The sequence below is a fragment of the Agrobacterium sp. GD03872 genome (genome assembly GCF_029840625.1).
In the GTDB taxonomy this organism is placed as follows: Bacteria; Pseudomonadota; Alphaproteobacteria; order Rhizobiales; family Rhizobiaceae; genus Agrobacterium; species Agrobacterium fabrum_A.
The window spans coordinates 335,181-389,344 of sequence record NZ_JAOCCY010000003.1; the positions used below are offsets into that span (position 1 = coordinate 335,181).

General features: G+C 59.9%; 64 protein-coding genes (2 of these 64 cut by a window edge). 34 read left to right on the forward strand and 30 right to left on the reverse strand.

Going from position 1 to position 54,164, the window contains the following annotated elements:
* The 28 genes from N5D22_RS09255 to N5D22_RS09390 all read left to right on the forward strand — a co-directional run.
* A protein-coding gene (locus tag N5D22_RS09255) for a hypothetical protein (RefSeq protein ID WP_279656416.1) crosses the window boundary here: on the forward strand, positions 1-134 show its final stretch. Its footprint begins 1,393 nt before the window's first position; the window shows 134 of its 1,527 coding nt (coding positions 1,394-1,527); its start codon lies beyond the left edge, outside the window; it ends in the stop codon at positions 132-134.
* Entirely contained in the window at positions 134-1,753 is a 1,620-nt protein-coding gene (locus N5D22_RS09260) for a DUF935 domain-containing protein (protein ID WP_279656146.1), read from the forward strand. Before N5D22_RS09255 ends, N5D22_RS09260 begins: the two co-directional genes overlap by 1 nt.
* Positions 1,740-2,957, forward strand: coding sequence for a phage minor head protein (locus N5D22_RS09265; RefSeq protein WP_279656147.1), 1,218 nt, complete (start codon positions 1,740-1,742; stop codon positions 2,955-2,957). Before N5D22_RS09260 ends, N5D22_RS09265 begins: the two co-directional genes overlap by 14 nt.
* A gap of 335 nt (positions 2,958-3,292) precedes the next feature.
* Positions 3,293-4,390, forward strand: a complete 1,098-nt coding sequence (locus N5D22_RS09270) for a phage protease (RefSeq protein ID WP_279656148.1) — start codon at positions 3,293-3,295, stop codon at positions 4,388-4,390.
* Positions 4,387-4,767 (forward strand): hypothetical protein, encoded by a 381-nt coding sequence (locus tag N5D22_RS09275; RefSeq protein ID WP_271045426.1) that lies wholly within the window; start codon positions 4,387-4,389, stop codon positions 4,765-4,767. Before N5D22_RS09270 ends, N5D22_RS09275 begins: the two co-directional genes overlap by 4 nt.
* A 17-nt stretch (positions 4,768-4,784) precedes the next feature.
* Positions 4,785-5,762 carry a capsid protein gene (locus tag N5D22_RS09280; RefSeq protein WP_271045425.1) on the forward strand — a complete coding sequence of 326 codons (978 nt, stop codon included), beginning with the start codon at positions 4,785-4,787 and terminating at the stop codon, positions 5,760-5,762.
* A 70-nt stretch (positions 5,763-5,832) separates the two neighbouring features.
* Positions 5,833-6,216: a hypothetical protein gene (locus N5D22_RS09285; protein WP_271045424.1), complete on the forward strand. Its 384-nt coding sequence runs from the start codon at positions 5,833-5,835 to the stop codon at positions 6,214-6,216.
* Between the two features lie 72 nt (positions 6,217-6,288).
* Positions 6,289-6,708: a DUF1320 domain-containing protein gene (locus tag N5D22_RS09290; protein ID WP_052817227.1), complete on the forward strand. Its 420-nt coding sequence runs from the start codon at positions 6,289-6,291 to the stop codon at positions 6,706-6,708.
* Positions 6,705-7,193: a phage virion morphogenesis protein gene (locus N5D22_RS09295; protein WP_269699224.1), complete on the forward strand. Its 489-nt coding sequence runs from the start codon at positions 6,705-6,707 to the stop codon at positions 7,191-7,193. The genes N5D22_RS09290 and N5D22_RS09295 overlap by 4 nt, the downstream gene beginning before the upstream one ends.
* Positions 7,190-7,711, forward strand: a complete 522-nt coding sequence (locus N5D22_RS09300) for a hypothetical protein (protein WP_271045423.1) — start codon at positions 7,190-7,192, stop codon at positions 7,709-7,711. Before N5D22_RS09295 ends, N5D22_RS09300 begins: the two co-directional genes overlap by 4 nt.
* Positions 7,704-8,255 carry a phage baseplate protein gene (locus tag N5D22_RS09305; protein WP_271045422.1) on the forward strand — a complete coding sequence of 184 codons (552 nt, stop codon included), beginning with the start codon at positions 7,704-7,706 and terminating at the stop codon, positions 8,253-8,255. Before N5D22_RS09300 ends, N5D22_RS09305 begins: the two co-directional genes overlap by 8 nt.
* 11 nt (positions 8,256-8,266) lie before the next feature.
* Entirely contained in the window at positions 8,267-8,485 is a 219-nt protein-coding gene (locus tag N5D22_RS09310) for a hypothetical protein (RefSeq protein ID WP_271045421.1), read from the forward strand.
* Positions 8,486-8,488: 3 nt separating this feature from the next.
* Positions 8,489-8,866, forward strand: coding sequence for a baseplate assembly protein (locus tag N5D22_RS09315; protein ID WP_099087248.1), 378 nt, complete (start codon positions 8,489-8,491; stop codon positions 8,864-8,866).
* Entirely contained in the window at positions 8,863-9,801 is a 939-nt protein-coding gene (locus N5D22_RS09320) for a baseplate J/gp47 family protein (RefSeq protein WP_271045420.1), read from the forward strand. The genes N5D22_RS09315 and N5D22_RS09320 overlap by 4 nt, the downstream gene beginning before the upstream one ends.
* On the forward strand, positions 9,798-10,460 hold the full coding sequence (locus N5D22_RS09325) for a phage tail protein I (RefSeq protein WP_271045419.1): 663 nt from the start codon (positions 9,798-9,800) through the stop codon (positions 10,458-10,460). Before N5D22_RS09320 ends, N5D22_RS09325 begins: the two co-directional genes overlap by 4 nt.
* A 15-nt stretch (positions 10,461-10,475) precedes the next feature.
* Positions 10,476-12,740, forward strand: a complete 2,265-nt coding sequence (locus tag N5D22_RS09330) for a hypothetical protein (RefSeq protein ID WP_271045418.1) — start codon at positions 10,476-10,478, stop codon at positions 12,738-12,740.
* A gap of 13 nt (positions 12,741-12,753) precedes the next feature.
* Positions 12,754-12,921, forward strand: a complete 168-nt coding sequence (locus N5D22_RS09335; RefSeq protein ID WP_271045417.1) for a hypothetical protein — start codon at positions 12,754-12,756, stop codon at positions 12,919-12,921.
* Positions 12,893-14,086, forward strand: coding sequence for a hypothetical protein (locus N5D22_RS09340; protein ID WP_271045416.1), 1,194 nt, complete (start codon positions 12,893-12,895; stop codon positions 14,084-14,086). Before N5D22_RS09335 ends, N5D22_RS09340 begins: the two co-directional genes overlap by 29 nt.
* A gap of 8 nt (positions 14,087-14,094) precedes the next feature.
* On the forward strand, positions 14,095-14,664 hold the full coding sequence (locus tag N5D22_RS09345; RefSeq protein WP_271045415.1) for a hypothetical protein: 570 nt from the start codon (positions 14,095-14,097) through the stop codon (positions 14,662-14,664).
* Between the two features lie 157 nt (positions 14,665-14,821).
* Positions 14,822-16,096 carry a phage tail sheath subtilisin-like domain-containing protein gene (locus tag N5D22_RS09350; protein ID WP_271045414.1) on the forward strand — a complete coding sequence of 425 codons (1,275 nt, stop codon included), beginning with the start codon at positions 14,822-14,824 and terminating at the stop codon, positions 16,094-16,096.
* A gap of 9 nt (positions 16,097-16,105) precedes the next feature.
* Positions 16,106-16,624: a phage major tail tube protein gene (locus N5D22_RS09355; protein ID WP_269699237.1), complete on the forward strand. Its 519-nt coding sequence runs from the start codon at positions 16,106-16,108 to the stop codon at positions 16,622-16,624.
* Between the two features lie 102 nt (positions 16,625-16,726).
* A complete protein-coding gene (locus N5D22_RS09360; RefSeq protein WP_271045413.1) occupies positions 16,727-17,044 on the forward strand; it encodes a hypothetical protein in 318 nt (105 codons plus the stop codon).
* A gap of 114 nt (positions 17,045-17,158) precedes the next feature.
* The gene (locus tag N5D22_RS09365; RefSeq protein ID WP_271045412.1) at positions 17,159-19,474 is read left to right on the forward strand and encodes a phage tail tape measure protein; all 2,316 of its coding nucleotides are present in this window, start codon (positions 17,159-17,161) and stop codon (positions 19,472-19,474) included.
* On the forward strand, positions 19,474-19,905 hold the full coding sequence (locus tag N5D22_RS09370) for a phage tail protein (RefSeq protein ID WP_271045411.1): 432 nt from the start codon (positions 19,474-19,476) through the stop codon (positions 19,903-19,905). The genes N5D22_RS09365 and N5D22_RS09370 overlap by 1 nt, the downstream gene beginning before the upstream one ends.
* Complete coding sequence (locus tag N5D22_RS09375; protein WP_271045410.1) at positions 19,902-20,165, forward strand: tail protein X; 264 nt, start codon at positions 19,902-19,904, stop codon at positions 20,163-20,165. Before N5D22_RS09370 ends, N5D22_RS09375 begins: the two co-directional genes overlap by 4 nt.
* Positions 20,165-21,139, forward strand: coding sequence for a late control protein (locus tag N5D22_RS09380; RefSeq protein ID WP_333779995.1), 975 nt, complete (start codon positions 20,165-20,167; stop codon positions 21,137-21,139). The genes N5D22_RS09375 and N5D22_RS09380 overlap by 1 nt, the downstream gene beginning before the upstream one ends.
* A 174-nt stretch (positions 21,140-21,313) precedes the next feature.
* On the forward strand, positions 21,314-22,117 hold the full coding sequence (locus tag N5D22_RS09385) for a DNA adenine methylase (protein ID WP_271045408.1): 804 nt from the start codon (positions 21,314-21,316) through the stop codon (positions 22,115-22,117).
* 64 nt (positions 22,118-22,181) lie between these two features.
* Positions 22,182-22,646, forward strand: coding sequence for a hypothetical protein (locus N5D22_RS09390; protein WP_271045407.1), 465 nt, complete (start codon positions 22,182-22,184; stop codon positions 22,644-22,646).
* A gap of 181 nt (positions 22,647-22,827) precedes the next feature.
* Here the strand turns inward: N5D22_RS09390 and N5D22_RS09395 are convergent, their stop codons facing one another.
* From N5D22_RS09395 to N5D22_RS09425, 7 genes are all read right to left on the reverse strand, one after another.
* Positions 22,828-23,589, reverse strand: coding sequence for an ABC transporter permease (locus tag N5D22_RS09395; RefSeq protein WP_279656149.1), 762 nt, complete (start codon positions 23,587-23,589; stop codon positions 22,828-22,830).
* Positions 23,586-24,512: an ABC transporter ATP-binding protein gene (locus N5D22_RS09400; protein WP_279656150.1), complete on the reverse strand. Its 927-nt coding sequence runs from the start codon at positions 24,510-24,512 to the stop codon at positions 23,586-23,588. Before N5D22_RS09400 ends, N5D22_RS09395 begins: the two co-directional genes overlap by 4 nt.
* 104 nt (positions 24,513-24,616) lie before the next feature.
* Complete coding sequence (locus N5D22_RS09405) at positions 24,617-25,438, reverse strand: sulfite exporter TauE/SafE family protein (protein ID WP_279656151.1); 822 nt, start codon at positions 25,436-25,438, stop codon at positions 24,617-24,619.
* A gap of 345 nt (positions 25,439-25,783) precedes the next feature.
* The gene (locus tag N5D22_RS09410) at positions 25,784-26,653 is read right to left on the reverse strand and encodes a carbohydrate ABC transporter permease (protein WP_279656152.1); all 870 of its coding nucleotides are present in this window, start codon (positions 26,651-26,653) and stop codon (positions 25,784-25,786) included.
* Positions 26,643-27,605: a sugar ABC transporter permease gene (locus N5D22_RS09415; RefSeq protein WP_279656153.1), complete on the reverse strand. Its 963-nt coding sequence runs from the start codon at positions 27,603-27,605 to the stop codon at positions 26,643-26,645. The genes N5D22_RS09410 and N5D22_RS09415 overlap by 11 nt, the downstream gene beginning before the upstream one ends.
* Before the next feature lie 66 nt (positions 27,606-27,671).
* A complete protein-coding gene (locus tag N5D22_RS09420; protein ID WP_279656154.1) occupies positions 27,672-28,961 on the reverse strand; it encodes an ABC transporter substrate-binding protein in 1,290 nt (429 codons plus the stop codon).
* 12 nt (positions 28,962-28,973) lie between these two features.
* Entirely contained in the window at positions 28,974-29,840 is an 867-nt protein-coding gene (locus N5D22_RS09425) for a metallophosphoesterase (RefSeq protein ID WP_279656155.1), read from the reverse strand.
* Between the two features lie 151 nt (positions 29,841-29,991).
* On the opposite strand from N5D22_RS09425, the gene N5D22_RS09430 reads away from it, so the two are divergent.
* Positions 29,992-30,549, forward strand: a complete 558-nt coding sequence (locus N5D22_RS09430) for a TetR/AcrR family transcriptional regulator (protein ID WP_279656156.1) — start codon at positions 29,992-29,994, stop codon at positions 30,547-30,549.
* A 40-nt stretch (positions 30,550-30,589) separates the two neighbouring features.
* Here the strand turns inward: N5D22_RS09430 and N5D22_RS09435 are convergent, their stop codons facing one another.
* On the reverse strand, positions 30,590-31,873 hold the full coding sequence (locus tag N5D22_RS09435) for an extensin family protein (RefSeq protein ID WP_279656157.1): 1,284 nt from the start codon (positions 31,871-31,873) through the stop codon (positions 30,590-30,592).
* 396 nt (positions 31,874-32,269) lie between these two features.
* Entirely contained in the window at positions 32,270-34,084 is a 1,815-nt protein-coding gene (locus N5D22_RS09440) for a methyl-accepting chemotaxis protein (RefSeq protein ID WP_279656158.1), read from the reverse strand.
* Between the two features lie 250 nt (positions 34,085-34,334).
* On the opposite strand from N5D22_RS09440, the gene N5D22_RS09445 reads away from it, so the two are divergent.
* Positions 34,335-34,649, forward strand: coding sequence for a DUF1883 domain-containing protein (locus tag N5D22_RS09445; protein WP_279656159.1), 315 nt, complete (start codon positions 34,335-34,337; stop codon positions 34,647-34,649).
* A gap of 112 nt (positions 34,650-34,761) precedes the next feature.
* Here the strand turns inward: N5D22_RS09445 and N5D22_RS09450 are convergent, their stop codons facing one another.
* Both N5D22_RS09450 and N5D22_RS09455 read right to left on the reverse strand, forming a co-directional pair.
* The gene (locus tag N5D22_RS09450) at positions 34,762-36,078 is read right to left on the reverse strand and encodes a replication-associated recombination protein A (RefSeq protein ID WP_279656160.1); all 1,317 of its coding nucleotides are present in this window, start codon (positions 36,076-36,078) and stop codon (positions 34,762-34,764) included.
* On the reverse strand, positions 36,075-37,481 hold the full coding sequence (locus tag N5D22_RS09455; protein WP_279656161.1) for a DegQ family serine endoprotease: 1,407 nt from the start codon (positions 37,479-37,481) through the stop codon (positions 36,075-36,077). Before N5D22_RS09455 ends, N5D22_RS09450 begins: the two co-directional genes overlap by 4 nt.
* A gap of 172 nt (positions 37,482-37,653) precedes the next feature.
* Between N5D22_RS09455 and N5D22_RS09460 the strand changes: the two genes are divergently transcribed.
* A complete protein-coding gene (locus N5D22_RS09460) occupies positions 37,654-38,007 on the forward strand; it encodes a lysozyme inhibitor LprI family protein (protein ID WP_279656162.1) in 354 nt (117 codons plus the stop codon).
* 15 nt (positions 38,008-38,022) lie between these two features.
* Here N5D22_RS09460 and N5D22_RS09465 read toward each other — a convergent pair whose 3' ends face one another.
* Positions 38,023-39,024, reverse strand: a complete 1,002-nt coding sequence (locus tag N5D22_RS09465; RefSeq protein ID WP_279656163.1) for a serine hydrolase — start codon at positions 39,022-39,024, stop codon at positions 38,023-38,025.
* A 431-nt stretch (positions 39,025-39,455) separates the two neighbouring features.
* Positions 39,456-41,291 carry a dihydroxy-acid dehydratase gene (ilvD, locus tag N5D22_RS09470; protein WP_279656164.1) on the reverse strand — a complete coding sequence of 612 codons (1,836 nt, stop codon included), beginning with the start codon at positions 41,289-41,291 and terminating at the stop codon, positions 39,456-39,458.
* Positions 41,292-41,605: 314 nt separating this feature from the next.
* Between ilvD and msrP the strand changes: the two genes are divergently transcribed.
* Together msrP and msrQ are read left to right on the forward strand one after the other, a co-directional pair.
* On the forward strand, positions 41,606-42,547 hold the full coding sequence (gene msrP, locus N5D22_RS09475; RefSeq protein WP_279656165.1) for a protein-methionine-sulfoxide reductase catalytic subunit MsrP: 942 nt from the start codon (positions 41,606-41,608) through the stop codon (positions 42,545-42,547).
* A 2-nt stretch (positions 42,548-42,549) separates the two neighbouring features.
* A complete protein-coding gene (gene msrQ / locus N5D22_RS09480; RefSeq protein ID WP_279656166.1) occupies positions 42,550-43,200 on the forward strand; it encodes a protein-methionine-sulfoxide reductase heme-binding subunit MsrQ in 651 nt (216 codons plus the stop codon).
* Here msrQ and N5D22_RS09485 read toward each other — a convergent pair.
* The gene (locus N5D22_RS09485) at positions 43,154-43,582 is read right to left on the reverse strand and encodes a DUF2809 domain-containing protein (RefSeq protein ID WP_279656167.1); all 429 of its coding nucleotides are present in this window, start codon (positions 43,580-43,582) and stop codon (positions 43,154-43,156) included. The genes msrQ and N5D22_RS09485 overlap by 47 nt on opposite strands.
* 55 nt (positions 43,583-43,637) lie before the next feature.
* Here N5D22_RS09485 and N5D22_RS09490 point away from each other — a divergent pair, with 55 nt between their 5' ends.
* Positions 43,638-44,510, forward strand: a complete 873-nt coding sequence (locus N5D22_RS09490; RefSeq protein ID WP_279656168.1) for a DUF817 domain-containing protein — start codon at positions 43,638-43,640, stop codon at positions 44,508-44,510.
* Between the two features lie 191 nt (positions 44,511-44,701).
* Here N5D22_RS09490 and rplQ read toward each other — a convergent pair whose 3' ends face one another.
* The 16 genes from rplQ to rplN all read right to left on the reverse strand — a co-directional run.
* On the reverse strand, positions 44,702-45,127 hold the full coding sequence (gene rplQ / locus N5D22_RS09495) for a 50S ribosomal protein L17 (RefSeq protein WP_220329524.1): 426 nt from the start codon (positions 45,125-45,127) through the stop codon (positions 44,702-44,704).
* 118 nt (positions 45,128-45,245) lie between these two features.
* Complete coding sequence (locus N5D22_RS09500; RefSeq protein WP_003495228.1) at positions 45,246-46,256, reverse strand: DNA-directed RNA polymerase subunit alpha; 1,011 nt, start codon at positions 46,254-46,256, stop codon at positions 45,246-45,248.
* Between the two features lie 195 nt (positions 46,257-46,451).
* Entirely contained in the window at positions 46,452-46,841 is a 390-nt protein-coding gene (rpsK, locus tag N5D22_RS09505) for a 30S ribosomal protein S11 (RefSeq protein WP_003521013.1), read from the reverse strand.
* 137 nt (positions 46,842-46,978) lie between these two features.
* On the reverse strand, positions 46,979-47,347 hold the full coding sequence (gene rpsM, locus N5D22_RS09510; protein WP_003516122.1) for a 30S ribosomal protein S13: 369 nt from the start codon (positions 47,345-47,347) through the stop codon (positions 46,979-46,981).
* Between the two features lie 302 nt (positions 47,348-47,649).
* A complete protein-coding gene (locus N5D22_RS09515; RefSeq protein WP_003507790.1) occupies positions 47,650-48,240 on the reverse strand; it encodes an adenylate kinase in 591 nt (196 codons plus the stop codon).
* A complete protein-coding gene (gene secY, locus N5D22_RS09520; protein WP_279656169.1) occupies positions 48,237-49,577 on the reverse strand; it encodes a preprotein translocase subunit SecY in 1,341 nt (446 codons plus the stop codon). The genes N5D22_RS09515 and secY overlap by 4 nt, the downstream gene beginning before the upstream one ends.
* A gap of 331 nt (positions 49,578-49,908) precedes the next feature.
* Positions 49,909-50,388 (reverse strand): 50S ribosomal protein L15, encoded by a 480-nt coding sequence (rplO, locus tag N5D22_RS09525; protein WP_003521009.1) that lies wholly within the window; start codon positions 50,386-50,388, stop codon positions 49,909-49,911.
* A gap of 16 nt (positions 50,389-50,404) precedes the next feature.
* Positions 50,405-50,611 carry a 50S ribosomal protein L30 gene (gene rpmD, locus N5D22_RS09530; protein ID WP_020812287.1) on the reverse strand — a complete coding sequence of 69 codons (207 nt, stop codon included), beginning with the start codon at positions 50,609-50,611 and terminating at the stop codon, positions 50,405-50,407.
* 11 nt (positions 50,612-50,622) lie between these two features.
* The gene (rpsE, locus tag N5D22_RS09535) at positions 50,623-51,192 is read right to left on the reverse strand and encodes a 30S ribosomal protein S5 (RefSeq protein ID WP_004442585.1); all 570 of its coding nucleotides are present in this window, start codon (positions 51,190-51,192) and stop codon (positions 50,623-50,625) included.
* Positions 51,193-51,311: 119 nt separating this feature from the next.
* On the reverse strand, positions 51,312-51,674 hold the full coding sequence (gene rplR, locus N5D22_RS09540; RefSeq protein WP_003521008.1) for a 50S ribosomal protein L18: 363 nt from the start codon (positions 51,672-51,674) through the stop codon (positions 51,312-51,314).
* Between the two features lie 12 nt (positions 51,675-51,686).
* On the reverse strand, positions 51,687-52,220 hold the full coding sequence (gene rplF / locus N5D22_RS09545) for a 50S ribosomal protein L6 (RefSeq protein WP_003495204.1): 534 nt from the start codon (positions 52,218-52,220) through the stop codon (positions 51,687-51,689).
* A 42-nt stretch (positions 52,221-52,262) separates the two neighbouring features.
* Positions 52,263-52,661, reverse strand: coding sequence for a 30S ribosomal protein S8 (gene rpsH, locus N5D22_RS09550; protein WP_004442588.1), 399 nt, complete (start codon positions 52,659-52,661; stop codon positions 52,263-52,265).
* Positions 52,662-52,673: 12 nt separating this feature from the next.
* Positions 52,674-52,979, reverse strand: a complete 306-nt coding sequence (rpsN, locus tag N5D22_RS09555) for a 30S ribosomal protein S14 (RefSeq protein WP_003507785.1) — start codon at positions 52,977-52,979, stop codon at positions 52,674-52,676.
* Between the two features lie 33 nt (positions 52,980-53,012).
* Positions 53,013-53,567, reverse strand: coding sequence for a 50S ribosomal protein L5 (gene rplE, locus N5D22_RS09560; RefSeq protein ID WP_003495201.1), 555 nt, complete (start codon positions 53,565-53,567; stop codon positions 53,013-53,015).
* On the reverse strand, positions 53,560-53,868 hold the full coding sequence (gene rplX / locus N5D22_RS09565) for a 50S ribosomal protein L24 (RefSeq protein ID WP_003521006.1): 309 nt from the start codon (positions 53,866-53,868) through the stop codon (positions 53,560-53,562). The genes rplE and rplX overlap by 8 nt, the downstream gene beginning before the upstream one ends.
* A gap of 12 nt (positions 53,869-53,880) precedes the next feature.
* A protein-coding gene (gene rplN, locus N5D22_RS09570; protein WP_003495199.1) for a 50S ribosomal protein L14 crosses the window boundary here: on the reverse strand, positions 53,881-54,164 show its 3' portion. Its footprint extends 85 nt past the window's final position; 284 of the gene's 369 nt are visible here — the last part of the coding sequence; its start codon lies beyond the right edge, outside the window; it ends in the stop codon at positions 53,881-53,883.

Sequence of the window (54,164 nt, forward strand, 5' to 3'; positions counted from 1 at the left end):
CATCGCGATCCGAACTTGAATACTTCGGTTACACCACGATCGATGAACTGGACACCATGGACGGCGTCCAGCTCTTCGAGGCGGTATCGACCGGAGACGCTCTTATCCCGACATTGAATGGAGGTCTTCACTGATGGCCACGCCACCCCGGATCATCGACCAGTGGGGAAACCCGATCTCGACCACAGTCCTTGAAGATGAATTCGCCGCCCCCACCTTGGGCGGCATTCATTCTGTATGGCAGGAAACCATTGTCAGCGGCCTGACCCCGCATGCACTTGCCGAGGTTCTGCGACAGGCAGGTCGCGGTTATCCCGATCGCTTCTTTTCGCTTGCGACCGACATGGAGGAACGCGACCTGCATTATGCGGCTGTGCTTGGCACCCGCAAGCGGGCGCTGACCGGTATCACGCCGCTTGTCGTCGCCGCGTCGAACTCAGCCGAGGACGAGAAGATTGCCGAGGCCGTGCGCGAAATGATCGGCCAGCCCGAGTTCGTGGACGATTATCTGACCGACCTGCTCGACGCCTTGGGCAAGGGCTATTCGGTTGTCGAGACCATTTGGGACCGCAGCGCCAAGGAATGGTGGCCGAAACGATATGAGTGGCGCGACCAGCGGCATTTCTTGATCGACCAGCGCGACGGCCGCACGCTCCGCCTGAAGGACAGCAGCATTGAAGGCGTTGACCTGCCGCCCTTCAAGTTCTCGATTCATCGCCCGAAGCTGATGTCCGGCCTGCCGATCCGCGCCGGTCTCGCCCGGCTGGCGGCGTGGGCATTCCTCTACAAGAGCTATACGCTCAAGGACTGGATGGCCTTTCTGGAAGTTTACGGCATGCCGCTGCGCGTCGGCCGCTATAGCCGCAATGCCAAGGATGCCGAGAAGCGCGTGCTTCTGACGGCGGTGCGCAACATCAGCTCGGACGCTGCAGCCATTATCCCGAAGGAAATGGAGATCGAGTTTATCGAGGCCAAGGGTGGCACCGGCAATGCCGTCTTTTCGGCCAAGGCGGAATATCTCGACCGGCAGATTTCCAAGGGCGTGCTTGGCCAGACCATGACCACGGATGACGGCTCTTCGCTTGGACAGGCGGCTGTGCATGAAAATGTGCGTCATGACATTGCCCGCGCCGACGCCCGCCAGACGGCGGTGACCGCCAACCGCGATCTTATCCGGCCGTTCGTGGACCTGAATTTCGGGCCTCGTGACAAATATCCGACGATGGTCATCCCGATCACCGAAAACGAGGATATCAAGGCGCTGGTCGAGGCGGTGACGGCGCTGGTGCCGCTCGGCCTTGAAGTTTCCATGTCCAAGGTGCGCGAGCGCATCGGTTTCGAGGAGCCGGACGAAGATGAAAAACTTCTCAAAACCGTTGTGCCTGGCACAGCCCTGCCGAAGCCCGAGGAGCCGCCAGCGCCGGGGAAAAACAACCCGCTGAAGCCGAAGGACAGCGCACAGGCTCGCGTCCAGCCTTGCGCCCATTGCGGCGGTTTTCATGCTGTCGCGGCTGACCAGCGACCCGAACTGGAGGCGCTTGCCGACGATGCCCTGTCGGAATGGGAAACCGATCTTGAGCCGCTCGTAAAGCCGCTTCAAAGGCTCTTTGAAACGTCGAAAAGCTATGCGCAGCTTGAGGCCGGTCTCGATGACCTGATTGCCAAGATGGATGCCGGGCCGCTCGCCGACCGGCTTGCCAAGCTGCAGATGAAAGCCAGAGGTTTGGGGGATATCGGCGATGGGCGTAGCTGATATCTTCAAGACCGCGCCGAAGGAAGTCACCCGGTATTTTGACGGCAAGGCCAGCCTGCCGACATTCGACTGGCGGGATATCGCGCCGGAGGAACATGCGTTTTCCTTCACCGTCGCCAAGTCGGCCGGTTACGACATTCTGGACGATGTCCGCTCTGCGATCTCCGAAGCGATCACCGGCAAGACGCCGTTTGAGGAGTTTCAGCGCAGCCTCATGCCGGTGCTGCAGCAGAAGGGCTGGTGGGGCAAGACGCTGGCGATCGACCCGGAGACCGGCGAGGAGAAGCTCGTGCAGCTCGGCTCGCCGCGCCGCCTGCGCACCATCTATTGGGCAAACACCATGTCGGCGCATGCGGCGGGCGAATGGGAGCGGACGCAACGGAACAAGGATTTCCTGCCCTTCCTCGTCTACACCCTGTCCACGGCCGAGCGGAAACGGCTGGAGCATGAAGGCTGGGTCGGTTTTGTCGCTCCGGTGGACGATCCGATATGGAACCGCCTCTATCCGCCGAACGGCTGGGGCTGCATGTGCGGTGTGCGCCAGATCTCGCGCAGCGAGGCGATCCGCCTCGGCTGGCGCGAGGACACGCCCGTCATGCCGCTGGTCGAGAAGCCATGGGTGAACAAGCGTACCGGTGAAACCCGCATGGTGCCGGTCGGCATCGATCCGGGCTGGGACACCAACCCCGGCAAGTATCGCGGCCAGAATGTTTCCCGCTTTCTTGAGGAGCGTCTCGGCTCCATGCCCGCCGATCGGCAGCGCATCGCCATCCGCGATATTGTCCGCTCTCCGCTCCTGCAGGCGATGGCAGGCGGCAAGATGCCGAAATCCTATTTGCCGGTGGCGCAGATGCCGGGACCGGCTGTCGAGGCGCTTGGCGCATCCACCTCGGTTGTTCGCCTGTCGTCGGACAGCCTCGTCCATATTCTTCAGGAGCGGGCCGAGCGCGGGCTTGATCTTGAAAATATCGAGGCGGCGATCGAGGTCATCATCAATCCGGCCGCGATCATCCGCAGCGCCTCGACCAACGCCGTTTCCCTGCTTGGTAAATCATCGGACGGCTTCTGGTGGCGGCTCGCCGTGAAGACGGCCGGGAACGGTTCGGAATGGTGGCTGACCAGCTTCCATCGCAAAAGCTACGCCGAGACATACAAGGTTATCGAGCGGGCGAAGCGGGCTGGAAATCTGATTGAGGGGGATTGAAAGGCGCGGAGGGTCGGCACTCCCTCGTTGATCCGGTAAAACCGTCCAAGTAAACCTTGCTCGCGCCTGTCATCAATATGCGCCCGAACCCCGAAATTATCAAGCCGGGCTTTGCTCCAGCACCGGATTGAAATAAACGGCCACAGAGCGCGACGGCGGGCTAAAACGCTCAATCGCTCGTCCCGGCCGAGAAATCGCCTGTACGGCTTTCAATCCGGCTTCAATTTTGATGCCGTTCGGGTATTCTTCATCACAGGTCAGGTTTTGGGAAAGATCGGCGTGGCACTGACAGTGTCAGTCTCTTAGGTCTCCCGCCGTCAGGGCATTAATCGCCCATGACGAAAAAAACCGCAACCGCAATTTTCAGCCTCGCCGCAATCGCCGCTTCGAAGGGAAAGACCCCTCCGGAATGGGTCGAGCTGTTTCCGGCCGGTCCCGAGATCAAGGCGCGGGACGGCCGCAACTGGACGCTCCAGCCGCAGATCGTCGTTGAAGCCTTCAAGCTCAACGATGGCCCGCTCGCGATCGACTATGAGCATGGTCAGGCCCATCTCGCACCGCAGGGCATTGCCGCTCCGGCTGCTGGCTGGATCGTGCTTGTCGAGGAGCGCGACGGCGGTGTCTGGGGCAAGGTCGATTGGACGCCCAAGGCATCTGCGGCAATCATCGACAAGGAATACCGTTTCCTGTCTCCCGATTTCGATCACACGATTGATGGCCTGATTTTGCGCCTCAACGGTGCTGGCCTCGTAAACCGGCCCGCACTGGTCATGACGGCTTTGAGCCGTGTCTCACCTGAAGAAAAGGAAAATCCACCGATGTCCAAGGCAATTGCCAAGGCGCTCGGTCTTGCGGAGGATGCCGATGAAAAGGCGATCCTTGCGGCACTGACTGCGCGTCAGGATGAGCGTTCCGCCCTGTGCGGCCTGCTCAAGATCGAGACCGGCGCACCAGCCGAGGCGATCACCGCCGCCGTCACCAAGCTGCAGACAGAGACCGAAACGGCGCTTGCGTCCGTCAAGTCGAATACGTCTGTCGCCGAGGTCGCGGCCCTGAAGACCGATCTGGACCAGACCCGCACGGCACTTGCCGCGCTCCAGAAGAAGGACGCCGATCGCGAGATCGACGCCGCCCTCGATGCCGAGATCGCGGCCGGGAAAATCACCCCGGCATCCCGTGACGGCTATCGGGCAATGTGCGCCGAAAAAGGCGGGCTGGAGCGGTTCACGGCTCTTGCCGCGACCCTGCCGGTCATCTGCGCACCGTCCGATCTGGACAATCGCAACGTCAACACCCGGACCGCTGAAGATGACCGCGACCCTGTCGTGATCGCATCGCTTGCCCGCAAGTATCAGGACGATCAGGCCGCACTCGGCATCAGCGTCTCGATCTCCGAGGCCGTCCGCCATGTCGAGGAGACGAAGACGAAATGACGACGCCCATTCTCATCAAGTCTTTCCGCGTCGGCCTCGCCGCGATCGCCGGCTATCTCATCGTCAAGGCTGCAGCCGAAGGCAAGGTCGCCGCAGCGGCGGCTCCAACCGACCCGCTGATCGGCGCAGCCACCATGCTCGGTGCTCCGGCTGAAGGCATCCTTGATGTCGATCAGGCCGGTTGGTCCGAGGTTCGCTGCGGCGGCAACGTCTCCTTTGGTGACCCGCTGACCTCCAATGCCGACGCCAAGGCCGTCAAGGCCGTGCCGGTTGCCGGGTCCGTGGTGCGCATCATCGGCTTCGCGATGTCGGACGGCTCTGCCGACGATGTCATTCCCTATCAGGTCGCGCCCGGCGTTCTTTCCACGCCCGCCTAACTTCGAGGACGCTTTAAGTGAACACCACCAATAGACCCTTTCCGGTCTCGCCGACGCTGACGGCGATCTCCATCGGATATCGCAATCCGGCCGCCACGCTGATCTATGACCGCGTGCTGCCGGAAGTCGATGTCCTCGGCGACACCTTCAAATGGACCGAGTTCCCGCTCGGCGAAGCCTTCACCGTGCCGGAGCTGGAAGTCGGCCGCACCGGCCAGCCCGGCCGCATTGAGTTCACCGGCGAGGAGCGCGACAGCAGCGTCCGCAATTTCGGCCTTGATGATCCTATTCCCTATTCGGATATCAAGGAGGCCGAGAAGGCCCGGCGGGAGAAGCGGTCCACGATCGATCCCGAGGCGCTGGCGACGGAAGGTCTCACCAACCTTGTCCAGCTCGGCCGCGAGGTGCGTGCTGCCTCCGTGGTTCAGAACCCGGACAACTATGACGCTGCCCGCCGTCTGGTTCTGGCCGGGAACCAGCAGTTTTCCGACTTCGCCAACTCCGATCCTTATGCCGTGATTGATGAGGGCATGGACAAGACGCTGGTCTATCGCCCGAACACCATCGTCATGGGCCAGCCCGCATGGTCGAAGATCAAGCGGCATCCGAAGCTGATCAAGGCCGTCAAGGGCGGCCTGACCGAAGATGGCGCCATCACCAAACAGCAGTTTGCCGAACTCTTCGAAATCGACGTCAAGAACCTGCTGATCGGTGTCGCCCAGGTGAACCTCTCCCGCAAGGGTCAGCAGGTGAACCTCAGCCGCGTCTGGGGCAAGTCGGTCTCACTGCTCTACATCGATCCGACGAAAAAGCAGGCGGATGGCTCGGTCATCACGTGGGGCTTCACCGCCGCCAACGGCAAGCGCATCGCCGGTTCGATCGAGGACAAGGATATCGGCCTCGAAGGCGGCAAGCGCGTGCGTGTCGGCGAAAAGGTCCGCGAACTCGTCTGCGCCAAGAGCGTCGGCTACCTGATCCAGAACGCCGTCGCCTGATCGGCCTTCTCCCCTGAAACCATCATCGGCCCTGCGGGGCCGGTCGTGCAACCCGACCGGAGACAGTGACATGGGAACTCCCGAAGAAGAAAAGGCCAAAGCTGAAGCCGCTGCCAAAGCCAAGGCGGAGGCCGACGCAAAGGCGAAGGCCGAGGCGGAAGCGAAGAAAAAGGCCGAGGCCGAGGAAAAGGCCAAGGCGGAAGCTGCCGCGAAAGCCAAAGCGGAAGCCGACGCAAAGGCGAAGGCCGACGCTGAAGCGAAGGAAAAAGCCGAGGCCGAGGAAAAGGCCAAAGCCGAGGCGGAGGCGAAAGCCGCAGCTATTGCCGCCACGCCCGGCCCAAAGGCCAAACAGGAAATCCGCCTGCCCGGCAAGACATACGCACCGGGCGAACACCTGCCCGGCGACGTGGACGAGGCCGATCTCGCCACCTTCAGGGCGCTCGGCGCTATCTGATCCGCCTCCCAAGCGGCGCGACCAGCTCCCTCAGCAATCCGGCTGCGGGGGCATCTTCAACGGGTTTCTTCCATGGCATATGCAAGTCGCACCAATATCGAGGATTTGTGGGGTTCCGAGTTCATCGCGGACCTTATTCGCGAGGACGTGGACGCCGAGGTTGCCATCGCCCGCGCCGTCGAACAGGCCAGCGGCGAAATCGACACCCATCTTTCTGCCCGTTATGCCACGCCCATTCCCGGCACGCCGCAGGCGCTCGTCATGCCCTGCGTGAACATTGCCGTCTATTATCTGGCGATCCGCCACACCAGTCTCACCACCACGATCGAGGACCGCTACAAGCAGGCCGTCGAGCTGCTGAAGCGCATTGCCGATGGCAAGGCGGGTCTCGGCGCTGACGAACCGAAGGTGCCGACCGATGACGGCCTGTCATCCAGTGGCGCTGCATTCTATTCCGGGCCTCGTCTGTTCGGGCGGGATCGCCTGCCATGAGCGGTATCGTCACGGAACTTGTCGGTTACGAGGAGGCGATTCTCACCCTTGATGGGATTGAGAACGCGCCGCTCGGCGAATTGAACGAAGGCATCGGCCGTCTCGTGCAGGGCCAGATACGTCACCGTATCGAGGTCGAAAAGACCGAGCCGGACGGAACGCCGTGGGTTCGCAATAATCAGGGAACCAGCATCCTGTTTGCTTCAGGCGCTCTTTCCCGCTCGATCGACTATATCGCCGACGCCACCACCATCATGATCGGCTCCGGTCTGGTCTATGCCCGTATCCACCAGCTCGGCGGCATCATCAAGCCCAAGAACGGCAGTGCGCTGAAGTTCTGGTGGGTCTCCGGCGGCTTTGTCAATTTCGCCGTGGTCAAACAGGTCGAAATGCCCGCCCGGCCGTATCTCGGCATGTCCGTCGCCAACCAGAACGAAATGGTGGAAACCACAGAGGACTGGCTTTCCAGACTGGTGCAGCGATGAGCGGCCGTCTTATCACCTTCCGTGAATCGGTTCTGATTGAGATCAAGCGCATCCTGCCGAACATCAAATCGTGTGAGGCGCAGTTCGGTCGCTTCGACCTGTCGGAGCTGGAGCGCGAAATGATCCGTGCACCGGGCGTGCGCCTTGCGATCCTGCGCAGCCCGCTGGCATGGCAACCGAACGGACAGGCCGAGGCCGCATTGAACATGGTCGCCTTTGTCATCACCGAAGGTTCCAAGCGCGAGGAAGACGGCTGGAACATTGCCGAGGCGATCGGCACGCTTCTTCATCCGGGCCAGCTCTGGGGAATGACGAAGCTCACCGCGCCGTCTTCTGTCGTCATCCAGCCTATCATTTCGGCAGCCGTGAAACAGCGCGGCGTCGGCGTCATGTCGGTCGAGTGGAACCAGACGCTCCGCCAGCTCGGCGACGGGCTGTTCGGTCCTGACGGCGTCGTCATCTCCGAATTCGAGGTGAACGGCGAGCAGCTCGATATGCCGGAGGCCGGTCATGTCTGATGCCGATATCATCGTTCGCGAGTTTCGCGGCATCTACAAGAATATTGACGATCTCAATCGCCGCCTCGTGGCATCGCAGATGACCGGCCGTGTCGCCGAGATCGACGGCAGCCGCGTGCGGCTGGAACTGGCGGCGGTCGGTGCCAACGGCAAACCGTTCCTGTCGCCATGGGTGCAGGTGCAGGAGGCGGCCGGAGCCACCGGTACCAACATGCCCGTCGCGATCGGCGATCCCATGCGGCTGTTTTCGCCAAACGGCGAGATCGGCAGTCAATCGCTCGCGATCCGCGACAGCCACACCGACGACGCACAGAACCCGGCCGGGACGCCGAAGGAGCTGGCAATCACCTATGCCGGGTCCGCGATCCGCATGACGGCCGAGGGCCTGAAGCTTTCGCATGGCGGCTCCAGCATCACGCTTTCGCAAGACACCATTCACGCCCTTTCGGCCCGCCTGCGCCACAACGAAAAGAATGTCGGCGATAGCCACAACCACGGCGGCATCCGCAGGGGCGGCGAAAACACCTACGAACCGAACGAATAAAGGAGCTTTTAATGACCTCTAAAAAGACTTTCACCGTCACCGCCAAAGCCGGGATTTTTGTCGCGGGCGTCCGTTCGCCCGGCGTCGGCAAGCCCATCGAACTGACCGATGAACAGGCGGCCTATCCGCTGATCGCCGGTGAGATCGAGGAGCCGGGCAAGAAGACGGAAGCGCCTGCAGGTGAAACCGAAACCACGCCTGCAGCCAAAGCCAAGGCTGTGAAGGAGTAACCCATGCGGGCCGGTATCGACGCGAGGACAGGCAAGATGCTGCTCGGCTGGAACCATTGCGTCCAGTCGATCAGGAAGTGCCTGACGACACGGTTGGGAAGCCGTGTCCTTCGCCGTCATATCGGCTCGGTACTGCGCGAGCTGCAGGACGGCAACGCCGATGCCACAACCATTCTTGCAGCCTATCGGGCAATTGCCGATGCGCTCAATGATCCTGATGGTGGCGAACCCGGTTTCAGCCTGCAGAAGATCGAGCTGCTCGAATACAAGCGCACCGGCCGCTTCATTTTCATTCTGACGGGCGTCTGGTTCCCGCGTGGCCACCTCGGCGACTGGTCCGTCTACGAAACCGTCAATACGTCTTGGCCGGAGGCCGCATGAGCTTTCAGATTATCGACCTATCCCGCCTGCCGGTTCCCGACGCGATCGAGACATTGAGCGCCGAGGCGATGATTGCCGCGTTCAAGGCGCGCTTCCTTCAGGTCTGGGAAATCCAGCGTCAGCTTGATCCGACGCTGCCTGCCTATGAGACGCTCGATCTTGAAACCGACAGCGCCAACATCGTCGGTCAGGCTTGGACCTATCTGCGGCTTCTCGATCGCCAGCGCGTCAACGACGCTTTCCGTGCCTTGCTCGCGCCCTATGCCAAGGGTTCCGATCTGGAGGCGATCGCCGCCGACAATAACGTTGAGCGCCAGATCGTGACACCGGCGACCGCCAACACCGACGCCGTAATGGAGGGCGATGCGTCCTTGCTTCGCCGCTACCTGTTGTCGCTTGATGCGCCTGCCTCCGGTTCGCCCGGCCGTTACCTCTATGATGCATGGACGGCATGGCCGCAGACTGACGACAGGACACTCGGTCTTTGGGACGCCCGGATCAACGGTCGCGCTATCCACGGCCGTCGCGGCGATACCGATGTTGTGTTGATTGGACCCTTCGGCCGTGAGCCGACCTCGGCCGAACTCGCGACTGTGCGCGCCGCTGTTCTCGATCCAGACCGCACGCCGGAGGCTGTCAGCGTTTCCATCATGGCGGCGACCCGCAGGGAATATCAGGTGTCTCTGGTACTGGAGATCGTCGGGACCGGCCCGTCACCTGATCTGCTGAAGGCCGAGGCGGAAAAGCGTGTGACGGCCGCAGCGATCGAGCGAACCACCGTCGGCGGTGAAATTCCTGAAGGCCTCCTGTCCGGCGCTGCCTATGGCGGCAATATCGTGAAGGTGCGCGACCTCGCGCCGGTGGCGATCGAGCCTGATCCATATACCGTGCCGGTCATGACCGGGCTGACGGTGGTGACGGAGGTCCGGGCATGAGGGACGTTGCAGCGCTTCTTCCGTCCAATTCCGAGCCTTTTGAATACGCGCTTGCCGGTGGCATGTCCGATGACCTGGCTGTGCCTTTCGCTGACCTGATGGACCCGTACAAGACGGAAGCGCGGCTGTTGCCCTATCTCGCCGCGCACCATTCGGTTGACCTCTGGTACGACGATTGGAGCGAGGAGCGGAAGCGGGAAATGATCGCCCAATGTGCCGGGCGTTCTGTCCTCTATCCCGGCTCGCGGTTGGCGGCCCTGAAAGGCACGCTTGTCGGCCTGAAGCGCTATCTGGCTTTTGTCGACGCCGATATCATTGATCGCATCGCCCATCCAGCCCGGTTCACCTTCGGTCGCGCCGTCATCGGCCGCACGCCGATCGCGCACCAACCGTTCACGGCGCATTACCTCGTGCACGTCACGTTGCGCGCCCCGAAAAACCATTTTCAGATCGGCCGATCGGCTTTCGGCCGGGCCGCTCTTACATCCGTCGATCTTGAGCCGATCCGTCGCGCACAGCGTGCCATGGTCACCGCCAAGACGCCGGACACCCTCTACACCGTCAGCTTCGCATGGCGTCGACCGATCACCCTGCAGGACGCCGTCATGATCGACGGCAGCACTTCGCCGGGCGGTTATCGCCAGCGTCAATATCTTTGATACGAGGACCAGCCAATGCCCCGCGTTACTTTCTCGAATGCCGAAATCGCCGATCACACCGACTTTGAAAATGTCAGCCTGTTTGCCCAGCAGGATGTAGATGGCGTTTGGCGGGACGCGATCGGCTATCCAGCGCACTGGTCGCATTTTACCGTTGCCCGGAAGTCCGTGCAGGAGATCACCGTATCGCCCGGTCGCTATGTCGCCGGTGAAAAAGTCTATGCGCAGGCGGCTTCCAAAGACGTCAATCTTCAGCTTCAAATTCCGCCCGCAGCTTCTGACCAGCGCTGGGTGGCAATCCTGTTGCGCGGCGAAGAAATCACCGAAACCGCAAGCAGGCCTTTCGAAACATCGCAAGACCCGGAAACCTCGATCCCGGTCCAGCGCGTCACGCCTAAGACCGTGCGACGCATCGTTAATCTGATCGTGCAGGCTGGCGAGGCGAACCCGGTACCCGCAAAGCCGGTGGTGGCCGAGACCGACGCGTGCATCGCATTCGTCCTCCTGAAATCGACCGGTGTTGATGTCATCGAGCCGGGAAACGCCAGCCGCGTGAAGACGCTCTACGAGGTTGAGGGCCGCGTGACGGCGCTGGAAGTGAACCTCTCCGGTCTTTTTCTTCGTACCGAAACCATCGAGACGCAAATCACCAACATTGCCACCCGGCTGACGGATATCCCGCGTCCGGCGATCATCCGCCAGATGCAGCGCGATATCGGTGCCGCCAGACTGAAGGTCGATCTGCCTGACGAGGCCCGCGCTTATGTCTTTGACAATGGCCTCATTCCCGATCGGTGGGACTTGCAGCATGTCGACTGGCTGGCGCGAGTTGAGGAAGGCGTTCGCTTCGGCTTTGCTGCCATCACGCAGGCGCGTCTTGAAGTGCAGGCCGAAGATAATCCGCAGATCGCCTTCCGCACCCGTCGCATGGTTCCGGCCTTTGATGAGGTCGTGAAGATCGAGAACACCTCCCTCGACAGCACACTCAACATCTCGCAGCTCGTCCACACGCAAACGACTCTGACGCGGATGGAAGCTTCGCGCATTCGTCTGACCTATGGCCCAACGATGTGGGCATGCGAAAATCAGGCCGGGTGGGCTGGTCTGGGCGGCGACTCCCGCGTGGGCCAGATGCTGAACGTTGGTGGCGAGCAGTTCGAAGTTGTCGAGATCCGGGCGAACGGCGGTGTCGGTCACCAGACCTATGGCGTTCGCCAGATCCGCTACGAGATTTATAGCGAACCGTATTGGGAGTACGTCACCGAAAAAGTCGGGATGAATGGCTCGATCTACGCGCAATCGTTCCTTGTCGCCCAGCCGATGCTGATGACGTCTATCGACCTGCACTTTGCTCGTGTCGGATTGGATGGCGATGTCCACGTCGCCGTGGTCGAGGTTTCGACAGGAGGGACGCCGCTTTTCGACCGCGTGCTTGCGGTGAGCAAGATCGAACACAAGGACATGGCTGTCGGTTGGGTCAATTGCGTCATGCCCTATACGCTTTTGGAAAGCGGCAAGCGCTACGCCATCGTGACCGTGACGACCGGCGCACATGCGCTCTCGGTCTCCACCGGCAACAAATACACCGGCGGCACGCAATTTAACTGCACGGACGGCGTGTTCGCCCAAGGCTCTATGGATATCGACTTCTGCTTCAGGGTGAATGGAGCGCGATACCACAGCCCGCGCACCGTGGTACCGATGCAGGCACTCAATCTCGCTGACGGCATGACCCAGATTGACATGCTCTTCTCGGGATGGGTGCCGGGCGGCACGGCGCTTGTCTGGGAAATCCGGCCTTCGGGAACGACCGCGTGGGTCGAACTGGATGATGGCGACCCCGCCACCAATCCCCTCGTTGGCCTGCCGGCATCGGTGGAGCTTCGCCTCGTGATGGTCGGTACGGCTGATCTTCAGCCCATGATCCAGTTGGACGCGACCGCTGTCTCGCGTGTGGCGCGTAACCGCACCAACATGAAAGCGGTCAGCAAAGCTTTCGAATTCGGCATCTCGACCAGCGCGATCGTGACGCAATACACGCTGGATGCCTTTGACCCGGCTCATCACACCTTCACACCACGGATCATGGTCGGCAACAACGTGATCGCTCCTGGCACAACGGAAGTCACGATTGATCCGAGCAATCCAGCCCGACGAACGTTCCTTTCCACCTATTCGCTTGGTGCTGCCACGTCATCCGCCCGGATTCATTTTGCCGCCAACACCGACAACCCCGTCACCGTTCCGTTCCTTCAGGACGGTTTCATTTCCGCCCTTTAGCCCCGAGGCCTCCATGAAAGTCGACGAAAAGAAAACCTATGACGTCAAACTGACGCGGCCGGTAACGCTCGGACCCTTCCGGTATCGGCCACTCAACGAAATCGAAATGTCCGGCTCGGTTTTGAAAACCGTCATCGAGCAGGAAGGGGAGGATGTCATTGACTACGCCAACGCGCGATAATCGCTATCAGCTTCTCTCTTGGCCACCGACCGAGTTCACGGTTGACCTGTGGAATGCGGTGTTCGGCGATCTCGCCGATCGCATAACCAGCCGTGAGCAGTTGGAAGCTTCGTTCGAGACATTGAAGGCACAGGGCATACAGGCGTCACTGGATTATATTCAGATCAACGTTGCACCGCAGCTTGCGAACCTCAGAATTTCAATCGAACTGGCGCAGGAGCAAATCGATCAGATCATCATTGGCGGCAAGGCTCCTGACACACTTAAATTCGGCGGTCAACTGCCTGCCTATTATGCGACTGCGCTCGCATTGTCAGAAGGTCTCGCCGGAAAGGTGCCTTCCGCCCGCAAGGTGAACGGCAAGGAACTATCCGGCGATATTGTCTTGGATAAATCTGATGTTGGCCTTGGGAATGCCGACAACACCGCCGATGCGGATAAGCCGGTCAGCACTGCGCAAAAAGACGCCATTGAAGCCCGCATACCGTATTTTCAGAGCGGTGCGGCGCTACCTTCTACCGACATTGGCCCGATATGGCATGCTGATTATCGATCGGTCATGACATGGCAGGTGTTCAATGCCAACGGCGCGGCCTACGCGGGCTATGCGTCCGATATGGTGGGGTGCCCCTTTAAGGACGGCCAGCCGACCGCACGAGCGGGCTATGTCAAGCGGAATGGTGCATCGTTGTCCAAGACGGCCTATGCGGCGCTTTGGCATTGGGCCTTGCACAACGGGCGCGTTGTCGCACTCGGAAGTTGGGCAGCAGGCGCATTTGTTTTCGCCGATAATGGCGATGGCACCTTTAAGCTGCCGGATAACCGAGGGGAGTTTGAACGCAATTGGGATGACGGCAGAGGTGTCGATAGTGGTCGCGCACTTGGCTCATGGCAAGACAGCACCAACAAAACACACGTGCACACCGGAACTACGGATGCTTCCGGCGCACACGCCCACGGTATTCCGTCTCGCGTTTCCGACCAAAACCATAGGCATTTCAACAACCCCGGAACGGTTTCCGAAGGGGCTGAAGGTGGTGGCGTAGGGGGGGATGGAACCACGTACTCCGCTGGCAATCACGTCCACACCTTCACAACCGCCGCATCGGGAAGCGCAGAAGCGCGCCCGCGTAGTGTGTCGTTTAACGCCATCATCAAGTTTTGAGGCCATCCATGGAAATCTACAATTTTAATCCTGACGACGGCGTATATCTCGGCGTGTCGGTTGCCGATCCCGACCCTTTGAGCGATGGGGAATATCTCATTCCTGCATTTGCTACTATTCTTCGCCCTCCTGAAGAACGCGAAGGTTTTGTCTGGCGTTTTGTCGATGGGGCTTGGGGTTACTCTCCTGAAGGCGAGTATGAGACACCACCGGCAGAAGAACCCGTTGTGTCAGCCGCAATGGTCTCCAGCGAGCTGGATCGTCGGCTTGCTCTTGGTTTCGATTACAGTTTTGGCGACGAACGTGGCACCCATCATCTCGGTACCACGCCAACGGATATGAAACGCTGGACCGAAGAGGTCACACCGCTTTCTCAAGCCTATTTGAACATGGGTCAACCGGATGGACAAATCGGCATAAAGACGGAAACCGGGCCAGTTGCGGTGACGGCAACTGAATGGCAGCAAATCCTTCTCGCCGCCGGTGTCCATCGCCAGCCCATCTATCAGGCGTACTTTGCGCTGAAGGACATGGCCCCAATCCCGGCCGACTATGCCTCTGCGAGGTACTGGCCGTAGAAGCCAAGTAGACAGAAACGCTGAAATGGGTCATTGAATAGGTCTTGAATATCGCTTCAAGGCCCTTTCGGCCACCCGCTGTTACTGACAATGTCAGGCTCTCAGTAAATTTCAGTCGAACCTAGTTTGTCTCCAATTCGACCTTTGGAGACGGCTTATGGCACTCGATTTTAATCACGGCGTCCGCGTAATAGATGCTGGCAGCGAAAGCAGGCCGCTTGAGACGGCCGACAGCTCCGCGATCGGCGCGGCCGTCATTGCGCCGGACGCCTCAAACACGCTTTTCCCCTATGACGAGCCGGTGGCGTTCTACACCCACGAGGCCGACAAGGTGGCCGCACTCGGCACGACCGGCACCGCGATTGACATTATTAATGCGATCCGGGCGCAGGGGATCGAGGCGCAGTGCGTGTTTGTCCGTTGCGAGGCTGGCCAGACGCCGGAAGCCACCCGCGCCAAGTTGCAGGGTTCGGCCGCGTCGATGACGGGCGTTCATGCTCTTTCCTTTGCCCGTGGTCATGTCGGTGTCGAGCCGGGTCTCGTGATCGCACCGGGCTATTCTTCAGGTCGCGTCGAGGATGCCAAGAACCCGCTCGCTGATGCGCTGGAGCAGGTGTCCGAAAAGCTGAAGGCTATCGCAATTCTCGATACTGGCGGCCCGGACGCGGCCACGAGCCTCGCGTTCCGCGCAGATTTCTCTTCGCGCTACACTTATCTGGTCGACCCGTTTGTGCGTGTCGCTTCCGGTGCGACGATCGTCACCAAGCCCGCTTCTCCCTTTGCGGCCGCCATGTTCGTGAAGCGCGACAAGAAAAAGGGCGGTGCCTACTGGTCGCCGTCGAACCAAGAGGTCAAGGGCGTCCTCGGCACGGCACGGCCAATCACCTATTTCGACGGCGAAATCGATCACGAGGCGAACCTCCTCAACCAGAACGGCATTGCCACTTTTATTCCGTCCCGGCTTTCGCAGGGTGCCAACGGCCAGTTCGCGCCGAACGGTCGCATTCTGTGGGGCAACCGCACCGCTTCCACAGACACCCTCTGGCAGTTCGTCAACGTGGTCCGTACCCGCGCCACCATCGAGAAAGCCATCATCAATGGGTTCCGGCCGTGGGCCAATGACGAGAACCTGACGGCGCAGCATGTCATCGCCGTGATGCGCAGCCTTCAGGACCTGCTCGACAGCATGCAGGCGGTTGGCGCCATCCTTGGTGGCCGCGTCTATTGGGATCGGGCAATGAACGGCAATGCGAACCTGCGCCTCGGCAAGCTCCGCGTCGAGTTCGATGCTGAAGAGACGCCGCCGCTGGAAGACCTGATCTTCGGCTCGCGCCGCAACGAGGCTTATTTCGACACCCTCGCCAACGAAATCCAGCGCCGTGTGACTGCCGAGTTCGGCGGCACGATCGCCGATTATCTCTCCGCCGCATAAGGGGCCACCATGACTCTGCGTATCATTCGGGGCTTCACGCTCAACGTCAACGACAACGTCAATCTGGCGCTCGACATCGAGACGCTGAAGCTTCCAGCGCTGGAGGAAATCACCGAGACCTTCCAGCCGGGCGGCTCGGACATGGAGCTGGATATCACCGGCCTCGGCATCAAGGCGCTCACCATGCCGTTCAAGCTGAAGAGCCACACGCCGGAAACGCTTGCCCTGTTCGGCGGGCCTGCCGGTGTCCGCCAGAACTGGACCGGCAAGAAGCTGGTGATTTCCGAGGAAGACGGCACGGAGCATGAGCATTCGATCGATGTGACCGGCCGTCTGTCCAAGGTCGAGGGCGAGGCGATGGCTGGCGGCAAGGCCACCGGCTACGACCACGAGATTAAGTCGATCTGGTCTTACACCGAATATTGGGACGGTCGCGTGATGCACCGTTTCAGCTTCAAAAAGGGCGGATGGGACATCTGGAACTATCAGGCCATCAATTCCACCCGCCGCTCCATCCTGTTTTCGTAAGGTCTCGCCATGTCGCTCGTTCAACAAGTCAAAATCCCGCTCACGGTCCCGGTTCCTGTCAAGGATGCTGACGGCAAAGAGGCCAAGCGGGACAGTTTCACGATGTTCCGGCCGAACGTCGCTCACGCCAAGCAGCTCGCTGTGCTGATTGGCCCGAAGCTCGCCTCGCAACTGATGAGCGACGGCAAGGCGAATATCGATGATGTCGACATCGGCGGGCTTATTACCGAACTTTCCAGCACGCTGTTGACCACGGATGGTCTCGACAGCCTGACCGGGATCGTCGCCTCGATGTCGCGGGAGGAGTCTGCTTTCATTGACCAGCTCGACTGGCTCGATCTCGTCTCGGTCGGCAAGGCGTTGCTTGATTTTTTTCCGGCACTCCGGTCCCTCGGGCGTTCGAATACGCAGCCGACCTAGCGGCCGTCTACAAATTCCAGCCCTCGGAAATCGCACAGATGCCTTGGCTGGACGCTCTCTCCTATCGCGCAGAACTTCCCCGTTTGACCGGAACCGCCCAAAGGACCGAATGACATGGATATCTCTTTTGTCATTCGGCTGATCGACCAACTGACCGGACCCGCCAAAAAGGTGAAGTCCGGCCTTCTTGATTTGGGCCAAGCCGCTAAGCAGGGCTTCTCCGGCGCGATCAAGGACGGCTTTACCGTCGAGAATATCGAGACCGCTACCAGAAACGCCGAGGCGGCGCTGCGCGATGCTCGCGGCCGCATGCTTGGCGCGTTTGGGCAGGCCATGACGCTTGCCGCGCCGATCTTCAAGGGCGCGAATTTTCAGGATGCCTTTATCGACTTCGCCAACGTCGCGGAAATCCCGGTCGACCGCATGGGCGAGATCGAGGCGCGGCTGATCGCGCAGACCCGCACCACCGGAAAGAACAAGACCGAGCTGCTGCAAATCCTTGCCACCTATGTCGGCAAGGGCATGGACCTTGACGAGAGCCTTGCGGCGATCGAGGCGACCGGCCGGGCATCGACTGCCACCAAGGCGGAAGTCGGCGACATGGGCAATGCCGGTTACGCCGTCATGGATAACCTGAAGGTTGCCGCGACCGATCTTGCCAAGGCATTCGATGTCATGGCGTCGACCGGCAAGTCCGGCTCATTCGAGCTGAAGGACATGGCGCGCAATTTCCCCGAACTGACCGCCAACGCCTCGGCGCTGAAGATGCAGGGCGTCCCGGCTGTGGCATCGCTCGCCGCCGCGCTCCAGATCGCCATGAAGTCGGCAGGTTCTGCCGATCAGGCCGCAAACAACATGTCGAATTTTCTTGGGAAGATCACTTCGCCGGACACGGTGAAGAACTTCAAGAAAATGGGTATCGACATCGAGAAGGAGATGAAGACGGCGGCTGCGAATGGCACCGATCCGTTGCTGCATTCGCTTGAGCTGATCAAAAAGGCGACGGGCGGCGACCAGTACAAGATGGGCGAGCTATTCGCCGACAAGCAGGTTCTCGATTTCCTTCGCGCCCTGATCCCCAATCTGGAGGATTACAAGCGCATTCGTGACGAGGCCGGTGCAGCCAGCGGCGTCATCGACAAGGATTTCGTCAACGTCATGTCTGGCCTGAAAACCCAGATCAAGGGCCTCGTTACCGAGGTCGATAACCTGTTTTCTGCAGGCGGCGCATTGCTGCCCGTGGTGCAGGATATTGTCCTTCGCGGCACGGCAATCGTGCGGATGGTCAACGACTGGACCACGGCGAACCCTGAGTTGACAGCGACGATCGTGAAAATCACGGCCGGGCTGCTGGCTGCGTCGGTCGCCATGCGCGTGGCTTCCTACGCCTTCGCCGCCATGCGGCTGTCCGCGATCGGCTTCACCTCGACCTTTCTGCGGTTTCAGGATGGCAGGAACATCGCCACCGGCTGGCGCATCATCGCCGGTGCATGGCGGTTTGCGGCGGGCAGCGCGTCGGCGCTCGGCTCGGCGCTTCTGCCAGTCGCGGGCCGGATTCCGATGCTGCGAAACGCGATCGCCGGTCTCTCCTTCATCTCGGCCGCGAGCGGCGGCGGGCTTGCCGGTTCACTGTCGGCCGTCACGGCCGCACTGACCGCGTTCGCCTCTGGGCTTGCAGGCATCGTCGCCGGGATCACAGCGCCGGTGTGGGCGATCGCGGCCGTTCTGGCGGGAGCCGGGTTTGCGGTCTGGAAATATTGGGATCGCATTTCGTCATTCGCGTCCGGTTTCGCAGGGCCGATTGTCGCCTTCTTCAATACCGGCGTCGAGGGTGTCACGAAAGCGCTGTCGCTCCTTGTGGACCGTATCGGCACGGCGCTCAACATTGATCCCGCTTCGATCGCAGCGTTCAAAGCCTCCATGGCGAAGATGTTCGATTTCGGCGCGATGGTCGAGGCGGCGAAGGAGAAGCTCAGCGAGATATGGAAGGCGATCACGTCTTTCTTCTCACAGGAGAAGCTCTCTGACGCTGACAAGGAGGCGATGCGCGCTGCCGGTGCAGCGCTCGGAGACGCCGTTGTCGATGGTTTTAAAAATGCTTTTGAAGCGCTCTATGGCTGGCTGGCTGGTGTGCCAGGGCGAATTCGTGATGCCATTGGTAGTATCGATCTCACCGGACTTTTCAAGTGGCCTGCAATATTGGGCGGTAGCGACAATATGCCCGCTGCGCAGCCATACCAGCCGCAACAAACCGGAGCCGCAACACCCGCTGCTGGCAACACGACCTCCAACGTCACCACCGTCAACCAGAATGTGACGCAGAACATTTCGTCACCTGATCCCAAGGCTGCTGGCGATGCCGCTGCTTCAAAATTGGGAGCGGCAATCAATTCTGTGAAATCCGGCATGTACAATGACGGAGCATATTGATGAGTTCTGCTCTTCTCGCACTTGGCTCCCACATTTTCCAGATCGACCGGCTGAACTATCAGCAGTTCGCCCGGTCAACGGAAGCAAAGTGGGCATCTATACCGCGCTTTGGCACCTATCCCGGCCGCCAGTTCGTCGGTTACGGTGATGACACCATCACGATCTCAGGGCTGCTGTTTCCAGACGAGTTCGGCGACAGGGCGGATTTCGAGGCCGTGCGTACGACACAACGCGCCGCCAATCCCGTCATGCTAATCGGCTGGGCCGATACCAGCTCAACCGTGGCCACGATCTACGGCCGCGTTGTGATCCTGTTCGTTGATGATGAGCAGTCAGCCATCAACAGGGCAGGCCTCGGACGCAAAGTGAGCTACACGATCGAAGTTGCGCCCTTCCATGATGGCGGCAAGCCTGTGGGGCTGTTCCTATGAGCGCCACCATTATCCCGGCCGAAACCCGCGTCATCGAACTGGAAGACCTGAGTATTGACCTCGTGTGCTTTGAGCACGCCTTCAAGGCTCTCAATGATCGGCGCGTGGCGGGCAAACTGGATGGTTATGTCGAGGCGACCCTCGAAGCCAATCCGAGTATCGCCGATCGCGGCCTCCTCCTTCCGCTGGGAAGCACAATCATTCTGCCGGAGTTCACGATCCGCGCTACTTCCAAGTCCGGTGTGAGGCTTTGGGATTGATGCGACACAAACCGTTCATCGAATGCTTTGTCGGCGGAAAGGCCGTTGCGCCGGGCTTTTATGACCGCCTGTCAACGGCGACGGTCACGGATAATGCCGGTCAGGAAGCCGACCGCATTGAGCTAGTCTTCGATGATTCCGGCAATGCGATCCAGATGCCGGAGAAGGGGGCAAAGCTCTCCGTGTCATTCGGCTACAAGGAATTCGGCTCGTGGGTCATGGGCGAATTCACAGTCGAGAAAAACAGGATCAGCTTCGGGCAGGACGGCGACAAACTGACCATTTCCGGCCACTCGTCCGACATGCGCGAGGACGTTAAAGAGCAAGGTTCTGAACACTTTGATCAGACGACGATCGGCGATGTGGTCGAGCAGCTCGCCAAGCGGCACGGCTATGACGCAAAGGTCAGTCCCGAGCTGGCGGCGAAGCAAATCGAGTACATAGCTCGCGTCGGCCAAAGCCCGGTTGACTTCCTGATACGGCTTGCAGATCGCAACCGGGCGCTCTTTTCGATCAAGGGCAACAAGTTCCTGTTCCTGTCTCGGGGCATCCTGCCAACGATCACGATCGACAAGAGCGAGTGCGAGAGCGGCGATTTCGAGATCGAACCCCGCACCAAATTCGGCACCGTTGAGGCCTCGTACTTTGACCGCGCATCCGGCAAGACGGAAACCGTTTCGCATTCAACCGGACTGAAGGGGCCAGTGCGTCTACTGCGCACCGTCTATGCCAACAAGGCCGAGGCGGAAGCTGCGGCGGGTTCCGAGGGCGACAAGCTCGGCCGTGCGACCGGCTCAGGCAACCTCGTGATGTTCGGCCGACCGGAGTTGATGGCCGATACGCCTTTGAACCTCACGGGGTTTCGAGCCGAGGCAAACGGCGCATGGCGCGCCGGAACTGTTACCCAGACCTTCGCCGCCGACAGCTACAAAACCAGTGTCGCGGTCGAAGCGCCGGAGAGTGGCAAGGAATAACAGGAGAATAAGATTTTGGCCTGCCGGTGGACCGGGTGGCCGGGGTGATTCTACGCACCCCAAGCGACGGGCCAAAGTTTGGCGACCTAACCCGTCAGACAGCGACATTCGATAACTGTCACACCCGTACCCTGCAGGGCGGATTTGCTGTGACTGAGTCGAGAGATATTTGAAATGGTGAATCTGACGCCGGTGGCTCCGGCCACCCCCGCCGCTCCTTATATCGGTGGAAAACGTGTTCTGGCGAAAGCCATCATCGCTCGCATCAACGAGACACCACACGAAAGCTACGCGGAGGCGTTCGTGGGCATGGGTGGTGTCTTCCTTCGGCGAAACCTCCAGCCGCGCATGGAGGTCATCAACGACATCAGCGGTGATGTCGCCAACCTCTTCAGGATACTGCAGCGGCACTATCCGCAGTTCATGGAGACGCTCCGATATCAGGTTACGAGCCGTCGCGAGTTTGACCGCCTGTCTCGTGTCGACCCCACGACCTTGACCGATCTGGAGCGTGCGGCGCGGTTCCTTTATCTCCAGCGGACGGCGTTCGGCGGTAAAGTCGCCGGGCAGAATTTCGGCGTTACGATGCAAGGCGCTCGTTTCAATCTCCTGAAGCTTGCCCCGCAACTGGAGGCGATCCACGAACGGATGGCAGGCGTCGTCATCGAGCAGCTTCCTTGGCGGCGTTTCATCGAGCGCTATGATCGGCCGGGAATGTTGTTCTATCTCGATCCACCTTACTTCGGAAACGAGACAGACTACGGCTCTGATGTGTTCAGTCGGGAGGAGTTCGCTGAAATGGCGGCTGTTCTCAGGCAGATTAAAGGCCGCTTCATACTGTCTTTAAATGCCGTTCAAGGCGTCTTCGAAACCTTCAAGGAATTTCGAATTGAAGAAGTGGACTGCACCTATTCCATACAGGGAGCTGGAAACAGTAAGGCGGTGAAAGAGGTTGTCATCTCCGGGCCGCCCCTTTGAATTTGCGCACCGCTCGAATTCATGCTTCAAAGCCCTCTATCATATCTAGGGGGCTTAGAGCTTTATGATGAAACACTTCGCTGTTTTTCTGATGACCACTGTCTTGGCTACAAACGCTCAATCAGCCGAGGAGCCGGTGCAGGGTGCCAAAACTTGGAGCTATTCGTGTGTAAAGGTCACGGAGCTGGAAAACTTCAAAGCTGAAGGCCCCTCATTCAAAATCAACAATCTCAGCGTGATTGAGAAAAAAGCATTCACGGCAAAACCACTGACGCAGCTGGTGGTTACGTTCTCCGTTGTCAATAGAAGCAACGAGAATGCCTACCTATCGGCAGACGTGTTGGCGCTTGGCAAGGATAGCTTGCCCCTAGCGGCACTGAGCGCAAACCCTCCATTTGACCTCATCGCACCGGGCAGTACTGATACCGTGAAAGGCGACACCTTTGTGCAGGCCGGAACCTTGGCCAAAGCCGATCTCATTTGCTACCGTTTTGGCGGCACTGCACTACCTGAAACTGTTGCCAACTGATATTGCGCTTCGCGCCATTCGATTTTGCGCGCTACACTTGAGGGGCCTTGCGACCTCTCTCTTCCGTCATCCTCGGGCTTGACCCGAGGATCCATCCCCGTGCAACCATGGATCCTCGGGTCAAGCCCGAGGATGACGGCACTGTAGAGAAGTCTTCAGTGACAGGCAGTAATCCGCAATGTCAGTTGCGCAGCCTATACCCCGTCTTGAACATCCAGCTCACGACACCCAGGCACAGCGCCAGAAACAGCGTGATCATCGCGAGGCTGATGACCGGATTGACGTCGGCGATCTCATAGAAACTCCAGCGGAAACCGCTGATGAGATAAAGCACCGGGTTGAAGTGGCTGACCGTCTGCCAGAAGGGCGGCAGCATGTCGATGGAATAGAAGCTGCCGCCGAGGAAGGTCAGCGGCGGCACCACCAGCATGGGAATGAGGTTCAGCTGCTCGAAATTCGTCGCCCAGATGCCGATGATGAAACCGAACAGGCTGAAGCTGACAGCCGTCAGCACGAAGAACAGGATCATCATGAACGGATGGGCGATGGTGATATCCACGAAGAAGGAGGCGGTTATCAGGATGATCGTGCCGATCATCAGCCCCTTGGTCGCCGCCGCCCCGACATAACCGGCAAGAATTTCCGTCATCGCCACCGGGGCGGAGAGGATTTCATAGACCGTACCGGTGAATTTCGGGAAATAGATGCCGAAGGAACCGTTGGCGATACATTGTGTCAGCAGCGTCAGCATGATGAGGCCGGGCGTTATGAACGCGCCATAGGAAACACCGCCAACTTCCTGAATCCGCGAACCGATCGCCGTTCCGAACACGATGAAATAAAGCGATGTGGAAATGACTGGCGACACCACGCTCTGCAGCAGGGTGCGACGCGTGCGCGCCATTTCGAACAGGTAGATGGCCTTGACGGCTTCGAAATTCATTTCTGGCCTCCCACCAGCGAAACGAAGATATCCTCAAGCGAACTCTGTCGCGTTGAAATATCCTTGAAATGGATGTTGGCGGCGGAAAGGGCGCTCAGAACATCGGCAATGCGCCCCTGCTCACCATTGTCCTCGATTTCATAGGTGACGGTGCAGCCATCCTCGGAAAGTGTGAGGCCGAAGGGGAGAAGGCTTTCGGGCAATTGCTCCACCGGCTGGGCGAGTTCGAGAAAAAGCTGCTTGCGGCCAAGTTTCTTCATCAACGCCGTCTTTTCTTCCACCAGCAGCAATTCACCGCCATTGATGACACCCACCCGGTCGGCGATTTCTTCCGCCTCTTCGATGTAATGCGTGGTGAGGATGATGGTGACGCCCCTGGAGCGTAACTCGGAAACCACGTTCCACATGTCGCGGCGCAGCGCCACGTCGACGCCTGCGGTCGGCTCGTCGAGGAACAGCACTTTAGGCTCATGCGCCAGCGCCTTGGCGATCAGCACACGCCGTTTCATGCCGCCGGAAAGCTCCCGCAGCATATTGTCCTTCTTGTTCCAGAGCGAAAGCGACTTCAGGATGCGCTCGATCAATTCAGGGTTCTTCTTCTGCCCGTGCAAGCCGCGCGAGAAGCTGACGGTGTTCCAAACCGTCTCGAACTGGTCTGTCGTCAGCTCCTGCGGCACGAGGCCGATGAGCGCGCGGGTCTGGCGAAAATCCTTCACCACATCGTGCCCGCCGACGAGTACCGAGCCTTCACCCGGATTGACGAGGCCGCAGACGATGGAGATCAGCGTCGTCTTGCCCGCACCGTTCGGACCTAGAAGGGCGAGGATTTCCCCCTCCCTGATATCGAGGCTGACACCTTTGAGCGCCTGAAAGCCGTTTGCGTAGGATTTTGTCAGATTCCGTATCGAAACAATGGCATTCATGGCGAATTCTTTCGAAAACCGAGTAAGATGAACGCCATATAGACCGCAGAGGTTGCAAATGCCAGCCCGACGGGCTGAACACTGCGTTCGGCAGAGAGGGAAAATCAGCCGTAGACGCTATAGAAAAACTGCGCTGCGACGAAGACCAGAAACACCCCGAAAGCCCGCTCCAGCTGCTTCTTGCTCAGCGCATGCGCCAGCCGCGCGCCATAGGGCGCGACGAGCAGCGTGATGGGGATCAGCAGCACCACGGCGATCCAGTTGATGAAGCCGGTGGAAAACGGCGGCAGGCCCGCATCGCCCCAGCCGGCCCAGATATATCCAAGGAGCCCCGGTAGCGAAATCAGCACGCCGACACCCGAAGACGTGGCGACCGCCTGATGGATGCTGCGTCCGTAAAGCGTCATGAAGGTGTTGTTCATCACCCCGCCGCCGACGCCCATCAGGCCGGAAAAGAGCCCAATGCCGGTTCCAACCAGAAAACGCCCCGGGTTTTGCGGCAGGTCGGAGCCGAGATGCCAGCTCGCCCGGTTGAAGATCATCCGGAAGGCGAGCACCAGCGCAATAAAGGCGAAGATCAGGCGCAGCGCAACGCTTGAGGCATGGGCGGCCACCACGGATGCGAGGATGGTGCCGAGCGGCACCGCAACGATCCAGCCCTTCAGCAGATCGATATCCACCGCGCCCTTCTGGCGATGCGCCAGGAACGAACGGATGGAAGTCGGCACGATGATGGCAAGCGAAGTGCCGAGTGAGAGATGCATGCGCACCGTCTCCGGCACGTCCAGCAGCCCGAAGACATGATAAAAGACCGGCACCAGAACCGCTCCGCCGCCAATACCGAACAGCCCCGCCAGAAGACCGGCCACCACACCCGCGGCGGCAAGTGCTGCGGCAAAGATCATTATCTCTGAAACAGGGGGCATGAAAGCTCGCTCCCGCAGGCCGTTGTCACAAACATGTGACCCTCATATCGTATCAGAAGAGCGCGGCAAGCCATGTTGGCCGCAGGTCAGTACGGCGCGATGTCTTTTGCCGCATATCCGTGCCGGATGGACCACTCAATGGGATCGTTTCCCATTTTCATGCCCTTGCAAAGACGCCGATATCCCCCCGATAAGGCTGTCTTCTTCAACCGGCCTTCGGGCCGGTCTTTTTTTGTGCACATAAAGAAACGACGCAGCAAATCGGAATTCTGATTCGCCGCCCCAGCTTGGAGCCGGGTTCAGTCGATGCTGTCAGCACCGCGAGACAAACTGCTTTCAACGCTGTCAGCGGATTCCGGATTTCATGAAGGATTGCACGACCTGGCGCTGCAAGACGATGTAGAGGATGAGGATCGGCAGGCTGGCCAGCGTCGAAGCGGCCATCAATGGTCCCCATTCATTGCCTTCGGCGGTCATGAACATTTGAATGCCGATCTGAATGACGCTGTTTTCGGCGGTGCGCGACAAAAGCAGCGGCCAGAAATATTCGTTCCAGGTCGAGATGAAGATGAGGATGGCCAGCGAGGCCACCGTGCCGCGCAGGTTCGGCATTATGATTTCCCACAGAATGCGCCATGAGCGCGCGCCATCCATGCGGGCCGACTCGATCACCTCGCTTGGAAAACTGCGCATCGCCTGGGCAAGCAGCAAAATGGCCAGCGCCGAGGCGAAATGCGGCAGGATCAGCGCCATCAGGCTGTCGAGCAGGCCCATCTGCACGACGAGGAGATAATTGGGGATCATCACCACCTGAAACGGCACCAGCCAGGTGAGCGCCACGGCGGTATGGACCAATTTGTCGAAGGGGAAGCGCCAGCGGGCGAAGGCATAGGCGGCGAGCAGCCCGGTGAACAACTGGATCAGGGTCACCGCTGTCGAGGTCAGAAGCGTGTTGAACAACATGCGGCCGATGGGAATGGCATTGAGGGCGTAAATGTAGTTGTCGAGCGACACGGCCGTCGGCCAGAGGCTGACCTCGAACAGGGCATTGGGGGCGCGAAGCGAGGTCGCTATCATCCAATAGACGGGAAAGATGCAGATGATCGACAGCAACACCATGACCAGATGGCCGGCGGCGCTGTTCAATGCGCCGGCGACGGCCTTGCGGCGCAACGGCGACGGAGCAGGAACGAAGGTCGCAGCATCAATTGTCATGGAAGGAATACCTGTCGATGAGACGGAAGAGCAGGAAGGCGAAGGCGCTGAAGCCTAAGAACAGGATGACGGCCGCGGCCGAACTCCAGCCTACCGACATGGAGGAAAAGCCGAAATCCCACAGCAGGTAATAGATATTGGTGGTGCTGCCGAGCGGGCCGCCCTGGGTGAGAATGTTGATATAGGTAAAACTCCATTGCGCGCCGAGCAGGATCGTCATCATCACCATGAAGAGGATCGATGAGCTGAGCAGCGGCAGCCGGATATCACGCACGATCTGCCATTTGGAGGCGCCGTCCATGCGGGCGGCCTCGATGAGCGCCGGGTTGATATTGGCGTTGGCGGCCGACAGGATGAGGGTGGAAAAGCCGATGAGCTTCCAGCCGGTGATGGCGATGACCGTCCAGATGGCGATCTGGGGGTCGCTCAGGAACTGGACCGGTTTGAAGCCGAACCATTTGATGATCAGGTTGACCATGCCGAAACCGGGGTCGAGCAGCCAGCGCCAGACGGCGGCGGCGACGACCGGGGCGATGATCATCGGCACGAAGATGATGGCGCGGTAGATATTGCGCCAGCGGGCCGGCAGGTCATGGGTGTAGATGGCGAGCGCCAGCGGGATAAGGACGGCGAGCGGCAGCAGTCCGAGCACATAGACGCCGGTGTTGCGCAGCGCCTGCCAGAATTTCGGCAGCGCGAATATGCGCTCGTAATTGCTCCAGCCCACCAGGGTCATCGGCGAATTGGGCAGCATGTTCCACTGATGGAAGCTCAACCGGACGGCGTCGACAAGCGGCCAGTAGATCCAGGCGATAAGCGTGATCAGCGCGGGGGCGAGGTAAAGCCACGGCGAGAGATGCCGCGACACAATTTTGAGCGCACGTCCCATGGCAGAGCGCGGGCTGCGGGTTTTTTCGGCGACGGCCGGGGGAGAGAGAGCGAGGTCCGCCATGGTGTATCCTGTCCAAAGGGGGCGCCCGCCATCGGGCGGACGCCGGTCGTTTCAGGGGGTTCAGTTTCAGGGTATCAGGGCCTGAGCCTGGGTCTGGGCGTCCTTGAGGGTCGAGGCGACATCGACACCGCCATAGATGGCCTGCTCGACGCCATCCAGCATGGTCTTGACGATCTGGCGATAATTCGGACCGGGCATGGGAACCCAGGGTTCGATGCGCTCGAGTTGCTCAAGATTGGGCTGGATCATCGGATGGTCCTTGACCCATTGGCCAAGATATTGCGGATCGTTGACGATCGCGGGGCGCAGCGGCAGATAGCCGATCTCCGAGGTGATGACGGTGTAGCCGTGCTTGCCGGTGAGGAATTTCATCAACTCCCAGGCGGCGCGCTGCTTTTGCGGATCGGAAGTATGGATGGTCAGCGCCGAGCCCGAATTGTTCGGCCGGGTCGGCTTGTCGCCGAAGCGCGGCATGGTGGTGGCGCGCAGCTCATATTTGCCCTTGGCGGCGGCGATCAGACCGGCCTGCTGGGCGCTGGTCGCCAGAAACATGCCCAGCTTGCCCGCGTTCATGTTATCGGCGACGGCGTTGTAATCGAGATTTTCATAAACGCCGGCGTCGAAGAGATCGCGCAGCATCTGAACCGCTGCGACGGATTCCGGCTCGGCGAATTTGAGCGTCTTGCGGTCATCCGAGATCACCGTGCCGTTGTTGGAGCGGACGATGTTCTGCAGCATCCAGTCGAGCGCGCCCTTGCCGACGACGGCGCCGCCAAAACCCTTGGCGTCGGTCTTTTTCTGAATGGCGAGAGCGGCCTGCTTGACCTCTGCCCAGGTCTTGGGCGGCTGGTTGGGATCGAGGCCCGCGGCGCGGAACAGATCGACGTTGTAATACATGACCGGCGTGGAGAAGACGTAAGCGAGCCCATAGGTCTTGCCATCGAGGACGCCGAGCTTCAGGCCTCTGGGGTTCATCCCCTCGAAATGAGCGGCCAGTTCATTGGCCGGAATAATATCCTCGAGCGCCTTGGCGTCGAAATTGCGAACGGCGAAATCGAGGTCGGAGAAGATCGTCTGCACGAGGTCGACCGGCTGGCGGGCGGCGAGATCGGCCTGGATGAGGCTGTTGTCCGCCGAGGCATAGGGCACGCCCTTGACTGTGATGTTGGGATTGGCGGCCATGAATTCGGCAATGAGCTTCTTCGTGGCCTCGGCCCCGATGCCGGTCGATTTCAGATTGTAATTGTAGAAGGTGATGGTCACCGGCTTGTCGACCGCAGCCGGCATCGTCTGGGCGAGAGCGGGCAAGGCGAACAGCAGCGCGGCGGCGCCAAGAAGAAAACTTTTGCGTTTCATTTGGAGGGTCCTTTATTCGGCGGCCTGCTGGCCGGTTTCAAATGATTTAATTAATTCGACCATCTCCACGTGGGTGGAGCGTGACAATTCACGCACTTCCTTGCGCAATGGGGCGAAAGTGACGGTAAGGCCGGAGGGGCGCACGGCGCCGATGACGAAAGAAGCGCCCTCGAGCATGCGTATGCCTTCATGCAGCCACTGCACGTCGGTCGGGCCATGCTGGCCGATACCGATCACCACCGGCACGCCGTACCAGTTGGAAACACGGTCGTAGTGCACATGGCCCGACAGAATGCCGAGAATATTCTTGCCGGCGACTGTCTGGCGAAGCACCTCGGTATCGCTGATCGAGAGTGCCTCCCATTCCGTCGCCGGATCGGCATCAAGCGTGGGAGCGTGATGCGTGACGAGGAGTTTCGGGAGGTCCGCGTGATGTTCGAGCTCGGCCTTCAGCCAGTCGATCTGGCCCGGCTCGAAACCCCCGCCCACCTTGCCCGGCAGGGACGAGTCGAGGACGACCAGATGAATGCCGTCGATGACGCAAGAATGGTCGTAAGGGGTATCGTCATGGTCCGTTTTGCCCAACATGACCTGATAAAAGCCGTCGCGCCGGTCGTGATTGCCAAGCGCGAAAAGCACTGGCATGGCAAGGTCGGCTTCAGCGAAAATGGATTTGAGCATTTCATAGCTGCCCGCATCGCCGCGATTGGTGAGATCGCCGCTGACGACGACGAATCGGGGAGCGGGAACAAGCTTTTTGACATCGGTAAGAATTGCGGCCAGCGTCGCATTGGTATCGGAATAGAGATGTTCATCCCTGACGGCCGGGTCGCCGACATGCAGGTCGGTTAGGTGAATGAACCTGACGGGTTCGGACATGGCTTGCTCCTGTGGATGGAGCCGGCCGGGGAGTGGCCGGCTCCGCTTGGTTTCCGCGTTTGACGACACCGACGGTGCATGCCCTCTTGCGCTGGAACGATGGCATCGGTATCTTGCGTCGATGACAAGTGAATGAAGGTTCATTCAGTTTATGGATATGACTTCCGACAAGCGCGAACGTATTCTGGCGGCGGCGCAACGCCTCGTTGTCCGCAATGGTCTGCAATGCTCCATGGCGGCCATTGCCGATGAGGCCGGTGTGGCCACCGGTTCGCTCTATAATTATTTCGACTCCAAGGAAGCGCTGGTGCGCGGGCTTTATGAGCGGGTGGCGTTGCAGATGAGCGAGGCCCTTATGGTTCCCGCCGATCCCGATCCTGGCCAGACGCTGCGCAATTATTTCTCGCGCTATGTTCACTTTATCGGGGAAGACGAAGAACGGGCCAAGCTTTTCAGCTATCTCGACAATACGCCGCTGATTTCCAGCAACGCCGTGTGGATATTCGGACCCTTTGTGACACATGGTGTCCAACTGATCGTGCAGGCGCAAGCGGCGGGAATGGTTCGTCCGGGGTCCGCGAAACTGATGATGAGCTTCCTGCGCGGCGCCGTACGCAATGCACTCAAGCGCCGCGACGGCTATGGTGCCTTTTCCGAGGAGGACAGGCAGCTATTTGCGCAAATGTGCTGGGATGCGATCAAGGTGTAAGGCATGCGCTGGAGTTGCTGCTGACAGCAACGGCCTTCCGCTAGTCGCAATGCCTGTAACCGGACTTGCGCGTGCGCAGATCGAAATGAAAATGGTTCCAGTGATTGGGATCGCTGCCCGGTCCAAGAACGGTGGAGAAATATTTGCAGCTGTCGGACCGCACCGCCTTCAGCAGCGCTTTCTCGCGGAAGGCGAAGAAGCTCTTGCTGCGCACGTCGATTTCCTTGCCGTTCTTCAGCGTGATGGTGCCGATATCGATGGCGTTGCCGCGCGCATGTTCGGACCACGGATTGCTGGAACGCGAATTCATCTTGCGGCAGGAATAACCGCCCATCGGCGTGATGCGGCCGACACCGGAGAGATAACGGAAGCGCGAGGACGGAACGAGCTCGAACTTCACCCATTTGGCGAAGGCAAGCGTGACCTGGCAATTGAGCTTCACCGCCGGCCGGATGGCGACACCGCTGGCGAGACCGCTGAGTTCGATCGGATAATCGATACCGCAGGTCGGCCCGTCGGCAATGCGCGCAACATCCCGGAAAGCGACGCCAAGGCGGCGCAACTCGGAGCGGCAGGCAACTTCGGAAGATGGCATGACGCCGGGCGGCATCGAGCGGTTACTTTGCAGCCCGCCGCCCGCCACCGGATCGTTCGGCATGAGCATGGCGACTTCCTCTACCGGCTGGCGGCGGGAAGAGGAACCCGGCGGCGGCGGCGGTATCAGGCGCGACTGGCTTGCGGCCTGCTGCCGGCGCGGAGGCGAGATGGCCACCGGATTGTCCGTGCCGATACCATCCACCACCGGCTGTGCCGAAGCGCCTTCGGCAATGTCCGCATCCTGTTCTTCGGCAAGTCCGCGGACCGGTTCCACGCCCAGCATGGAATCCATGTTCACACCACCCTCACCCTCGGCGATCTGGTTGCTGGCCATCTGCTGCGCGGGCATGGTCTCGCCCTGCATTGCCTGCGCCGGCGCAGTGGCAGGGCCGCTGGCCGCCATGCGCGCCTGATGCTGGGAATCGAGCGTTGAATAACCCTGCCCGCCCTGCGGCGATTGCAGCAGGGGATCCTGCGAGGCGTATGGCTCCGGCATCGGCTGTGAAACGGCTGCTGGATAATCGGCGCCCTGCCCGGCCTGCTCGGCCTGATACACCGCACCCGCCGGCGCGCTGTAACCCTGCTGCCGCGAGGAGCGGATGGCGCTGACGCGCGTGGTGCCGTCCACCTCCGCCGGCGGCACGAGGCCCTCCGCCGAACATGACACCATGACCGTGGAAATCATCAGCAACGTCACAAGACGACGCGGAAGGGAAACATACGCCATACGAGAACCTGTACCTTCAGCGGCCGCAATTCGCGGCAATACAGGATAAATTTTAAAGAAATGAGGTAAACGAAACCTTATTGGTTGCGGGAAATAACGAACCTGGCTGTTGCGTGAAGCTGCAGATGAAGACGGTACGATCGAAATTGGGTCGAAGGCGATGACAGAAATGCTGAAGCCTCTCCTCCAGCATCCAGCGCCGAAACCCCTCCTCCGTCGCCCGGCGCCCAAACGTCTCCTCCGTCATTCTCGGGCTTGACCCGAGGATCCATGGTCGCGCCCGGTTGTAGATCCTCGGGTCGAGCCCGAGGATGACGTCGAGTGTGATGAGAGCTTGTCAGTCATCCAGGGGCGCAGCCAAAACCACGCCCTCCGGTTTGCCCGAAACAGACAAAATCAAGCCGCCCGAGAAACCTCACGTCCCGCCGCATGCCCCAGTTCGAAACGCGACAGCAGCGAGCGCAGCTGGCGGCTTTCCTCGGCCAGCGTCTGGCTCGCCGCCGTCGTCTCTTCCACCATGGCGGCGTTCTGCTGCGTCATCTGGTCCATGTGGTTGACGGAGGTGTTGATCTCCTGCAGGCCGGTCGCCTGTTCCCGCGCCGCCGTGGCGATGGAGTTGACGTGACCGTCGACACGGTTGACCAGCGCCGCGATCTCCTCCAGCGCATCGCCCGTCGAGCGTACAAGTGCGACGCCGCCGCCGACCTCTTCCGCAGAGCGGTTGATAAGGGTCTTGATCTCCTTGGCGGCATTGGCGGAACGTTGCGCCAGTTCACGCACCTCCTGCGCCACCACGGCAAAACCGCGTCCCGCATCACCCGCACGCGCCGCCTCGACACCGGCATTCAGCGCCAGAAGGTTGGTCTGGAAGGCGATCTCATCGATGACGGAAATGATCTGGCCGATGCGTTTCGAGGAGTCCTCAATGCGGCCCATGGCCTCGACGGCATTGCGCACGATCTCGCCCGAACGGCCGGCACTGGTTTTCGTGTCCTGCACCATCTGCCGGGCCTCATTGGCCCGTTCGGAAGCCGTGCGCACCGTGGCGGTGATTTCATCAAGGGCCGCCGCCGTCTCTTCCAGCGCTGCCGCCTGCTGTTCGGTCCGGCGGGAAAGGTTACCGGTTGCTCCGCTGATGTCGGAGGCGCTGTCGTTGACGACATCGCCCGTTCTGGCAATCGCCTCGATGGCGTCGTGAAGCGCGCCGACAGCGCGGTTGAAATCCATGCGCAGCTTTTCATAATCTGCACCGATATCGGAAAGCGAGACGGTGAGGTCGCCATTGGCAAGCGCCTCCAGCGCATGTCCCAGCCGATCCATGGCATGCGCCTGCCGCTCGGATGCCGAGCGCAGAACCATCTCGTTGCCCTGCCGCGCCTCCTCCAGCGCCCGCTGCTGATCCGCTTCGCGAGCCTGCAGGGCGCTGCGTTCGTTGACGCTGTCGCGCAGGACCAGCAGCGTCTTGGCAATTGCACCGATTTCATTGCGACGGCCGGCGAACTGGATTTCGGCCGTACCGTCACCGTCGGCAATCCGCTTCATGCTCTGCCGGATAAGGTCGATCGGCCGCGTCACACTGCGCACCACGGCGGCAGCCACGCCAATGACGACAAGACCGGACAGGACGCACAGGCCGACATAAAAATAGGCGTCGTTCCAGAAAGCCGCCTCGAGATCGTCGACATAAACGCCGGTGCCGACAATCCAGCCCCAGGGGGCAAAGCCGGCAACATGGGAAAATTTCTCGACCGGTTCCGGCGCACCGGGTTTCGGCCAGTAATAATCGACAAAACCCTGACCGCCCGCCTTCACCGTATTCACGAACTCGACGAACAGCGCCTTGCCGTTCGGGTCCTTGTTTCCGGTGAGATCCGTGCCGTTCATTTCGGGCTTGATCGGGTGCATCACCATTTTGGGATGCATGTCGTTGATCCAGAAATAGCCGCTGCCATTGCCATAACGCATCGCCGCAATCGTCGTCTTGGCCTGCTGCTGCGCCGCCTCCCGGCTCAGGCTGCCGCCTTGCTCCAGCCGGTAATATTGATCGAGAATGGCGACGGCGGTTTCATTCATCGCCGCCAGTCCCGCTTTCCGCTCACGTTCCATCTTGTGGTAACTTTCAAACAGGCTGAAAGTCAGGGCCGCGGTCAATATTGCCAGAAACAATGCGACGAGCGCATAAAGGCGCATGGATATCGTGACGTTTTTCATACTCCCCCCAAGTCGATGATGTAGTTCGACCAGCCGAGGTTAAAGTTGAAAAATTTATTATCGTTAAACATGCCTGTTATACATTAGTATTATTTCACATATCTTCGCCGGCACCCGCCATACGGGTTCGCAGATGTCAGAAACCGGTACAGAGCCGGGGGATTCGCCGAAATCCATTCCGTTTTAAAGGGGGTGTTAACCCTGGCGTTCTATCCTCTCTTGCCGAAATACGGATACAGGGAGGCACGCGATGGCACGGCCGAATTTCCGCTATACGCATTATGACCTGAAGGAATTGCGGGCTGGCACCACCATTGAAATATCCCTTTCGGCCGTCAACAACGTGCGGCTGATGACGGCGGCAAATTTCCAGCGCTTCACCGAACTGCTCGATTTCAAATATCTCGGCGGCGTCGCCAAGAAATCGCCGATCCGCATCGCCATTCCCGAAACAATGCAGTGGCACCTCATCATCGATGCCGAAGGCCATAACGGTCTGGCGGAATCCTCGGTCAAGATGCTGCCGGCGCAACCGCAGGCGGCCGCCCACCGCAAGGCATCCTGATTTTATTTAAAAACAGTGGGTTGCCGCGGTTTCGTGACTCTTATTGCCAGCCGCTTGATTCTTATTCTCAAGATCGCCGCGCAATGCGGCTCTCACCTCGACCAAGGGAACCCTAGCGCGCGCCACGCTCGCGGCGCAGCTTCGCCCACCAGTCGAGGCGCTTGCGGATTTCCCGCTCGAACCCCCGGTCCGGCGGATCGTAAAAAGTGGTGCGCCCCATTTTTTCGGGGAAATAATCCTGCCCGGAGAAGGCGTCCGGTTCGTCATGGTCATAACGGTAACCGTCGCCATAGCCTTCACCCTTCATGAGCTTGGTCGGCGCGTTCAGGATGTGTTTCGGCGGCACCAGCGAGCCGTTTTCCTTGGCTGCCCGCATCGCCGCCTTGAAGGCCACGTAAACGGCGTTGGATTTCGGCGCGGTGGCAAGATAGACGCAGGCCTGCGCCAGCGCCAGTTCGCCTTCGGGCGAACCGAGATAGTCATAGGCGTCCTTGGCGGCGTTGCAGACGGCGAGCGCCTGTGGATCGGCAAGGCCGATATCCTCCACCGCCATGCGCACCAGCCGCCGGCCGATATAGAGCGGGTCTTCGCCGGCATCGAACATTCGGGCGAGATAATAGAGCGCCGCATCCGGATCCGAACCACGCACCGACTTATGCAACGCAGAAATGAGATTGTAGTGGCCGTCCTGGCTCTTGTCGTAGACCGGCGCTCGCCGCTGCACGATGCGCGTCAGCCCTTCGGTATCGAAGGTCTCGTCCTTACGCGCCGCGCGCCAGACCTCTTCGGCAAGCGTCAGCACGGCGCGGCCATCGCCATCGGCCATGCGGATCAGGCTGGCCCGCGCCTCTTCCGTCAGCGGCAGGGCCTTCTGCTCCGCCTCCTCCGCACGCTTTATAAGCTCGCTCAGGCTTTCCTCGTCATGCGAGCGGAACGTCAGCACCCGCGCCCGCGACAGGAGAGCGGCATTCAGCTCGAAGGACGGGTTTTCAGTGGTTGCCCCCACCAGGATGATGGTGCCATCCTCCATGACCGGCAGGAAGCTATCCTGCTGGGCCCGGTTGAAGCGATGAATCTCGTCGACGAAAAGCAGCGTCTGCCGACTGTTCATCCGGCGGGCGCGCGCTGCCTCGAATACCTTCTTGAGATCGGCGACACCGGAAAAGATCGCCGATATCTGCTCGAAGGCAAGCCCCGCCTCGCCGGACAGCAGGCGGGCAACCGTGGTCTTGCCGGTTCCGGGCGGCCCCCAGAAGATCATCGATCCCAGGGAGCCGCTCTCGATCATGCGGCGCAGAACGCCCTCTTCACCCGTCAGATGCGGCTGCCCGCTCACCTCCGCCAGCGTCTTCGGACGCAGGCGATCGGCAAGAGGCCGCCGGTTGGCGACCTCGACAGGCACTTGCGGGGCGAAGAGATCGTCACTCATCGCAGGAACTGCCGGATGCGCTGCCCATCTCGCAGGATCTCCACACGCCAGAAACCGGGATTGTCGTCCAGCGCCTTCTCAACCGCAGCCGTGGAGCCGATATCCGCGCCGTTCAGCGACAGGATCACGTCTTTGGGCAGAAAGCCGACACGATAGGCGGGCGAGCCACGCTTCACATCGGTGATCACAACACCCGTGACATGCGACGGCATGCGCAATTCGTCGGCAAGCTTCGGCGAAAGATTGGCGACGGTCGCGCCGGCGAAGGGATTGCGGCCCTCGATCAGGCGTTCATCGCGCGGCGCGGTTTCCGGCGCAGTATCGAGCGCGATGGTCAGCTTCTTCTCTTTGCTCTTGTCCATGACCGTCAGTTCGGCTGACTTGCCAATACCAGCCGTCGTCAGGCGATAACCAAGAGCATCCGGATGCTCCACCTCGAAACCGTTGACGGCGGTGACGACCTGCCCCGGCTCGATGCCCGCCTTCTCCGCCGGACCGTCCTTGACGACGCTGACGACCAGCGCACCGCGGGCGCGATGCAGGCCAAGCGCTTCGGCGACATCCGAGGTTACCGGATCGAAAGTCGCGCCAATATAGGGCCGCTGAAAACTCGCATCGCCACGCTCGGCGGCGGCGACAAAAACCCTGACGAGATTGGCGGGAATGGCGAAGCCGATACCGTTCGAGCCGCCACCCTTGGAAAAGATCGCGGTATTGATGCCGATCAGTTCACCCGCCATGTTCATCAGCGCGCCGCCCGAATTGCCGGGATTGATGGAAGCATCGGTCTGGATGAAGAAGCCGAAATCGCCCTGCGTCACCTGGTTGCGCGCCAGGCCCGAGACGATGCCGCTCGTTACCGTCTGGCCGACACCGAAGGGGTTGCCGATGGCGAGCACCAGATCGCCGACCTCGATGGCATCGGAATTGCCGAGCGACAGCACCGGGAATTGCTCTTTCGCATCGATCTGCAGAATGGCGAGATCGACCCGGTCGTCCTTCAGCAGCACCTTGGAGGAAAACTCGCGCCCGTCCGCCAGCGCCACCTTGATGTCGTCAGCACCGTCGATGACGTGATTGTTGGTGACCACGAGGCCGCCGGCGGTCACGATCACACCCGAGCCGAGCGACGACTGTTTTTCGGTGCGGTTCGGCATCTGCTGGCCGAAAAACTGCTCGAAGAAAGGATCCCCGGCAAAGGGCGAAAAACGCCGCTGCACCACGCGTTCGGCATAGACATTCACCACCGCGCCTGCGGTGCGCTTTACCAGCGGCGCGAAGGAAAGCTGCATTTCCGTGTGGCTCGATGGCACGGCCCTGTTGTCCTGCGCCGCAGCCCCCACGGGCAGGAGCACGAGCGCGGCGAGAAAGCCGGTGGACAGATACTTCAACACGCTTCGCATGTGATTCCTCATCGTCATCAGTATGATGGAGTTATAACGCCAAAGCCTGTAAAGCAAAGAGCGGCAAGATGATGGCCGGCCTTTTCCCTGTTCAGGCCGGTTGCGGCAGCTGGAACCAGCGGGGCCCCTTTTTGGTTTCATCCGCATCGACTGTCCTTGAAAGAGACGACACATGCATCTGAAACAGACTTTTCTGGCCTGCGGCCTCCTCCTCGTTTCCGCCGCTCTCGGCTCCCCCGCTGGCGCTGCCAGCTTCGATTGCACGAAGCCCGATCTTGCTTCGGATGAAAAGGCGATCTGCGACAATCGCGCCCTGAACGATCAGGATGTGAAGATGGCCACCACCTTCGACATCCTCACCCAGCTTATGGCCATGGGCGCCCGCGACACGCTGCGCGACGAGCAGAGCCAATGGCTGAAGAAACGCCAGGAATGCGCAGCGGATGTCGCCTGCCTGACCGGCGCTTATGACGAGCGGATGAAGAAGCTCGGCGAAGCCTTCCAGAGCATCAACAGGCCTCTCTGATCGACATAGCGCCAGTCAGGCCGCGCGGATGATATTCTCCATAAGGCCGTGCAGCTGATCGCGATAACCGGTTCTGGCCGATGGTGCATCCTCACGCGAGGTCATGACCACGGACAGCCGTCTGGCGGGAACGATGTAGAGCATCTGCCCGCCATAACCCCAGGCGTAATAGACAGTTTCTCCCGCCATCTCCTTGATGAACCAGCAATAACCGTAACCGTCGCCGTTGAAGACCGAATTGGTGCGCTGTTGCCAGGACTGGTCGATCCAGCCTTGTGAGATCAGCCGCTCACCCCCGGGTGTCACGCCGCCAAGACGATAGAGCTCACCGAATGCCAGCAATGAACGCGCCGTCATCGCCATCTGGTTACCGCCGAGATAGATGCCCTGCGGATCACGCTCCCAGCCGCCGATGGAAAATCCCTCGAGCGGCCGGAACCAGTCGCGGGCGAGAGCAAGCGTCGAGCGGCCGGATGCCCTGGTCAATATCGCCGAGAGCAGATGGGTGGACCCGGTGGAGTAAAGCATGCCGCCGCCCGGCTCCCCGGCAAAACCCGAGCCCAGCGCCATTCTCACCCAGTTGCGGCTGGCAACCCAGCGGCCGTAATTCGGGCCGGACATGCGCTCCAGACCGGATTGCATGGACAGCAGGTTACCGATGGTGACCCTTTCCAGCCGCGGATCGGGGTTCTGCGGAAAATCACCGCGCAGGATGGTCGCAATCGGCTGATCGGCACCCGACAGTATCTTCCGGTCAATCGCCATGCCGACCAGCGCCGAAATGACCGATTTCGACGCCGACTTGATGTTGGTGGAGCCGTTAAGGCTGGCGCCATGATAGGCACGGCTGGCGACCTCCGCACCGTCGATGCTGACGATGACAGCCTTGAGGCTGGAAAGCGCATCCGCATCCCGCAGCAACGGATCGAAACGGATGCCATTGCCGGTGCTTTGCGCGCGGGCAAGCGGCGCAAAAGGCAGGGATGCGATAAGGGCGAGCGCGGTTCGTCTTTTCATGCAGATCAAGTTAGGCATCGCGGAGTTCTGGAAAAGGCCCGACAGCTGAACATCACTCCAATGTGACTGCCGGGCGGGAGGCAGTGAACCCGCATTTTCAAATTTTCATTTTTAAAACAGCAGGTTGAACGAGGATAAAGAATCATCTTCTGAGGCAATTGAATCTGTTTGTGAACGAAAACGCAAACCGGTTTCAGGGCAGCAAAAAGCCGCTCAAAGAGCGGCTGATTGAACGATGATAAATCTCGCGCCACAGTCGGCGTCACCTCGGGCCCGTCCCGAGGATCTCACCACATCACATAAATCAAACGGTTGCAGAGGCTCACGCAAGGCCCGGGCATGACAAATGAGAGCTTTTCGACCTTTGTCAGCAAGCTCAAGCCGTCCCGCACAACGGGGCGGTTAGGTCCTTTCCCAACCGAGACCGAACCTTACTCCGGCAAAATCCGCACCGCACCCTTGTCCGCACTCGATGCAAAGGCCGCATAGGCCTTCAGCGCCGTTGTGACATTGCGCTTGCGCGGCGCTTCCGGCTTCCAGCCCTGCGCATCCTGCTCGGCACGGCGCGAAGCCAGTTCCGCGTCGGTGACCTTCAGGTTGATGGTGCGGTTCGGAATGTCGATCTCGATCAGATCACCCTGGCGCACGAGGCCGATGGCGCCGCCCTGCGCCGCTTCCGGCGAGGCGTGGCCGATGGAAAGGCCGGACGTGCCGCCCGAAAAACGACCGTCGGTAATCAGCGCGCAGGCTTTGCCGAGACCCTTGGATTTCAGATAGCTGGTCGGATAGAGCATTTCCTGCATGCCCGGTCCACCCTTCGGTCCTTCGTAACGGATGACGACAACGTCGCCCGCCTTGACCTCATTGCCGAGAATGCCCTTCACGGCCGCATCCTGGCTTTCGTAGACGACCGCCGGGCCGGTGAATTTCAGGATGGATTCGTCGACGCCCGCCGTCTTCACGATACAGCCATCAAGCGCGATATTGCCGTAAAGCACGGCCAGACCGCCATCCTTGGAGAAAGGCTTCTCAACCGACCGAATGACGCCGTTGTCGCTATCCGTGTCCAGATCATCCCAGCGCGAGGACTGGCTGAAAGCCACCTGCGTCGGCACGCCGCCGGGGGCCGCCTTGAAGAACTGGCGCACCGTTTCGCTGTTGGTGCGGGTGATGTCCCAGCGGTCGATGGCGTCGCCGAGCGTCGCTTCATGCACCGTATAGGTATCGCGATTGATGAGACCGCCGCGTTCCAGCTCGCCGAGAATGCGCATGATGCCGCCAGCGCGGTGAACGTCTTCCATATGCACGTCCTGCTTGGCAGGCGCGACCTTGGAAAGGCAGGGAACCTTGCGGGAAAGACGGTCGATGTCCTCCATGCCGAAATCAACGCCGCCCTCATGCGCCGCCGCCAGAATATGCAGAACCGTGTTGGTGGAGCCGCCCATGGCGATATCCAGCGACATGGCGTTTTCGAATGCCGCCTTGTTGGCGATGGTGCGCGGCAGAACGGTTTCGTCGTCCTGCTCGTAATAACGGCGCGCCAGATCGACGATCAGATGGCCGGCCTCGACGAACAGGCGCTTGCGATCCGAATGGGTGGCGAGCGTCGAGCCGTTACCGGGCAAGGACAGGCCGAGCGCCTCGGTCAGACAGTTCATCGAATTGGCGGTGAACATGCCGGAACAGGAACCGCAGGTCGGGCAGGCGGAACGCTCGATTATCTTGACGTCCTCATCGGAAATCTTGTCATCGGCAGCCGCAACCATGGCATCGACCAGATCGAGCGCCACCGTCTTGCCATGCAGCACAACCTTGCCCGCTTCCATGGGGCCGCCGGAGACGAAGACGGCGGGGATGTTGAGGCGCATCGCCGCATTCAGCATGCCGGGAGTGATCTTGTCGCAGTTGGAAATGCACACCATCGCATCGGCGCAATGGGCATTGACCATGTATTCAACGGAATCCGCGATGATCTCGCGCGAGGGCAGCGAATAGAGCATGCCATCATGGCCCATGGCGATACCGTCATCGACCGCGATGGTGTTGAATTCCTTGGCCACACCGCCGGCCGCCTCGATTTCGCGGGCAACCAGCTGGCCGAGATCCTTCAGATGCACATGGCCCGGCACGAACTGCGTGAAGGAATTGACGACAGCAATGATAGGCTTGCCGAAATCGCTGTCCTTCATGCCGGTGGCGCGCCAAAGGCCGCGCGCGCCCGCCATGTTGCGGCCGTGGGTTGTCGTTCTGGAGCGATAGGCTGGCATGGTGTTTTCCTCGATCTCTTGGACAGAAGAGCGCATTTCCGCAATGGCGGTAAAAATAGCTCCTGCCCTATTTTGCGGTTTTTCTAGCGCAAACCGCAAGCCCTGTCACTGTCACCTTCGGGCAAAACAGTACGGTCCGGTACGGTACGCTTCATCTTCATCCTACTATCGGACCGTGCCGTCATCACAAATGCGCGATTTCCCTCACCCGACCGTTGTTTTTCCGCGGAGCGCTGAAACATATCTGTGCAGCGGCCGTATTGACTATCATAATCGATTTATCGCCGATGCACCCGGCTTTTGTGGAGGTTGAAATGCCCGCCTATCGTCCGCCCGTGATCGCGGCCAGTGAAATCACGCCGAAGAATATCTACCTGTCCCGACGCGGCTTTCTCGGCACGGCCGCGGGGCTGGCGGCAATCGGGCTTGCCGGCCGCGAAGCGATTGCCGCACCGCTTTCCGCAAAACCCGGCGCCTATAAGCTGGATGAAAAGCTCACCCCGCTCGACGCCGTCACCAGCTACAATAATTTCTATGAATTCGGCGTTGGGAAATCCGACCCGAAGGAAAATTCCGGCAAGTTCAAGCCGACCCCATGGACGGTAAAGGTGGACGGCCTCGTCTCCAAACCGCAGGAATTCGGCATCGAAGAGCTGATGAAAAATCCTCTCGAGGAGCGCACCTATCGCATGCGCTGTGTCGAGGGCTGGTCGATGGTCATTCCGTGGATCGGCTTCCCGCTCGCCACCCTTCTCGACAAGGTGGAGCCGCTCGGCAGCGCGAAATATGTCGCTTTCGAAACCGTGGTGCGGCCGGACGAAATGCCGGGGCAAAGCGGCCTCTTCCAGCCGCTCTCCTGGCCCTATGTCGAGGGGCTTCGCCTCGATGAAGCGCGCCATCCGCTCACCATTCTCGCCGTTGGCCTTTATGGAGAGACCCTGCCGAACCAGAACGGTGCGCCGATCCGCCTCGTCGTACCGTGGAAATACGGTTTCAAGGGCATCAAATCCATCGTCCGCATTTCGCTGGTCGAAAAACAGCCGGAAACGACCTGGAAAAACTCCAATGCCCGCGAATATGGCTTCTATTCCAACGTCAATCCGCATGTGGACCATCCGCGCTGGAGCCAGGCGACGGAACAGCGCATCGGCGAAGGCGGCTTCTTCGGCACGCAGAACCGCCCTACCCTGATGTTCAACGGTTATGATGAGGTGGCAAGCCTCTATGCCGGCATGGACCTGAAAGCGAATTATTGACCATGGCCTTCGCCCTGCCCTCTCTTCCCTCGCTGCCGAAGCGTTATCAGCCGGCGGCCATCTGGTCGCTTTATGTGATCGGCCTCTGTCCGGGTGTCTGGTATTTCTATCTCGCCGCAACCGGCGGCCTCGGCTTCAATCCGGTCAAGGATTTCGAACACCTGCTCGGCATCTGGGCGCTGCGCTTCCTGTGCCTCGGGCTTCTGGTGACGCCGCTGCGCGATCTCTTCAACATCAACCTCATCGCCTATCGTCGGGCGCTGGGGCTGATCGCCTTCTATTACGTATTAGCCCATTTCACCGTCTATCTGGTGCTGGATCGCGGCCTGATCCTCGGCTCCATCGCCGGCGATATCCTGAAACGCCCCTATATCATGCTCGGCATGGCCGGCCTTCTCATGCTCATACCGCTGGCGCTCACCTCCAACCGCTGGTCGATCCGCAAACTCGGCAGCCGCTGGAACACGCTGCACAAACTCGTCTATCTCGTGCTCATCGTCGGCGTGCTGCATTTCGTGCTGGCGCGGAAGTCGATCACGCTGGAGCCGGTGTTTTATATCAGCACGATGGTGGTATTGCTGGGGTATCGGCTGCTGCGGCCTTCGATCATGTCGATGAAGAGAGCCAAACGCGCGAGACCCGTCCGGCCATAATGGCGGCGGCCCCAATCCCCGCGACATAACAGCCTATATTCCACAGCGAAAAAACACGGCCGAGCAGCAAAGCGCCGGCCGTCGTTGCGCGAAACGCATCCAGCGCCGGAAAATGAACAAGCCGGATGAGTTCCACGAGGATGACGGCAAAAATGGCGATGTGAACCTCATAGCCGCGCCAGCGGGATGGAAAGAAGGCTGCCAGCAGCAGATAGATCATCGCTCCCCAGAGCACGGATCCGCCATATTTTACCGCCACGAACGGCAATCCCACGTCGTAACCTAAGCTCCGCAGGCAAAGGCCGCAGACGATCACCGCCATCGCCGCCGCCAGAAGCCGGATTCGGGCGAAATAAGATGGGGATACGCGCGGCAGGCCCATACGGCTTCCTTCGGGTTTTCGTATGAAAGGTGACGAACCGAGATCGGGGACGGAAATGAGCACAGCACCAAGCCCGGCCGCAAGCCGCCTCTCCGTCCTGGACAATCTGCTCTGCGATACCTATCCCTGGGGCGAACTCAAGGGCATCAGTCGTTTTATCGTCGAGTTTCTGTATTTCGGCATCAAGGAAGCCCGCGCCTGCATGTTCGCGGGATTGTTCTTCGTTTCCATCTTCGTGGTGCCGCATGGCGGCGTGCTCGGCATTCCCCGCTATGACGTGCTGCTGATCATTGCGCTCGGCATCCAGTTCTTCATGATCTGGAGCAGGCTCGAAACGCTTGACGAGGCCAAGGCTATCCTGCTGTTCCATATCGTCGGCTTCGCACTGGAAGTGTTCAAGACATCGAGCGCCATCCAGTCATGGTCCTATCCGGATTTCGCCTATAGCAAAGTCCTCGGCGTGCCGCTGTTTTCCGGTTTCATGTATGCGGCCGTCGGCAGCTACATCATTCAGGCATGGCGATTGCTGGATGTGCGCATTCGCCACTATCCCACCTACTGGATGGCGACCCTGATCGGCATCGCCATCTACGCCAACTTCTTCACCCACCACTTCATCGGCGATTACCGCTGGTACATCGCCGCCTGCGCCATCGGTCTCTATTCCCGCGCAACGGTCATCTTCCGCCCCTATGATCGGGATCGAAAGATGCCGCTGCTGCTCGCCTTTATCCTGATCGGCTTTTTCGTCTGGCTGGCGGAAAATATCTCCACCTTCTTCGGCATCTGGAAATATCCCGATCAGCTCGGCGCCTGGTCCGTCGTGCATATCGGCAAATGGAGTTCATGGTCGCTGCTGGTCATCATGACTTTCACGATTGTCGCACACCTCAAGCATATCAAGGCCCGCATTCACATTCCGGAGTAGCATGGGCTCTCCCACAAAACGCCTGCGGATTGCCCATAGCGTCCCGCAAGGCGCGAGAGCTGGAGCGCGTGGCCTGAGTGCTCAGGAGAAGCTAGACTTCTCACGCTGCTCCTTCATCAACCCAAACGCAAAAAGCCGGGCGATCTCTCGCCCGGCTTTTTTTACTCATGACGCCTGAACGGCGTCAAATCTTATGCAGCTTCGGCAGCAGCGGCTTCAGCGGCAACGCGAGCCTTGTCGGCTGCGCCCTTGGCGTCAACGTCACGCTCGACGAATTCAACAACAGCGAGAGCGGCGTTGTCACCCTGGCGGAAGCCGGCCTTCATGATACGCAGGTAGCCGCCATTGCGGGTTGCGTAACGCGAAGCAATCGCGTCGAACAGCTTGCGAACGGCGTCCTGATCCTTGATCTGCGAGATCGCCTGACGACGAGCGTGCAGGTCGCCGCGCTTGCCGAGGGTGACGAGCTTCTCAACGATCGGGCGAATTTCCTTCGCCTTCGGAAGCGTGGTTACGATCTGCTCATGGGTGATGAGCGAAGCAGCCATGTTGGCAAACATTGCCTTGCGGTGGCTGGCGGTTCTATTGAGCTTGCGGCCTGAATTACCGTGGCGCATTGCTATTCTCCTTCTTCGCAGGTTCCTTCTCTAAGGCCTGCCGTTTCCTGGCACATGCAGATGACTTATCTGCTGTTTGACGGGGAAAGGCAGTCTTTGAGGTCTGCCTTCTTGTTTGTTAGTATTGGTCTTCGTAACGCTTTGCGAGATCTTCGATGTTCTCAGGCGGCCATGCCGGCACTTCCATGCCGAGGTGCAGACCCATGGAAGCGAGAACTTCCTTGATTTCGTTCAGCGACTTGCGACCGAAGTTCGGCGTGCGAAGCATTTCGGCTTCGGTCTTCTGGATCAGGTCGCCGATATAAACGATGTTGTCGTTCTTCAGGCAGTTTGCCGAACGAACGGACAGTTCGAGCTCGTCGACCTTCTTGAGAAGCGCCGGGTTGAACGCGAGTTCGGTAACCGATTCTTCTTCTGCTTCCTTCTGCGGCTCGTCGAAGTTGACGAAGACGCCGAGCTGGTCCTGAAGAATGCGAGCGGCGAAGGCAACGGCGTCTTCGCCGGAAACCGAACCGTTGGTCTCGATCGTCATGATCAGCTTGTCATAGTCGAGAACCTGGCCTTCACGGGTGTTTTCCACCTTGTAGGACACTTTCTTGACCGGAGAATAGAGGCTGTCCACCGGAATGAGGCCGATCGGGGCATCTTCCGCGCGATTGCGCTCAGCCGGTACGTAACCCTTGCCGTTGTTGACGGTGAATTCCATGCGGATTTCAGCGCCATCGTCCAGCGTGCAGATCACGTGGTCGGGGTTCAGGATCTCGATGTCGCCAACCGTCTGGATGTCACCAGCGGTCACGGCGCCCGGACCCTGCTTGCGCACGACCATGCGCTTGGAATCATCGCCGTCCATCTTGATGGCGATTTCCTTGATGTTGAGCACGATATCCGTCACATCTTCCCGAACGCCGGGGATGGAGGAGAATTCGTGCAGGACACCGTCGATCTGCACGGCCGTTACAGCGGCGCCGCGCAGAGAAGACAACAGAACGCGACGCAGCGCGTTGCCGAGGGTAAGACCGAAACCACGCTCCAGCGGCTCCGCAACTAGGGTTGCCTTGGTGCGGCTGGACGAGGTGAACTCGACCTTGTTCGGCTTGATAAGTTCCTGCCAGTTCTTCTGAATCATCTTTAAACCTTCCGTTCGCCGCCACCATCCAATCGTGACGGACCGAGCATGAAAACACCGAGAGGAACCAAATTCAGCGGTTCATCGGTGGGTTCTTGAGCGCAAGTCCGCCGATCGAAATCGACGCGCACACGCCAGATACACGAAAATTCCGCCAGACCTGAGGTAAGGCGGAATTTCCGAACCACGGTCGCGTCAGACGCGGCGCTTCTTGCGCGGACGGCAACCGTTGTGCGGGATCGGCGTCACGTCGCGAATGGAAGTGATCATGAAACCGGCAGCCTGCAGGGCGCGAAGTGCCGATTCACGGCCGGAACCCGGACCGCAAACTTCAACTTCAAGCGACTTCATGCCGTGTTCCTGAGCCTTCTTCGCGCAATCTTCAGCAGCGATCTGGGCAGCGAACGGGGTCGACTTGCGCGAACCCTTGAAGCCCTTGGCACCAGCGGACGACCAGGCAATGGCGTTGCCCTGTGCGTCGGTGATGGTGATCATCGTGTTGTTGAAGGTCGAGTTGACGTGCGCGACGCCCGACGTGATGTTCTTACGTTCGCGACGGCGAATACGTGCGGCTTCCTTGGCCATTTTATACCTTTCATTGATCTCTTCACCGCCGTAACACCAGCGGCTACACCGGCGATCAACCCCATTGGAGCTTCACGCCAAACTCAGAAAGGCTGGCGCGGACTGCACCAGCCTCCCCTTTCCGGAGAACCGGAAAATTACTTCTTCTTACCAGCGATAGCCTTCGCCGGACCCTTGCGGGTGCGGGCGTTGGTGTGCGTGCGCTGACCACGGACCGGAAGGCCACGGCGGTGACGCAGGCCGCGGTAGCAACCGAGGTCCATCAGACGCTTGATGTTCATCGAGGTCTCACGACGCAGGTCGCCTTCGACCTGGTAATCGCGGTCGATGGCTTCGCGGATCTGAAGAACTTCAGCATCCGTCAGCTGATGAACGCGCTTGTCAGCCGGCAGGCCGACCTTGTCCATGATTTCCTGCGCGAATTTCGGACCGATCCCGTGAATGTAGGTCAGCGCAATAACAACGCGCTTCGCGGTCGGGATGTTGACGCCAGCGATACGTGCCACGTCTCTTCTCCTTGGTTCCAGTTGCCATCCGGCAAGTGGTGATTCCATTCGAGCGGCCAACAAGACCGCCAGTTCAAATTGGTGTCCGTGACAAGTCAAAACGACCGAACCCGGATTTCCCTTCCCTTAGGGAAATCCGCGCCAGTCGCTTGGGATGTCGCGAGTTGGCGCGGTGTTTAACGGAATCAGCGCAAAAAAGCAACCGGCTCCGCCAAGATTCTTTTACGATCCAAAGGATCAGCCGCCGTGCGGAAGCGAGATATGGGCAAGAGCGCAACAGCCTGGCCCATCCGCTCCGTCGATCAGGCGGAGGCTTTCTCGAGAACGCGCTCAATGGCCTCGGTGACGGCATCGACGTCAGCCATACCGTCAAGTGTCACAAGCTCGCCCTGTTCGCTGTAATAGGCGGACAGCGGCGCGGTCTTCTCCCGATATTCCGTCAGGCGCTTGCGGAACGCTTCCGGATTGTCGTCAGAGCGAACCGTGCCGCCGGCGGCAATGGTTTCAGCCACACGGTTTTCGATTCGGCGAATCAACGCCTCCTCGTCCACCTTCAGTTCGATGACGGCATCAAGGACCAGATTCTTCTTGCGCATGTTGTCGGCAAGCGCCTTGGCCTGCGGAACGGTGCGCGGATAGCCGTCGAGAATAAAGCCCTTGGCACAGTCCGGTGCTTCGATGCGTTCGGAAACGATCTGATTGACGATATCGTCGGAAACAAGCCCGCCGGCATCCATGACGGCCTTGGCGCGTTTGCCGATTTCGGTGCCCGCGCTCACAGCAGCACGAAGCATGTCACCGGTGGAAAGCTGCGGGATCCCGTACTTGTCCGTCAGCCGCTTGGCCTGGGTTCCCTTGCCCGCACCCGGCGGACCCAAAAATATCAGTCTCATCGTCCCCTCTTTCCTCCACGCAACTTCGACTTCTTGATCAGCCCTTCATATTGCTGCGCGATCAGGTGACCCTGGATTTGCGCAACAGTGTCAAGAGTTACACTGACAACGATCAAAAGCGAAGTACCACCAAGGGCTAATGGAATGCCCGTGCGCGCGATAAGTGTCTCAGGAAGGATACACACGAAGACCAGATAAATCGCGCCGACCACGGTGATACGGGTCAGGACGTAATCGATGTACTCCGCGGTGCGTTCGCCCGGACGGATGCCCGGAATGAAGCCGCCATGCTTCTTGAGGTTATCTGCGGTGTCCTTCGGATTGAACACGATCGCCGTGTAGAAGAACGCGAAGAACGCGATCAGCAGGCCGTAAAGCGCCATGAACAGCGGCTGGCCATGCTGCAGCGACGCGATGATCGAGGTCGCCCAGGTCGGCAGGTTGGTGTTACCGGCAAAACCTGCAGCCGTTGCCGGCAGAAGCAACAGCGACGATGCGAAGATCGCGGGAATGACGCCGGCCGTGTTGAGCTTCAGCGGCAGATGCGAGGTATCGCCCTGGAACATCCGGTTGCCGACCTGTCGCTTCGGGTATTGTATCAGCAGACGGCGCTGGGCGCGTTCCACAAAGACAATGAGCGCGATGACGCCGATGGCGACCACGACGACCGTCAGGATGAGCGGCGTCGAAAGCGCACCGGTACGGCCGAGCTCCAGCGTGCCGGCCAGCGCCTTGGGCAGGCCTGCCGCAATGCCCGCGAAGATGATCAGCGAGATACCGTTGCCGATACCGCGCGAGGTGATCTGCTCGCCCAGCCACATCAGGAACATCGTGCCGCCGAGCAGCGTGATGACGGTGGAGATACGGAAGAACCAGCCCGGATCGACCACGAGACCGTTGCCGCTTTCAAGGCCGACCGCAATGCCATAGGCCTGCAGCGTGCCGAGCAGCACCGTGCCGTAGCGCGTATACTGGTTGATGATCTTGCGGCCGGCTTCGCCTTCCTTCTTCAACGCTTCGAGCGACGGCACGACCGAGGTCATGAGCTGCACGATGATCGAAGCGGAGATGTAAGGCATGATGCCGAGCGCGAAGATCGCCATGCGCTCGACGGCGCCGCCCGCAAACATGTTGAAAAGACCGAGAATACCGTTGGCCTGGCCCTGAAATGCCTGCGCATAGGCTTCGGGGTTGAGACCCGGAAGCGGAATGTGGGTGCCGAGACGGTAGACGAGAAGTGCGGCAAGGGTAAACCAGAGACGCTTTTTCAGATCCTCCGCCTTAGCGAAGGTCGAAAAATTCAGGTTCGAAGCCAGTTGTTCCGCTGCTGAAGCCATAAATTTCTCCGAATGACCCTTGCCAGCCAGCAATACCGGCCAATGCGGAAAGGTCTAAAAGATACTGGTTCAAAACCGGGCTTCGGACGAACGCGGCCCTTGGCCGCCATCATGCCTCACCCTGTTTTTTATGTCCTATCCCCTCCCCTACGGAAGTTCAAGAACTGTGAGGCTCTCCCTGCAGCACTTTCTGCCGCAAGCGGGGCCGTTAAAGCACACCGCGAAGAGATTGCCCTGATGCTCTATAAATCGATTTAGATCGAAAGCACCATGGGCCAGGGAGCGCAAACGCCCGGAGCGACGATGCTCCGGGCGTCTGAAGTCTTATATATTACTCAGCGGCTTCTGCTGCAACTGCGAGAAGCTTGATCGAGCCGCCAGCCTTTTCGATCTTTTCGATTGCGGGCTTGGAAGCGCCGGCAACTTCGAAAGCGACCTTGGCCTTCAGCTCGCCGTCGGCGAGAATGCGTACGCCGTCCTTGGCGCGGCGGATAACGCCGGCAGCCTTGAGAGCAGCGGCATCAATCGTTGCGGAAGCGTCAAGCTTCTTGGCGTCGATGGCGGTCTGAATGCGGCCGAGCGATACGACCACATATTCGGAAGCGAAGATGTTGTTGAAACCGCGCTTCGGCAGACGACGGTAGATTGGCATCTGACCGCCTTCGAAACCGTTGATGGCGACGCCCGAACGAGCCTTCTGACCCTTCACACCGCGACCACCGGTCTTGCCCTTGCCGGAACCGATACCGCGACCTACGCGGATACGGTCCTTGGAGGCGCCTTCGTTGTCTCTGATTTCATTGAGTTTCATGATAGGTTACTCCGTCTCACTTCTCGTCAACGACGCGAACGAGATGCTGGACCGCACGGATCATGCCGCGAACCGCAGGGGTGTCTTCCAGGGTGCGCTGACGATGCATCTTGTTGAGACCCAGGCCGATCAGCGTCTGGCGCTGGATTGCCGGGCGGCGAATGGGGCTGCCGATCTGCTCGACCGTAACAGTCTTCTTGGCTTCAGTAGTCTTCTTGGCCATGATCCAGCTCCTTATTCTTCAGAAGCGTTGCCGGAAGCGGCACGACGAGCCTGAAGGGTCGCATACTTCAGACCGCGCTGTGCAGCGATGTCCTTCGGATGAACCTGATGCTTCAGAGCGTCAAACGTAGCGCGAACCATGTTGTACGGGTTCGAGGAACCGGTCGACTTGGCAACAACGTCATGAACGCCGAGCGTTTCGAAAACGGCGCGCATCGGACCACCGGCGATGATACCGGTACCGGCCTTGGCCGAACGCAGCAGAACCTTGCCTGCGCCGTGACGGCCATTGACGTCGTGGTGCAGCGTGCGGCCATCGCGCAGCGGAACGAAGATCAGATCGCGCTTTGCGCTCTCGGTTGCCTTGCGGATCGCTTCCGGAACTTCACGAGCCTTGCCGTGACCGAAGCCAACGCGGCCCTTCTGGTCGCCAACGACGACGAGAGCGGCGAAGCCGAAGCGACGGCCACCCTTAACAACCTTTGCAACGCGGTTGATCGCGACCAGCTTGTCGACGAATTCGCTATCGCGCTCTTCGCGGTTCTGACGCTCTTCGCGGGAACCTCTTTTATCCTGTGCCATTGTCCTTGTCCTTTTTCTTTTGCGGGTGGAACGGCAAACGAAAAGACCAGCGGTCCCGATGAAGAGATCCGCATGGTCCGGTGAAATTCCGCCCGGATCGTTGTCCGGGCGGAAAAAAATCAGAAGTTCAGGCCGCCTTCGCGGGCAGCGTCTGCCAGGGCCTTGATGCGGCCGTGGTAGATGAACGCGCCACGGTCGAATACGACATCCTTGACGCCAGCCTTGACGCCACGCTCAGCAACCAGCTTGCCGACAACGGTTGCTGCTGCAACGTCGGCACCGGTCTTGAGCGAGCCGCGCAGATCGGCTTCGAGCGTGGAGGCAGACGCAAGCGTCTTGCCAGCAACGTCATCGATGATCTGGGCGTAGATGTTCTTCGACGAGCGATGAACCGACAGGCGCGGGCGGCCGTTGGCAACCGCCTTGATCTGGCGGCGCACACGGCTCGCGCGACGTGCAAGTGCTTCTTTCCTGCTAGCCATTTCGCGTGATCCTTACTTCTTCTTGCCTTCTTTGCGGACAATACGCTCTTCAGCGTACTTCACGCCCTTGCCCTTGTAGGGCTCGGGACCGCGGTATTCGCGGATTTCCGCGGCTACCTGGCCAACCTGCTGCTTGTTGATGCCGGAAACGATGATTTCCGTGGGCTTCGGAACGGCAATGGTGATGCCGACCGGCGGCTCGTAAACAACGTCATGCGAGAAGCCGAGAGCCAGCTGCAGGTTCTTGCCCTGCATGGCGGCACGGTAACCGACGCCGTTGATTTCGAGCTTGCGCTCATAGCCGTCCTTAACACCCTTGAAGATGTTCTCGATCATCGTGCGGGACATGCCCCACTTCGAACGAGCTTCCTTGGTGCCGTTAGCCGGCGTTACGGAAACGCCGTTATCTTCGAGCTTCAGCTGAATGTCGTCGTTAGCGACGAAAAACAGTTCGCCCTTCGGGCCCTTAGCAGTGACCTTCTGGCCGTCGACATTGGCCGTCACACCTGCGGGAACCGGAACGGGCTTTTTACCGATACGAGACATTATTCAATCCTGTCTGTTCGTTATGGAGATCCTTGCCCAGTCTTAGAAGACCGAGCAAAGAACCTCGCCACCAACGTTCTGTTCGCGAGCCTGGTGATCGGCCATCACGCCCTTCGGGGTCGAAAGGATGGTGATGCCGAGGCCGTTCGCGACCTGCGGAATGGACTTTACCGAGACATAAACCCGGCGGCCCGGCTTGGAAACGCGGCCGATCTCACGGATCACGGACGCGCCTTCGTAGTACTTCAGCTCGATCGTGAATTCGGACTTGCCGTTTTCGAAATCGACCTTGGAATAACCGCGAATGTAGCCCTCAGACTGCAGCACGTCGAGAACGCGTGCGCGGAGGCTGGAAGCGGGCGTGCTTACCGACGACTTGCGGCGAGCAGCACCATTGCGGATGCGGGTGAGCATATCACCCAAAGGATCAGTCATGGTCATGTGCCCGTCTCCTTACCAGCTCGACTTGACAATGCCCGGCACCTTGCCGGAATTGCCCAGCTCACGAAGCGCGATACGCGACATCTTGAGCTTGCGATAGAACGCGCGCGGACGGCCCGTTACTTCGCAGCGGTTGCGGATACGCGTCTTCGAGCCGTCACGCGGCAGCGAAGCGAGCTTCAGAGTGGCCTTGAACCGGTCTTCGATCGGAAGGGACTGGTTCATCACGATCGCCTTCAGTGCGGCGCGCTTGGCGGCCTGCTGGGCGACCGACTTGCGGCGGCGCTTGTTCTTTTCAACTGCGCTTGTTTTCGCCATATCGGAGTTCCTTTTCTACGCTCGTCGTTACGGTTAGTGACGGAACGGGAAGTTGAACTCTGTCAGCAGAGCCCGAGCTTCGTCGTCCGACGTCGCCGTCGTGCAAACGATGATGTCCATGCCCCACATCTGATCAACCTTATCGTAGTTGATCTCAGGGAACACAATGTGTTCCTTGATGCCCATGGCGAAGTTGCCACGGCCGTCAAAGCTCTTCGGGTTCAGGCCCCGGAAGTCGCGAACGCGCGGAAGCGCGATGTTGACCAGACGATCAAGGAATTCGTACATGCGGGCGCCACGAAGGGTAACCTTCGCACCGATCGGCATGCCTTCGCGAACCTTGAAACCTGCGATCGAGTTGCGAGCGCGGGTAACCACCGGCTTCTGGCCGGCAATCGCAGCCAGGTCACCGGCAGCGATGGTGGGCTTCTTGGAGTCGGCAGTCGCCTCGCCAACACCCATGTTGATCACGATCTTTTCAAGCTTCGGGATCATCATCACGTTGGCGTAGGAGAACTTCTCCTGCATGGCGCCACGGATACGGGAAACGTATTCCGTCTTGAGACGCGGCTCGTACTTATCAGCCATCGATCACTTCTCCCGAACGCTTGGCCACGCGGACCTTCTTGCCATCCACAACCGAGAAGCCAACGCGGGTCGGCTTGCCATCCTTGTCGACGATGGCAATGTTGGAGATGTGCAAGGATGCTTCCTTGTTGATGATGCCGGCTTCCTGGGCCTGGGTCTGGCGCTGGTGACGCTTCACCATGTTGACGCCACGCACAACGGCCCGATCTTCCTTCGGCAAAACCTGGATTACTTCGCCGGTACGGCCCTTGTCCTTACCGGTCAATACGACAACCTTGTCGCCTTTACGAATCTTCTGCATCGCATTCGCTCCTTACAGTACTTCCGGAGCCAGCGAGATGATCTTCATGTGGTTCTTGGCGCGAAGTTCGCGCGGAACCGGTCCGAAGATACGGGTGCCGATGGGCTCTTTCTTGTTGTCGATAAGAACGGCTGCGTTGTTATCGAAACGGATGACGCTGCCGTCAGCGCGGCGGATGTCCTTGGCGGTGCGCACGACAACCGCCTTCATCACGTCGCCCTTCTTGACGCGGCCGCGCGGAATAGCTTCCTTGATGGAAACGACAATAATGTCGCCAACAGAAGCATATTTGCGCT

Coding starts and splice junctions, on each gene's coding strand:
- N5D22_RS09260 (WP_279656146.1), top strand. CDS start 134: ATGGCCACGCCACCCCGGATCATCGACCAGTGGGGAAACCCGATCTCG.
- N5D22_RS09265 (WP_279656147.1), top strand. CDS start 1,740: ATGGGCGTAGCTGATATCTTCAAGACCGCGCCGAAGGAAGTCACCCGG.
- N5D22_RS09270 (WP_279656148.1), top strand. CDS start 3,293: ATGACGAAAAAAACCGCAACCGCAATTTTCAGCCTCGCCGCAATCGCC.
- N5D22_RS09275 (WP_271045426.1), top strand. CDS start 4,387: ATGACGACGCCCATTCTCATCAAGTCTTTCCGCGTCGGCCTCGCCGCG.
- N5D22_RS09285 (WP_271045424.1), top strand. CDS start 5,833: ATGGGAACTCCCGAAGAAGAAAAGGCCAAAGCTGAAGCCGCTGCCAAA.
- N5D22_RS09290 (WP_052817227.1), top strand. CDS start 6,289: ATGGCATATGCAAGTCGCACCAATATCGAGGATTTGTGGGGTTCCGAG.
- N5D22_RS09295 (WP_269699224.1), top strand. CDS start 6,705: ATGAGCGGTATCGTCACGGAACTTGTCGGTTACGAGGAGGCGATTCTC.
- N5D22_RS09300 (WP_271045423.1), top strand. CDS start 7,190: ATGAGCGGCCGTCTTATCACCTTCCGTGAATCGGTTCTGATTGAGATC.
- N5D22_RS09305 (WP_271045422.1), top strand. CDS start 7,704: ATGTCTGATGCCGATATCATCGTTCGCGAGTTTCGCGGCATCTACAAG.
- N5D22_RS09310 (WP_271045421.1), top strand. CDS start 8,267: ATGACCTCTAAAAAGACTTTCACCGTCACCGCCAAAGCCGGGATTTTT.
- N5D22_RS09315 (WP_099087248.1), top strand. CDS start 8,489: ATGCGGGCCGGTATCGACGCGAGGACAGGCAAGATGCTGCTCGGCTGG.
- N5D22_RS09320 (WP_271045420.1), top strand. CDS start 8,863: ATGAGCTTTCAGATTATCGACCTATCCCGCCTGCCGGTTCCCGACGCG.
- N5D22_RS09325 (WP_271045419.1), top strand. CDS start 9,798: ATGAGGGACGTTGCAGCGCTTCTTCCGTCCAATTCCGAGCCTTTTGAA.
- N5D22_RS09330 (WP_271045418.1), top strand. CDS start 10,476: ATGCCCCGCGTTACTTTCTCGAATGCCGAAATCGCCGATCACACCGAC.
- N5D22_RS09335 (WP_271045417.1), top strand. CDS start 12,754: ATGAAAGTCGACGAAAAGAAAACCTATGACGTCAAACTGACGCGGCCG.
- N5D22_RS09340 (WP_271045416.1), top strand. CDS start 12,893: ATGTCATTGACTACGCCAACGCGCGATAATCGCTATCAGCTTCTCTCT.
- N5D22_RS09345 (WP_271045415.1), top strand. CDS start 14,095: ATGGAAATCTACAATTTTAATCCTGACGACGGCGTATATCTCGGCGTG.
- N5D22_RS09350 (WP_271045414.1), top strand. CDS start 14,822: ATGGCACTCGATTTTAATCACGGCGTCCGCGTAATAGATGCTGGCAGC.
- N5D22_RS09355 (WP_269699237.1), top strand. CDS start 16,106: ATGACTCTGCGTATCATTCGGGGCTTCACGCTCAACGTCAACGACAAC.
- N5D22_RS09360 (WP_271045413.1), top strand. CDS start 16,727: ATGTTCCGGCCGAACGTCGCTCACGCCAAGCAGCTCGCTGTGCTGATT.
- N5D22_RS09365 (WP_271045412.1), top strand. CDS start 17,159: ATGGATATCTCTTTTGTCATTCGGCTGATCGACCAACTGACCGGACCC.
- N5D22_RS09370 (WP_271045411.1), top strand. CDS start 19,474: ATGAGTTCTGCTCTTCTCGCACTTGGCTCCCACATTTTCCAGATCGAC.
- N5D22_RS09375 (WP_271045410.1), top strand. CDS start 19,902: ATGAGCGCCACCATTATCCCGGCCGAAACCCGCGTCATCGAACTGGAA.
- N5D22_RS09380 (WP_333779995.1), top strand. CDS start 20,165: ATGCGACACAAACCGTTCATCGAATGCTTTGTCGGCGGAAAGGCCGTT.
- N5D22_RS09385 (WP_271045408.1), top strand. CDS start 21,314: ATGGTGAATCTGACGCCGGTGGCTCCGGCCACCCCCGCCGCTCCTTAT.
- N5D22_RS09390 (WP_271045407.1), top strand. CDS start 22,182: ATGATGAAACACTTCGCTGTTTTTCTGATGACCACTGTCTTGGCTACA.
- N5D22_RS09395 (WP_279656149.1), bottom strand. CDS start 23,589: ATGAATTTCGAAGCCGTCAAGGCCATCTACCTGTTCGAAATGGCGCGC.
- N5D22_RS09400 (WP_279656150.1), bottom strand. CDS start 24,512: ATGAATGCCATTGTTTCGATACGGAATCTGACAAAATCCTACGCAAAC.
- N5D22_RS09405 (WP_279656151.1), bottom strand. CDS start 25,438: ATGCCCCCTGTTTCAGAGATAATGATCTTTGCCGCAGCACTTGCCGCC.
- N5D22_RS09410 (WP_279656152.1), bottom strand. CDS start 26,653: ATGACAATTGATGCTGCGACCTTCGTTCCTGCTCCGTCGCCGTTGCGC.
- N5D22_RS09415 (WP_279656153.1), bottom strand. CDS start 27,605: ATGGCGGACCTCGCTCTCTCTCCCCCGGCCGTCGCCGAAAAAACCCGC.
- N5D22_RS09420 (WP_279656154.1), bottom strand. CDS start 28,961: ATGAAACGCAAAAGTTTTCTTCTTGGCGCCGCCGCGCTGCTGTTCGCC.
- N5D22_RS09425 (WP_279656155.1), bottom strand. CDS start 29,840: ATGTCCGAACCCGTCAGGTTCATTCACCTAACCGACCTGCATGTCGGC.
- N5D22_RS09430 (WP_279656156.1), top strand. CDS start 29,992: ATGGATATGACTTCCGACAAGCGCGAACGTATTCTGGCGGCGGCGCAA.
- N5D22_RS09435 (WP_279656157.1), bottom strand. CDS start 31,873: ATGGCGTATGTTTCCCTTCCGCGTCGTCTTGTGACGTTGCTGATGATT.
- N5D22_RS09440 (WP_279656158.1), bottom strand. CDS start 34,084: ATGAAAAACGTCACGATATCCATGCGCCTTTATGCGCTCGTCGCATTG.
- N5D22_RS09445 (WP_279656159.1), top strand. CDS start 34,335: ATGGCACGGCCGAATTTCCGCTATACGCATTATGACCTGAAGGAATTG.
- N5D22_RS09450 (WP_279656160.1), bottom strand. CDS start 36,078: ATGAGTGACGATCTCTTCGCCCCGCAAGTGCCTGTCGAGGTCGCCAAC.
- N5D22_RS09455 (WP_279656161.1), bottom strand. CDS start 37,481: ATGCGAAGCGTGTTGAAGTATCTGTCCACCGGCTTTCTCGCCGCGCTC.
- N5D22_RS09460 (WP_279656162.1), top strand. CDS start 37,654: ATGCATCTGAAACAGACTTTTCTGGCCTGCGGCCTCCTCCTCGTTTCC.
- N5D22_RS09465 (WP_279656163.1), bottom strand. CDS start 39,024: ATGAAAAGACGAACCGCGCTCGCCCTTATCGCATCCCTGCCTTTTGCG.
- ilvD (WP_279656164.1), bottom strand. CDS start 41,291: ATGCCAGCCTATCGCTCCAGAACGACAACCCACGGCCGCAACATGGCG.
- msrP (WP_279656165.1), top strand. CDS start 41,606: ATGCCCGCCTATCGTCCGCCCGTGATCGCGGCCAGTGAAATCACGCCG.
- msrQ (WP_279656166.1), top strand. CDS start 42,550: ATGGCCTTCGCCCTGCCCTCTCTTCCCTCGCTGCCGAAGCGTTATCAG.
- N5D22_RS09485 (WP_279656167.1), bottom strand. CDS start 43,582: ATGGGCCTGCCGCGCGTATCCCCATCTTATTTCGCCCGAATCCGGCTT.
- N5D22_RS09490 (WP_279656168.1), top strand. CDS start 43,638: ATGAGCACAGCACCAAGCCCGGCCGCAAGCCGCCTCTCCGTCCTGGAC.
- rplQ (WP_220329524.1), bottom strand. CDS start 45,127: ATGCGCCACGGTAATTCAGGCCGCAAGCTCAATAGAACCGCCAGCCAC.
- N5D22_RS09500 (WP_003495228.1), bottom strand. CDS start 46,256: ATGATTCAGAAGAACTGGCAGGAACTTATCAAGCCGAACAAGGTCGAG.
- rpsK (WP_003521013.1), bottom strand. CDS start 46,841: ATGGCCAAGGAAGCCGCACGTATTCGCCGTCGCGAACGTAAGAACATC.
- N5D22_RS09515 (WP_003507790.1), bottom strand. CDS start 48,240: ATGAGACTGATATTTTTGGGTCCGCCGGGTGCGGGCAAGGGAACCCAG.
- secY (WP_279656169.1), bottom strand. CDS start 49,577: ATGGCTTCAGCAGCGGAACAACTGGCTTCGAACCTGAATTTTTCGACC.
- rplO (WP_003521009.1), bottom strand. CDS start 50,388: ATGAAACTCAATGAAATCAGAGACAACGAAGGCGCCTCCAAGGACCGT.
- rpmD (WP_020812287.1), bottom strand. CDS start 50,611: ATGGCCAAGAAGACTACTGAAGCCAAGAAGACTGTTACGGTCGAGCAG.
- rpsE (WP_004442585.1), bottom strand. CDS start 51,192: ATGGCACAGGATAAAAGAGGTTCCCGCGAAGAGCGTCAGAACCGCGAA.
- rplR (WP_003521008.1), bottom strand. CDS start 51,674: ATGGCTAGCAGGAAAGAAGCACTTGCACGTCGCGCGAGCCGTGTGCGC.
- rplF (WP_003495204.1), bottom strand. CDS start 52,220: ATGTCTCGTATCGGTAAAAAGCCCGTTCCGGTTCCCGCAGGTGTGACG.
- rpsH (WP_004442588.1), bottom strand. CDS start 52,661: ATGACCATGACTGATCCTTTGGGTGATATGCTCACCCGCATCCGCAAT.
- rpsN (WP_003507785.1), bottom strand. CDS start 52,979: ATGGCGAAAACAAGCGCAGTTGAAAAGAACAAGCGCCGCCGCAAGTCG.
- rplE (WP_003495201.1), bottom strand. CDS start 53,567: ATGGCTGATAAGTACGAGCCGCGTCTCAAGACGGAATACGTTTCCCGT.
- rplX (WP_003521006.1), bottom strand. CDS start 53,868: ATGCAGAAGATTCGTAAAGGCGACAAGGTTGTCGTATTGACCGGTAAG.